Genomic DNA, 56,739 nt, shown 5'->3' on the forward strand with positions numbered 1-56,739 from the left:
CCGCCGCGCTGCGCCGGCTGCCCGCCGAGGTGTGGGCCGCCCTGCCCGCCGTCGCCGCGGCGGGCAGGGGCGCCGGACCGCTCGCCGGGATGCGCACCGCGCTGTCGCTGCTCGGTGCGGCGAAGGGCTTCGGTCCGGTGTACGACCTGGACGCGGACCAGCGCCGCGCGGACACCCTCGTCGCGACCGCGGCCGTACCGACGCTGCTTGCCGCACTGCATCGACTGGGCCGAGGGCTGGACCCCGTGGAGCCGCGCGAGGATCTCTCGTACGCGGCCAACTACCTCTACATGGTGACGGGTTCGGAGCCGGAGCCGCAGCGTGCCCGAGCGGTCGAGCAATACTTGATCTCAACCATTGACCACGGATTCAATGCATCAACGTTCACGGCGCGGGTCATCGCGTCGACGGGAGCAGATGTGTCGGCGTGTCTCGTGGGAGCGGTGGGGGCGTTGTCCGGACCGTTGCACGGCGGTGCTCCCAGCCGTGCGCTGGACACGCTCGACGCGATCGGTACACCGGACCGCGTCGACTCCTGGATCCGCGAGCGTGTCCTGGCCGGCGAGCGCATCATGGGCTTCGGTCACGCGATCTACCGCACGGAGGACCCCCGTTCCCGGATGCTCCGTGAGATCGCTCTGCGGTTCGGAGGTCCGCGCGTCGACTTCGCCGTCGAGGTCGAGCGCCATGTCGAGCGGATCCTCGCCGAACTGAAGCCCGGCCGGGAACTCCACACCAATGTCGAGTTCTACGCCGGCGTGGTCATGGAGCTGTGCGGTCTGCCGCGCGAGATGTTCACCCCCACCTTCGCGGCGGGGCGCGTGGTGGGCTGGAGCGCCAACATCCTGGAACAGGCGGCCGACTCGAAGATCATCAGGCCGGTGGCACGGTATGTGGGGCCGGGGGCGCCGGTCGAGGTGCCGCGAGCCGCCTGACACGCGTGTGGCCTGGTGCCGTTCTGGCGCCAGGCCTCATCGGTGGTGATCGAGCAGGGACGGGGTGACGAGCTGCTCGCCGGGTGGTTGCCGGGTCGCTCAGCGGTTCTGCGCGGCCGGGGAAGTCGTACGGGACGAGTCTGGGGTGGACACGTGCTCGCTGGAGTCAGGCGTCGGGGATGTCCGCCTTGGCGCGAATCAGGGTCTCCCGGCTGACGATGACGATGCGCTCGTAGTCGGCGCGGGCGGCGTCGGCGGGGAGTTCGCGCTCAAGCGCGTCGGTGGCCTCGGTGCCGATGACGGCGAAGTTGCCGTCGCTCAGCTCGAACACGTCCGGGCAGGTAGCTCCTGAGTTACTGCCTCGGGCGCTTGGGGGCACACCGATGCGGCGCACGATCTTCAAAGGTACCGGTCCTTACGAACAGAAAGCCTGGGCATAGTAGTGGTGAGCACGCTAGCGGTGTTCCTGAGGCCCTTGTGGCTGGATGGCCAAAAGTCACTCAGGCGTGTCTGCGCGGTGTTCGTGTTGACCGGCTCGACGGTGTCGGACGGCGGGTCACTCGATCGGCCGAGCCGGCCGGTCGCCAGCGGCAGTAGGTCGGCCGGGTCAGTAGGTCGGCCGGGTCAGTCGGTCGGTGGGTCGCCGACGACCCACCAGTCGTCGGTGTCGGCTTCGTCGAGGTCCCTGACCAGACCGTCGACCATGTGCCCCAACTGGGCTTCCACGGACGACTCGTTCAGGGTGGCCCGCATGTGCCTCGATGCCTCCCAGTACTCCCGGAACACGGGACTCTGGAAGAACTCCCGCAGATGCCGGTACAGCTCCTCCCGGTCCAGACTTCCCGCCCGGTAGAGGTGGTAGAGGTGGACATACCAGGCGTTGGCGTAGAAGAACTGACGGCGCCTCTCCACCGGGATGCTCTTGTCGTACGTGTCGATCACTGCCGCGAGGGAGGGGTCGTCCATCGCTCGGACCAGCAACTCCCATTGCATACGCTGCTGATGCGCCAGAGCCTTGCGTCGAATCGCCAGCTCCTCGAGTTCCAGCTGCCGCTCGTGCAGACGCGACTTCTCCAGCCTCCATTGACGCGCTGCCACCGTCACGGTGGCGGCGGCAGCCAGGAGAGTGAGCGCGGCGGAACCCAGCCTCCCCGCAGAGGACTTCCGTGTGGCCATGTCAACCCCCGAATCAGGCGGCCGTCCGCCGGTCGTCGGGGTGCGGGTCGACTGAAGGGGACCGGCGAGCGGTGGGCGGCGCTTGCCGTCTCCCAGGGTGCCGAGCGGCTCTGATCGGCGGGGGAGGCGGAGAGGGGCGCACGGAGGGATGGGAGGGTCGCACGAACCGGCGCCTTGCCCAACGTCTGCCCCGCGAGCACTGCTGAGAATCGTTCACTCAGCGGTCATTCTTCCGGCTCGTATCCTGGGTGGGCATTCAATCCTCGTACGTGCGCAGGGGGACAATCCGGCGCACGCGGTGGCGTGAGAGAGGTAGCGCGTTGAGTCGGACCCCGCAGCAGATCCCGGTTGTCGTCCTTGCCGGATTCCTCGGCTCCGGCAAGACCACCCTCCTCAACCACCTCCTCCACCACAGTGGCGGCAGCCGGATCGGCGCCCTCGTCAACGACTTCGGCGCCATCGAGATCGACGCGATGGCCGTGGCGGGCGCCCTCGGCGACTCCACCGTCTCCCTCGGCAACGGCTGCCTGTGCTGTGCCGTCGACGCCAGTGAACTCGACGTCTACCTGGAGCGGCTCGCCCGGCCCGCCGCCGGTGTCGACGTCATCGTGATCGAGGCCAGCGGGCTCGCCGAGCCCCAGGAGCTGGTACGCATGGTGCTCGCCAGCGAACATCCCGGGATCGTGTACGGGGGTCTCGTCGAGGTCGTCGACGCCGCCGAGTTCGACGACACCCGCGCCAGACATCCCGAGATCGACCGGCATCTCGCCCTCGCCGACCTGGTCGTCGTCAACAAGCTCGACCGGGCCGACGACGGTGAGCGCGTCCTCGGGCTGGTCCGGTCCCTCGTCGACCGTGCCGCCGTCGTGCCCGCCGCCCACGGCCGTGTCGACCCCGAGTTCCTCTTCGACTGCCGGCCGAGCGAGGAACGCGTAGGGCAGCTGTCCTTCGATGATCTGCACGATCGCACCGAGGGCCACGATCACGGCTCCCACCTGCACTCCGGCTACGACAGCGTGTCCTTCGGCTCCGAAGTCCCCCTCGACCCGCGCCGCTTGATGCAGTTCCTCGACAGCCGGCCCGAGGGGCTGTACCGGATCAAGGGGTACGTCGACTTCGGGCCGTACGACTTCCGCAACCGCTACTCCCTGCACGCCGTCGGGCGGTTCCTCCGGTTCTACCCGGAGCCCTGGGCCGCCGCAGACGCCCGCCTCACCCAGCTCGTCCTCATCGGCTCCGACATCGACGCGGCCGCCCTCGGCAAGGAGCTGGAGGCGTGCAAGAGCGACGCCCCACACGCCGATGAGCACGGCATGTGGGGCGTTCTGCGCTACGTGGCCGATCCGGAGGAGGAAACCTTCCAGGAGGCCTAGACCGGTCCCGCCACGACCGCCACCGTCTTCCCCAGGGACACGCCCGAACCGTCCCGGCGCGGGTCCATCTCCGGGAGGTCAGCCGGGGTGCCGTTCTTCTGGGCTGCCTTGGCCGGACTGGCGCCCGCCCAGGCCAGGGACAGACAGTCCTCGCCCTTGAGGAACCGCTGGCAGCGGACACCGCTGGTGGCCCGGCCCTTGCGCGGGTACTGATCGAACGGGGTCAGCTTGGCCGTCGTCTGCACGGAGTCGTCGAGCGTGCCGCGCGAGCCGGCGACCGTGAAGACGACCGCGTCGATGGCCGGGTCGACGGCCGTGAAGGAGATGACCTTCGCGCCCTCCACGAGCTTGATGCCGGTCATACCGCCCGCCGGACGGCCCTGCGGGCGGACATGCGCGGCCTGGAAACGCAGCAGCTGGGCGTCGTCCGTGATGAAGACCAGGTCCTCCTCACCGGTGCGCAGCTCGATCGCGCCGACGATCCGGTCGCCCTCCCTGAGGGTGATGACCTCCAGCTCCCCCCTGTTGGTCGGATAATCCGGGACCACCCGCTTGACGACGCCCTGTTCGGTGCCGATCGCCAGACCGGGGGACGACTCGTCGAGTGTGCTCAGACAGATCACCGTCTCGTCCCCCTCCAGGGAGACGAACTCCGACATCGGGGCGCCGCCGGAGAGGTTCGGCGCCGCCGCGGTGTCCGGGAGCTGGGGCAGGTCGACCACGTTCACCCGCAGCAGGCGCCCGGTGGACGTCACCACGCCGATCTCGCCGCGCGCGGTGGCCGGCACCGCCGAGACGATCACGTCGTGCTTGGCTCGTCGGGCGTCCTCGTCCGCCGGGAACGGCTCGCCGTTCGCCGTACGGGCCAGCAGTCCCGTCGAGGACAGCAGCACCCGGCACGGGTCGTCGGCCACCTGGAGCGGCACGGCGGTCGTCGGGTTGCCGGCCGACGACAGCAGGACCGTACGTCGCTCGGTGCCGAACTTCTTGGCCACCGCGGCCAGTTCGGCGGAGACCAGCTTGCGCAGCTCGGCGTCCGAGTCCAGGATCCGGGTCAGCTCCGCGATCTCCTCGTTGAGCCGTTCCTTCTCCGCCTCCAGCTCGATGCGGTCGTACCTGGTGAGGCGGCGCAGGGGCGTGTCGAGGATGTACTGGGTCTGGATCTCCGACAGCGAGAACGCCTCCATCAGGCGTTCCTTCGCCTGGGCGGAGTTGTCGCTGGAGCGGATGAGGCGGATGACCTCGTCGATGTCGATCAGCGCGGTGAGCAGACCCTCGACCAGGTGCAGCCGGTCGCGCCGCTTGGTGCGGCGGAACTCGCTGCGGCGGCGCACGACCTCGAAGCGGTGGTCGAGGTAGACCTCGAGGAGCTCCTTGAGGCCCAGGGTGAGAGGCTGGCCGTCGACCAGGGCCACGTTGTTGACGCCGAAGGACTCCTCCATGGGCGTCAGCTTGTAGAGCTGCTCCAGGACGGCCTCGGGCACGAAGCCGTTCTTGATCTCGATGACCAGACGCAGACCGTGCGAGCGGTCGGTGAGGTCCTTGACGTCCGCGATGCCCTGCAGCTTCTTCGAGCCGACCAGGTCCTTGATCTTGGCGATCACCTTCTCCGGCCCGACCGCGAAGGGCAGCTCGGTGACGACGAGACCCTTGCGACGTGCCGTCACGTCCTCCACGGCGACCGTCGCGCGGATCTTGAAGGTGCCGCGGCCCGTCTCGTACGCGTCGCGGATGCCGGTCAGGCCCACGATGCGGCCGCCGGTGGGCAGGTCGGGGCCCGGGACGTGCCTCATCAGGGCGTCCAGATCCGCGTTCGGGTGGCGGATCAGGTGACGGGCGGCCGCGATCACCTCGGACAGGTTGTGCGGCGGCATGTTGGTGGCCATACCGACCGCGATGCCCGAGGCGCCGTTCACCAGGAGGTTCGGGAACGCGGCGGGCAGCGCCCCCGGTTCCCGCTCCTGGCCGTCGTAGTTGGGGGCGAAGTCGACCGTGTCCTCGTCGATGGACTCCGTCATCAGGCTCGCCGCCTGGGCCATCCGGCACTCGGTGTACCGCATGGCGGCCGGCGGGTCGTCGTTGCCCAGCGAGCCGAAGTTGCCGTGCCCGTCGACGAGGGGGACGCGCATCGAGAAGGGCTGGGCCATGCGCACGAGGGCGTCGTAGATCGACGCGTCGCCGTGCGGGTGCAGCTTGCCCATGACCTCCCCGACGACACGGGCGCACTTCACATAGCCGCGGTCGGGGCGCAGGCCCATCTCGCTCATCTGGTACACGATGCGGCGGTGTACCGGCTTCAACCCGTCCCGGGCGTCCGGCAGGGCGCGGGAGTAGATGACCGAGTACGCGTACTCGAGGTAGGAGCCCTTCATCTCGTCCACGACGTCGATGTCGAGGATCCGCTCCTCGTACGAGTCGTCGGGCGGCGGGGTCTTCGTGCTGCGGCGGGCCATCGCTGCCGGCTCCTCCTGTTTACTGGTCGCTCACGTACTGGGCGCTCGCTTGCTGAAGCGTGAACGGCATCTGCCGCGGACCATTGTGGACCGCGGCACTGACAACGCGGACCAGGACCCGGTGTCGGCTGCTCGGCCCGGTGCGGGGAGACACCTCCCCCACGACTGTCCGCAGGCTACGCGATCCGCTGTCGGCGTACGCCCCCCGGGAACTTCGCCGAGGCCTCACGCGCTTGCATACAGTGGCAGGACCGGCAGGAAAACCGCGGTTTCCAGGACCGCGACCGCGATCGAAGGGACGTACATGCCCATGGGTCACACGGCCACAGCCCAGGCAGGCTCCGGGGGCCTGAAAGCGACCGAGCACCGCCTGGCCAACGGGCTGCGCGTGGTGCTCTCCGAGGACCACTTGACCCCGGTCGCGGCGGTGTGCCTCTGGTACGACGTCGGTTCGCGCCACGAGGTCAAGGGCCGTACGGGCCTGGCTCACCTTTTCGAGCACCTGATGTTCCAGGGCTCCGGACAGGTCAAGGGCAACGGGCACTTCGAGCTGGTCCAAGGCGCGGGCGGCTCGCTCAACGGCACCACCAGCTTCGAGCGCACCAACTACTTCGAGACCATGCCGACCCACCAGCTGGAGCTCGCCCTCTGGCTGGAGGCCGACCGGATGGGCTCCCTGCTGATCGCCCTCGACGAGGAGTCGATGGAGAACCAGCGGGACGTCGTCAAGAACGAGCGACGGCAGCGCTACGACAACGTCCCCTACGGCACGGCGTTCGAGAAGCTCACCGCGCTCGCCTACCCGGAGGGCCACCCCTACCACCACACCCCGATCGGCTCGATGGCCGACCTGGACGCCGCCACCCTGGAGGACGCCCGCGCGTTCTTCCGCACGTACTACGCGCCCAACAACGCCGTCCTGTCGGTGGTCGGCGACATCGACCCGGAGCAGACGCTCGCCTGGGTCGAGAAGTACTTCGGGTCCATTCCGTCGCACGACGGCAAGCCCGCCCCGCGAGACGGCGCGCTGCCGGACGTCATGGGCGAGCAGCTGCGCGAGGTCGTCGAGGAGGAGGTCCCGGCCCGGGCCCTGATGGCCGCCTACCGGCTGCCGCACGACGGCACGCGCGCGAGCGACGCGGCCGACCTGGCGCTCACCGTCCTCGGCGGCGGCGAGTCCTCCCGCCTCTACAACCGGCTGGTACGGCGTGACCGTACGGCGGTCGCCGCCGGCTTCGGCCTGCTGCGGCTGGCCGGGGCGCCCTCCCTGGGCTGGCTGGACGTGAAGACCTCCGGCGACGTCGAGGTACCGGTCATCGAGGCCGCCATCGACGAGGAGCTCGCCCGGTTCGCCGCGGAGGGCCCCACGGCCGAGGAAATGGAACGCGCCCAGGCCCAGTTGGAGCGCGAGTGGCTGGACCGGCTCGGTACGGTCGCGGGCCGCGCCGACGAACTGTGCCGCTACGCCGTCCTGTTCGGCGACCCGCAGCTCGCCCTCACCGCCGTCGGGCGTGTGCTCGACGTGAGTGCGGAGGAAGTCCAGGAGGTCGCCAAGGCCTGCCTGCACCCCGACAACCGCGCGGTGCTCGTCTACGAGCCGACCACCACCGAAGCCGAAGACGCCGAAGACGCCGAAGACGCCGAAGCCACCGACGAGAACGACGAGGAGGCGGCCCAGTGACCGAGCTCGCCGCGATGGAGTTCCACCCCCAGCCCCAGGCGGGCGATGCCAGGCCCTGGGCGTTCCCGGCCCCCGAGCGCGGGACGCTCGACAACGGCCTCACCGTCCTGCGCTGCCACCGCCCCGGCCAGCAGGTCGTCGCCGTCGAGGTGCTTCTGGACGCGCCCCTGGACGCCGAACCGGCCGGTCTGGACGGCGTCGCCACCATCATGGCGCGGGCGTTCTCCGAGGGCACCGACAAGCACTCCGCCGAGGAGTTCGCCGCCGAGCTGGAGCGCTGCGGCGCCACCCTCGACGCGCACGCCGACCATCCCGGCGTACGGCTCTCCCTCGAAGTCCCCGCCTCCCGCCTGGCCAAGGCCCTGGGCCTGCTGGCGGACGCCCTCAGGGCGCCCGCGTTCGCGGACAGCGAGATCGAGCGGCTCGTCCGCAACCGCCTCGACGAGATCCCGCACGAGCTGGCCAACCCCTCCCGGCGGGCCGCCAAGGAGCTCTCCAAGGAGCTGTTCCCGGCGACCTCGCGCATGTCGCGCCCCCGCCAGGGCACCGAGGAGACGGTCGAGTCCATCGACTCGGCGGCCGTACGCGGCTTCTACGAGAAGCACGTCCGCCCGGCCACCGCCACCGTCGTGGTCGTCGGCGACCTCACCGACATCGAGCTCGACGCGCTGCTCGGCGACACCCTCGGCTCCTGGACCGGCTCCTCGGCCCAGCCGCGTCCCGTGCCGCCGGTGACCGCCGACGACACCGGCCGGGTCGTCATCGTGGACCGCCCCGGTGCCGTCCAGACGCAGCTGCTGATCGGCCGCATCGGCCCCGACCGGCACGCGCGCGTGTGGCCGGCCCAGGTGCTCGGCACGTACTGCCTGGGCGGCACCCTCACCTCCCGTCTGGACCGCGTCCTGCGGGAGGAGAAGGGCTACACCTACGGGGTCCGGGCGTTCGGGCAGGTCCTGCGCTCGACTCCGGACGGCTCGGGTGCCGCGATGCTCGCCATCAGTGGCTCCGTGGACACGCCGAACACCGGCCCCGCCCTGGAGGACCTGTGGACGGTGCTGCGCACGCTCGCGGCCGAGGGGCTGACCGACGCCGAGCGTGACGTCGCCGTCCAGAACCTCGTCGGGGTGGCGCCGCTGAAGTACGAGACCGCGGCGGCGGTCGCGGGCACGCTGGCCGACCAGGTCGAGCAGCACCTGTCCGACGACTTCCAGGCGACGCTGTACCAGCAGCTCGCCTCGACCGGCACCGTGGAGGCCACCGCGGCGGCCGTGAGCGCCTTCCCGGTGGACCGTCTGGTGACCGTCCTCGTCGGAGACGCCGCGCAGATCAAGGAGCCCGTAGAGGCTCTCGGCATCGGCGAAGTCTCCGTCGTCTCCGCGGAGTAGCGACACGGAGTAGCGACACGGAGTAAAGGCACGGAGCAGCCACAGCGGAGTCACCACACCTCCGCGAAGTGGCCACAGGTGTGCCCGGGGCCCCGGTGACAGCACAGTCACTGGGGCCCCTCGATGTCCGAATTGGGGGAGAGGTTGCCTGTCTGCCCTGTGGCATGCGCTACAAAAGCCGTGATCCGTTTGGGGATTGAAAGTTGCCCCGCTTAGCGTCATCCGGGCTGTCCGTCAGCCAGTGCGCCGCATCCGCGGCACCGGACAGTCATCGCCGAGTCCCCGCATGGCGCGAGCCAGGGGAGCCGGGGACCCACATGTGAAGTCCCTGGGGTGAATCGGACGCCCGCGCGCACCGCGAGGGGGTCCGTAGGAGACCTTCCTGCTCCGAACCCGTCAGCTAACCCGGTAGGCGAGAAGGAAGGAAAGGACAAGCCACCACATGGCGTTCATGTGCGCCGCCGGGAAGCACCGTCGTCCCAGCCGGATGAAGCGCGGCACCGCCCGCGCGGCGGGTGTCGCGGCACTCACCACCACCGGCGTCATCGGTACCCTGGCCGCCCCGGCGCTCGCCGCCGAGCCCGCGGTCGAGCAGACCGGCCTCACCCCCGTCATCACCATGGGTAATTCGATCGCGGACCAGATCGACGCCCAGGCCGTCGCCCAGAAGCAGGCCGCCGAGGAGGCCGAGGCGCAGCAGAAGGCCGAGGAGGCCGCGCGCAAGAGGGCGGTCGTGGAGGCCACCAAGGCCCGCGAGGCCAAGGAGCGCGTCGCCCGCGAGGAGGAGCGCAAGCGCCTCAACACCTATGTCGCCCCGATCTCCGGCTCGTACGTCTCGACGGGCTACAAGAGCGGTGGCTCCCTGTGGTCCTCCGGCAGCCACACCGGCATCGACTTCCACGCCTCGACCGGCACCACCGTCCACGCGGTCGGCTCCGGCACCGTGGTCGAGGCCGGCTGGGGCGGGTCGTACGGCAACCAGATCGTCATCAAGATGAACGACGGCACGTACACCCAGTACGGCCACCTGTCGTCCATCGGCGTCTCGGTGGGGCAGACCGTCACCCCGGGTCGGCAGATCGGCCTCTCCGGCGCGACCGGCAACGTCACCGGACCCCACCTGCACTTCGAGGCCCGCACGAGCGCCGAGTACGGCTCGGACATCGACCCGGTCTCCTACCTCCGATCGCACGGCGTGAACGCCTGACGCACGCGCCCGTGAACGTCTGACGCGCGCGTCCGTGAACGTCTGACGACGGGCGGCGAGACAACCCGAGGCCCCGGCTCCCCGAGCCGGGGCTTTCGGCGTTTCTGATGCCCGGCTGTCCAAAAAATATCCATGGGTTCCGGCCTGCCATCGGAAATTCCCGCTCATTGCAATAGAGTCACCGAACACACGTCAATCGTCGACGTTTCACGGGGATTAAAGCGGAGGTCGGTCATGCGTATTCCGGCGCACTCGGTATGCACGGCGATCCGTGACGACATCGTCGCGGGTGTCTACGAGCGCGGCAGCCGGCTCACCGAGGAACTCCTCGCCCGCCGCTACGGCGTCTCGCGCGTCCCCGTCCGGGAGGCCCTGCGCACGCTGGAGGCGGAGGGCTTCGTGGTGACCCGGCGGCACGCGGGCGCGTGCGTCGCGGAACCCACCGAGCAGGAGGGCACCGACCTCCTGGAGATGCGGGTGCTGCTGGAACCGCTCGGCGCCTCCCGGGCCGCCCAGCGGCGCACCGAGGCCCACCTCAAGGTGCTGCGCGGACTGGTCCGGCTGGGCCAGGAGCGGGCCAGGAGGGGTACCAGCGATGACCTGCGCTCCCTGGGGGGCTGGTTCCACGAGACCCTCGCCCAGGCGTCCGGCAGCCCGGCGATGACCTCCATGCTGACCCAAATGCGCCACAAGATCGCCTGGATGTACGCGGTGGACGCGCCCGCCAACCCGGTGGAGTCCTGGGCGGAGCACGGCGCGATCGTGGACGCGGTGGCGCGCGGGGACAGCGAGCGGGCGCGAGCGGTCACGGCGCTGCACACCGAGCGTGCCACGGCCGCGCACCGGTTGCGCTTTCCGTCGCAGGGAGATCGCCCGGACCGTGTGAGGAACTCGCAACATCCCGTAAACATGACGAGCCTGCGGCATTAACACGGCAGCCGTATACAAAGAGGAGATAATTCGAGGGGGATTATTTCCGCTGCCCGTAAACGGGGAAATCGACCTGTGACCGGGAAATGCGAAGGGGCTCGCCCGATAATTCGGACGAGCCCTTCGGGGTCGCGCTGCGGCGTTTGTGCTCAGACGGTCTCGGGGAGCTCCTCGAGACCTTCGGCGACAAGCTTCGCGAGGCGGTCGAGAGCGGCGTCCGCCCCTTCGGCGTCGGAGGCGAGGATGATCTCCTCGCCGCCCTGCGCGCCCAGGCCGAGGACGGCCAGCATGGAGGCCGCGTTGACGGGGTTGCCGTCGGCCTTGGAGATCGTCACCGGGATACCTGCGGCCGTGGCGGCCCGGACGAAGATGGAAGCGGGGCGGGCGTGGAGACCCTCGGCCCAGCCGACGTTGACGCGGCGCTCAGCCATGTGATGCTGCCCTTCGGTGTATCAGGGTTGTCTAGACCAGTTTCCCATACGTGAAGCATGCCCGGAGCGGTCCTTCGTCCCGCTCCTTCGTGTGGTCGGACCGCGGCCTCGGTCCGATTCGTCCTCCGCGGACTGCCTCGCGTCGTTGTCCTACGCGAGTCGTACTCTGGGGCCCATGCAGACCTCGTCGGACCGGCATGAGTACCCCGCCCACTGGGAGGCCGACGTGGTGCTGCGCGACGGTGGTACCGCGCGCGTCCGGCCCATCACCGTCGATGACGCCGATCGCCTCGTCAGCTTCTACGAGCAGGTCTCGGACGAGTCGAAGTACTACCGCTTCTTCGCGCCCTACCCTCGTCTGTCCGCCAAGGACGTCCACCGCTTCACGCACCACGACTTTGTGGACCGGGTGGGACTCGCGGCCACCATCGGCGGCGAGTTCATCGCAACGGTACGCTACGACCGCATCGGCACTGACGGCATGCCCGCCTCCGCCCCCGCCGACGAGGCCGAGGTCGCCTTCCTCGTCCAGGACGCCCACCAGGGGCGCGGAGTGGCCTCCGCCCTCCTCGAACACGTCGCCGCTGTCGCCCGCGAGCGCGGTATCCGCCGCTTCGCCGCCGAGGTGCTGCCCGCCAACAGCAAGATGATCAAGGTGTTCACGGACGCCGGGTACACCCAGAAGCGCAGCTTCGAGGACGGCGTCGTACGCCTGGAGTTCGATCTTGAGCCGACGGACCGCTCGCTCGCCGTGCAGTACGCGCGTGAACAGCGCGCCGAAGGACGGTCCGTGCAGCGGCTGCTCACGCCCGGCTCCGTCGCCGTCATCGGGACCGGCCGAACACCCGGCGGGGTGGGCCGCAACGTCCTCGGCAACATCAGGGACGCCGGGTTCAGGGGCCGGCTGCACGCCGTGAACAAGGCCCTGCCCGAGGGACAGAAGGAGGTCGACGGGGTGCCCGCGCACCGGTCGGTGCGGGACATCGACGGGCCGGTCGACCTGGCGATCGTCGCCGTGCCCGCGGAGCATGTCCCCGAAGCCGTCGAGGAGTGTGGCCGGCACGGCGTGCAGGGGCTCGTCGTGCTCTCCGCCGGTTACGCCGAGAGCGGGCCCGAGGGGCGCGAGCGACAGCGGGAACTGGTCCGGCACGCGCGCGCGTACGGCATGCGGATCATCGGGCCGAACGCGTTCGGGATCATCAACACCTCGGCGGACGTACGCCTGAACGCCTCCCTCGCCCCGCAGATGCCCCGGCCGGGGCGGATCGGGCTGTTCGCCCAGTCCGGCGCCATCGGCATCGCTCTGCTGTCCCGCTTGCACCGGCGCGGCGGCGGGGTCACCGGGGTGAGCGGCGTCTCGACCTTCGTGTCGTCCGGCAACCGCGCGGACGTCTCCGGCAACGACGTCCTTCAGTACTGGTACGACGACCCCGACACCGACGTGGTGTTGATGTACCTGGAGTCGATCGGCAACCCGCGCAAGTTCACGCGGCTCGCGCGGCGGACGGCGGCGGCGAAACCCCTGGTCGTGGTCCAGGGCGCGGGTTCCGCGCCGCAGGGGCACGCGGTACGGGCGACGCGGCTGCCGCACGCCACGGTGTCCGCGCTGCTGCGCCAGGCCGGGGTGATCCGGGTGGAGACGATCACGGAACTGGTGGACACGGGACTGCTGCTCGCGCGGCAGCCGCTGCCGACCGGCGCCAGGGTGGCGATCCTCGGGAACTCCGAGTCGCTGGGGTTGCTGACGTACGACGCGTGTCTCTCCGAGGGGCTGCGGCCGTTGCCGCCGCTGGACCTGACGACGGCGGCGTCGCCGGGCGACTTCCACGGGGCGTTGTCGCGGGCGCTGGCGGACGACGCGTGCGACGCGGTGGTGGTCACGGCGATACCGGCGGTGGGGGAGGGGTCGGCCGGGGACGCGGCGCTGGCCGAGGCCCTGAGGTCCGCCGCCGAGCAGGTCCCCGGCAAGCCGGTGCTGGTGGTCCACGTGGAACTCGGCGGCCTCGCGGAAGCGTTGTCGGCCGCTGCGAGCACCGCACCACAGGTGGGTTCGGCGACATCCGGAACCGTCGTACGTTCCCACCCGTTCCGTCCGCTGGACCGACTGGCCACCTCGGGGACGGGCGAGGTGCCCGCCCCCCGGACCGGCTCCCGCCTCATCCCCGCCTACCCCGCCGCCGAACGTGCCGTCCGGGCGCTCTCCGAAGTGGTCCGGTACGCGCAGTGGCGCCGGGACGCCGCCGAGCCCGGCAGGGTGCCCGAGTACGAGGACATCGACGAGAAGGGGGCCGCGTCCCTGATCGGCGGGCTCCTCGCGCGCGGGCAGGGGCTCACCCTCGGCACCGAGGAGACCTGCGACCTGCTCGGGAAGTACGGCGTGCGGGTGCACCGGGCCCTCAGCGCCGCCACCCCCGACGACGCCGTCCGGGCCGCCGACGCCCTCGGCTACCCGGTGGCCCTCAAGGCGACCGCCCCGCACCTCAGGCACCGCGCCGACCTGGGCGGCGTCCGGCTGGATCTCGCCGACGAGGAGCAACTGCGGCGTGCGTACGCCGAGTTGACCGAGATGTTCGGGAAGCCGGAGGAGCTGCGGCCGGTGGTGCAGGGCATGGCGCCGCGGGGAGTCGACACCGTTGTCAGGGCGGTGATCGACCCGGCGGCGGGCGCCGTGCTGTCGTTCGGACTCGCCGGCGCCGCCTCCCAGCTGCTCGGGGACATGGCGCACCGTCTCGTCCCGGTCACCGACCGGGAGGCCGGCTCACTGGTCCGGTCCATCCGGACGGCCCCCCTCCTGTTCGGCTGGCGCGGCTCGACGCCCGTCGACACCCCCGCACTGGAGGAGCTGCTGCTGCGGGTGTCGCGGCTGGTCGACGATCACCCCGAGGTCGTCGCGATCACCCTTGAGCCGGTGGTCGTCGCCCAGCGCGGCCTGAGCGTTCTCGGAGCCTCCGTACGACTGGCGCCACCGCCCGCCCGGGACGACCTCGGCCCGCGTACACTCCCCGCGTACTGAGACCACCGGGAGCGTGCCTCGCAGTCAGTGGGCCCCCGTAAGATGGACGTCATGGCCAAGACCAGTACGACGACCCAGGGGCTGCGAGCGGCGATCGAGCGCAGCGGCTACTACCCGGCCCTCGTGGCCGAGGCGGTGGAGGCCGCTGTGGGCGGCGAGCCCATCCGGTCGTACCTGGTCCACCAGGAGACGACGTTCGACCAGAACGAGGTGCGGCGGCATGTGACCGTGCTGGTCCTCACCGGCAACCGCTTCATCGTCAGCCACACCGACGAGCAGGCCTCGGACAGCACCTCCCCGACGCCGTACGCCACCACCTCCACCGAGTCCGTGAAGCTCAGCCGGGTCTCGTCGGTCGTGGTCAGCCGTGTGGTCGCGAACCCCGAGCAGTACCAGCCCGGCACCGTGCCCCGCGAGGTTGTACTGACCATCGGCTGGGGCGCGGTCTCCCGCATCGACCTGGAGCCCGCCGCCTGCGGCGACCCCAACTGCGAGGCCGACCACGGCTACACCGGAAGCTCCACGGCGGACGACCTGAGCCTGCGGGTGAGCGAGGCAGGGGACGGCCCCGAGACGGTGCGCCAGGCGCTCGTCTTCGCGCAGGCCATCTCCGAGGCGACCGCGGACGTCACCCGCTGATGGCGCATCCCGCCTCCGCCTGGGACCAGCACCCGGAACCGCTCGCCCTCGACTCCGCACCCGTCCCCGCGTACGGCAGCGGCTCCCTCGCCGACCTGCTGCCCACCCTGGCCGCGGGCATGGCCGTACCCGGAACCACCGCGACCATCTCCGAGTTGACCCCCGCCGACCGGAACTGCGTGTTCCTGATCGACGGGCTCGGCTGGGAGCAGTTGCGGGCACACCCGGACGAGGCGCCCTTCATGACCTCGCTTCTCGGCAGCTCGCGCGGCGGCACCGGCCGGCCGCTCACCACCGGCTTCCCGGCGACCACCGCCACCTCCCTCGCCTCCGTCGGCACCGGGCTACCGCCGGGCGCGCACGGCCTGCCCGGCTACACCGTGCGCAATCCGGCCACCGGCGAGCTGATGAACCAGCTGCGCTGGCAGCCGTGGACGGCGCCGGGCACCTGGCAGCCGTATCCCACGGTCTTCCAACTGGCCGACCGGGCGGGTGTGCACGCGGCCCAGGTCTCGGCCCCCACCTTCGAGAACACCCCGCTGACCAAGATCGCGCTCAGCGGCGGCACGTTCCACGGCCGGACGACCGGCGAGGAGCGCATGGACATCGCGGCCGCACAACTGGCCGCGGGCGACCGCTCCCTGGTCTACACGTACTACGCCGAGGTGGACGGTGCCGGCCACCGCTTCGGCGTCGACTCCGACACCTGGCGCGGCCGGCTGATGTACGTCGACCGGCTGGTCCAGCGGCTGGCCGAGCAACTGCCGCCGCGCACCGCGCTGTACGTCACCGCCGACCACGGCATGATCGACGTCCCCTTCGACGAGCAGCACCGCATCGACTTCGACGAGGACTGGGAACTACGCGCCGGGGTCGCCCTGCTGGGCGGCGAGGGCCGCGCCCGCCATGTCTACGCGGTCCCGGGCGCCGAGAATGACGTCCTGACCTGCTGGCGCGAGGTGCTCGGGGAGCAGTTCTGGGTGGCCTCGCGGGACGAGGCGATCGCGGCGGGCTGGTTCGGGCCGTCGCACCAGGTCGAGCGACGCGTGTACGACCGTCTCGGCGACGTGGTGGCCGCCGCCCGTGACGACGTCCTGATCATCGCCTCGGAGCGGGAGCCCAAGGAGTCGGCGATGGTCGGCAACCACGGTTCGATGACCCCTGCCGAGCAACTGGTCCCGCTGCTCGAAGTACGCTCCTGAAGTCCGCAGGCCCACCTCGTCCGTGAACCGAAAGGTGTTCGACTCGCCATGCCCGAGCTGGTGTTCTTCTCCGGAACGATGGACTGCGGGAAGTCGACGTTGGCGCTCCAGATCGGGCATAACCGATCAGCCCGGGGGCTTCAGGGCGTGATCTTCACGCGGGACGACCGGGCGGGCGAAGGGAAGCTGTCCTCGCGACTGGGCTTGGTGACGGAGGCGGTCGAGGCGGCGCCGGGCATGGATCTGCACGCCTATCTGGTGGGCCAGTTGTCGAAGGGCGGCAGGGTGGACTACGTGATCGTCGATGAGGCGCAGTTCCTCGCCTCGGAGCAGATCGACCAGTTGGCTCGGGTCGTGGACGACCTGCGTCTGGACGTCTTCGCGTTCGGTATCACCACCGACTTCCGCACGAAGCTGTTCCCTGGCTCGCAGCGGTTGATCGAGCTGGCGGACCGGATCGAGGCCCTTCAGGTCGAGGCGATGTGCTGGTGTGGGGCGCGTGCCACGCACAACGCCCGCACTGTGGGCGGTGAGATGGTCGTGGAGGGGGAGCAGGTCGTCGTCGGTGATGTGAACGGCCCCGCCGCGGAGGTCGGCTACGAGGTGCTGTGCCGACGTCACCACCGCCGCCGGATGACAAGCGCCTCCGCGCATGCCGGCGCGCTCTCACCGGACGTCCTGCCGGTCGCCCTCGCCTGACAGTCGACGTCCGAGCCGCGGGTGCGTCCCGTGACGGAGCACGGGAGCGGTTCGGTCGGCGCCGGTGCTCCGGCGAACACAGTCGGGACGTCCGCGCGCCCCACCCGCAGCCGCCGGTACGGGTTCGGGGCGTGGCAGCCGAACCGGGTGCCGGCCGTCGCCAGGTACTCACCGTCCCTGAGCACGGCGACGTCCACGGACATCGACACGGGCAGTGACCGCTGGTACCTGATGCCCCGGCACCTGACGCGCAGTTCCAGCTCGGCCGACGTGCGCTCGACGCGCATCGCCCCGGTCTCGCGCCAGCCGGTCAGGAAAACCTCCGACACCGCTGCCCGGTGTACGTACTTGGCTCCACCCCCCGGTGCAGTGCAGCTCCTGGATCGTGTCCGGGAGCCGTATGTAAGTAAAGGGTGTTCGTTTTGTTTGTCGGGTGAGGGCGGGTAAGGGTCATGCCAGAACCGAAGCAGGAACGAGCGATGAAGACGCGTCACGCGATTCTCGTCGCGGCTGCGGAGGTGATCCATGAGAACGGCTACAGCGGTGCGAGCATCAGCAAGATCATGGACCGGGCCGGTGTCACCCAGGGCGGGATGTACTTCCACTTCAAGTCCAAGGAGGCCTTGGCGCAGGCGGTGATGACCAGCCAACAGCTCTTCGTCGACCTGCCCGACGCGCCGGACGGGTTGCAGCGGCTGGTGGACATGTCCTTCGAGATCGCCGCCGAGTTGCGGAAGAACGTGCTGTTCCGCGCCAGTGTGCGACTCGCTGTCGAGCAGGGCGAGTTCGGGCCGAACGACGACACCGCCTACGTGGAATGGGCGCACCGGTTCCACCGCCAACTCGTCGCGGCACAGGAGCGCGGCGAACTGCTGCCGAGCCTTGACCTGTGGGAGTTCGCCAAGGTGCTCGTGGGTGCCTACACCGGGACCCAGCTCTACTCCAACGCCGCCAGTGGACGCGCCGACCTTCCGCAGCGCCTGGTCTGGATGTGGCGCTTCCTGCTTCCGGCGTTGGCCACCCCCGAGGCCGTGGCGGCTCTGACCATAGGCCCGTCGGGCTCCGGCGCGGCCGCGTGAGACCTGCCCGGATCGTCCTCAGCGGCGCCACCGGGTTCATCGGGTCGGCGGTGCGGGGTGAGCCGCACCGGCGGGACCGGACCGTGGGCCGCTCCTGTGTCCGTCGGGGCCGGCGACGAGTGGCATCCGGGTGATCTCACCGTCCCGGGCGGCCTGCGCGGGATGTGCGACGGGGCCGACGTGCTGCTGCACCTCGCGACGAGCCTCGGTCCTCCGGGTCGAGGTCGTCGTCGTCGGCGGCGACGTCGTCGATCGGTCGGGCGCCGTCGACTACGAGGGCTCTCCTCAGCGTGCGGTGCGGATGAGCGAGAACCGGGCGCCCTCGGGGTCCGCCACCGTCGCCGCGCGACCGTGGGGGGTGTCGTGCGGCGGCTCCAGGACGTGGCCGCCGAGGTCGACGAGCCGGGCGGCCGCCTCGTCCGTGTCGGCGACCTCGAAGTACGTCATCCAGTGCGGCCCCCAGTCGCGCAGCCGGGCCTGGCCCACGCCGTGGATGCCGGCGACGGAGCGGTCACCGAGGCGCAGGGTCACATAGTCGATGTCGGTGGAGACCACCGGCTTCTCCTCGTAACCGAACACCGTCTCGTAGAACTTGGCGACGCTCGCGGTCTCGAAGGTCAGCAGTTCGTGCCAGGCCGGTGTGCCGGGCACCCCGTCGAGGGACGTGCCGAGGTGCGCCGCCGCCTGCCACACGCCGAAGACCGCACCGGCCGGGTCCGAGCCGATCACCAGCCGCCCGGCGTCCTCGGCGTCCAGCGGCCCCACCCCGACCGTGCCGCCGCACAGCCGTACCGTTTCGGCGGTCAGGTCCACGTCGTCCGAGGCGAGGTAGGGCGTCCAGGCGAGGGGGAGGTGGCGGTCCGGGGGCAGTTGGCCGATGCCGGCCACCTCGTGTCCGTCGAGCAGGGCCCGGACGTAGGGGCCGAGTTGCTGCGGCCCGGGCCGGAACTCCCAGCCGAACAGCGAGTGGTAGAAGTCCTGGGTCGCCGCCATTCCGTGCACCATCACGCTCACCCAGCACGGTGTGCCGGGCACCTGCCGGGCGTGCGTCCCGCCGTTCGGGCCGGCCGACCCCCTTGCCTCGGTCATCGTCACTCTCTTCTCGGCCTCTCGCGGCGGCCGTGTCGCTTCGCTTCCGCTGCCGGGCCCCCGTGCGCACGGACTCCCTGTGTGCGGAATCCGAGCGTATGGAGCCAGTGTCCACGGTTCCGGTGCGTACGGACCCGTGCCGATGCTCGTACCACCCGCGCGACCGCGCGCTCCGGGCACGCCGCCGTGCGCCGGCTCCCGTGACCGGAGAATGCCCGTCGTGCGCGGTCCCGTCCGTTTCCGTGCGATGGCCGGCGCGTGGCGATCGGCTGTACAGCATGTGCCCGATCCCGTACGCCTCGTGATCGAGCCTGCCCGGCGGAGCAGAGTAGCCGGACATGAACGATGCGGCCACCCCGTGCGCAAGGATGGTGGGCATGAACGCCATCATCTCCGCATCCGAACTCGCCGGCGACCTGACGGGCGACAACCCGCCAGTCCTGCTCGACGTCCGCTGGCAGCTGAGCGTGGCCAAGGCCGCCGGGGAGCCGCCCTTCGACGGCCGGGCCGAGTACGCGGCCGGGCACATCCCCGGGGCCGTTTTCGTGGACCTGGACCGGGAGCTCGCCGCGACACCCGGCACCGGCGGCCGGCACCCGCTGCCCGACCTCGCGGAGTTCGGCGCCGTGATGCGACGGGCCGGTGTCTCCTCGGGCACGCCGGTGGTCGTGTACGACGGCGGGCAGGGCTGGGCGGCCGCCCGCGCCTGGTGGATGCTGCGCTGGACGGGTCACCCGGACGTGCGTGTCCTCGACGGTGGGTTGCCGTCCTGGCGGGGCGGACTGTCGACGGACAGGCCAGAACCGGCCGAGGGTGACTTCCGGCCGAATGCGGACGCGGCGGGTCTCCTCGACGCGGACGGGGCCGCGGCACTGGCCCGCTCCGGGGTGCTGCTGGACGCCCGGGCGGGGGAGCGCTACCGGGGCGAGGTGGAGCCGATCGACCGGGTCGGCGGCCACATCCCGGGCGCGGTCTCCGCCCCCACCACCGAGAACGTGGCGGCCGACGGCGCCTTCCTCCCGGCGGAGGAGCTGGCCGCCCGCTTCAAGGCACTGGGCGTGTCCGACGACTCGACGGTGGGCGTCTACTGCGGGTCCGGCGTCTCCGGCGCACACGAGGTGCTGGCTTTGGCGGTCGCGGGCGTCCCGGCCGCGCTGTACGTCGGTTCCTGGTCGGAGTGGTCGTCGGACCCGTCGCGTCCGGTCGCCGTCGGGCCCGATCCTCGGTAGACGGACGACGGAGGGCCCGCGCCGACCGGCGCGGGCCCTCCACAGCGTTCTGTACGACCTCCACAGCGGGAGCTGTACGAGGGCTACTCCTGCTTCTTCCGCCGTGTGCCGAACACGATCTCGTCCCAGCTCGGGACAGCCGCCCGGCGTCCCGGGCGGACGCCGTCCGCCTCGGCCTGGCGGTCGGTGGACCCGACGAGGCGGTCGCGATGGCCGCCGACGGAACGAGGCATGAGGACATCCGCGTAGGCGGATCCGGCCGAGGCCGCGGGAGCCGGGGGCTCCTCGGTCTCTGGCTCCGGGGCGGGCTCCTCCGCCTCGGGTGCCTCCTCCGACGGGCGTTCCGGGACCACCAGGTCGCCCCGGAAGCTTGGCACCGCCTCCAGCAGGCTGGTCAGCGAGTCCCGTTCGCCCGCACTCGCGGTCGCCGTCTCGTCGGCGGGTTCGAGAGGCGGCGCCGGCAGGCTCGGCCTCTCGAGGGCGCGGTCCAGCGGACGGTCCCGCGGCAGTCGTGCGATGCGCGGTACGAAGGGAAAGCTGGGCTCCGGCGTGGCCGCGAGGTCGTCGGACTCACCGATCAGCGAGCGCGCCTCCTCGTCGACGGCCTGGACGAGCCGCCGGGGCGGGTCGTACGTCCAGCTCGCCGAGTGGGGTTCGCCCGCGACCACGTAGACCAGCAGGACCTCCCAGGTGCCGTCGTCGCGGCGCCACGAGTCCCACTGCACGGTGTCCTTGTCGGCGCCGCGCAGGGTCAGCCGCTCCTGGACGGCCTCGCCCAGCTGCGGTCCCACGTTCTCGCCGGGGCGGCGCACCGGAGTCTTCCGGGCCCGCTCGGCCATGAACGCGCGCTCGGCCAGCACGGGACCCTCGAAGCGGCGTACCCGATCCACGGGGATCCCGGCCATCTGAGCGACCTCTTCCGCGGTCGCGCCGGCACGTATCCGCGCCTGGATGTCACGGGGGCGGAGATGGCTCTCCACCTCGATCTCGATCTGGCCGAGGCGGGGACGGTCGCCGCGCACGGCAGCGCGCAGGCGTTCGTCGATCGGAAGCGTGTACTCCGTAGAGTCGGCAGCCTTCAGCACCAGCCGTGTGCCGTCATTGGAGACGGCCACGACACGCAGTTCGGGCATGGGGACCTCCCGGGTGGTGCCTGCCGACGTCACGTGCGTCGCTGCTTCCGCTAGTCGAGTGTGGCCTGCCCGGGTGCAGCCTGCCACAACCTTGCCGAGTTGCCCGGCGTGTCGGGCACAGGCCCTAGATCGCCGTTATGGCACGGTTACCTATTCGCAACGCTAAGTGACATACTCCGTCACCCTGTGCAACTAGCCCCCTCCCGGCGGTCCTTGAAGGCCACGGACGCCCTGGCGGGAGACCGAACCCAGGGCTCGCAACAGTACTCCATTCGGGCCACGTGCGTGGATTGGCGCGCCGCCCAACTTCTTCCGCCGGACGGTACTTGAGTACCCCGAATCGGTTTTCAGGATCTTGGAAGTGGCGTACTTCACGCAATCATCAGAAACGGAACCAATGGCTTCGCCCGCTTACGCCCCCAACACCCGCCGCACGTAGTCGTTCTGGAACCGACGGTCCGGGTCGAGCCGGTCCCGCAGCGCCGCGAACTCGCCGAAGCGCGGGTAGACCCCGGCCAGGTACTCGGCGTCGCGCGTGTGCACCTTGCCCCAGTGCGGCCGGCCCTCGTACGCCGTGAAGATGCGCTCGGCGGCGGTGAAGTACGCCTGGTAGGGCGTCCCTTTGACCAGGTGGACGGCGATGTACGCGCTGTCCCGGCCGGACGCCGTGGACAGCGTGATGTCGTCGGCCGGGGCCGTGCGCACCTCGACCGGGAAGCTGATCCGCAGACCGGAACGGCCGACCATCGTCCGCAGCTCGCGCAGCACCTCGGTCACGGCCGCGCGCGGGACGGCGTACTCCATCTCCACGAAGCGCACCCGGCGCGGCGAGGTGAAGACCTTGTACGGGATGTCGGTGTAGGTCCGGGCGGACAGGGCCTTGCTGGACACCCGGGCGATCGTCGGGATCGTGGCGGGCGCCGCGCGGCCGACCCACTGGGCCACCTGGAAGACGCCGTTGGAGAGGAACTCGTCCTCGAACCAGCCCGCCAGCTGCCCCACCGGCTGTTCCGGGCCCGCGCTGCGGTTGTTGCGCTTGGTGTTGGTGCTGCCGGTGTGCGGGAACCAGTAGAACTCGAAGTGCTCGTTCTCGGCCCACAGTTGGTCGAACTCGGCGACGACGCGGTCGAAGGGCATCGGCTCCTCGCGCGCCGTGAGCAGGAAGATCGGCTCCACGGCGAAGGTGATCGCGGTGATGATGCCGAGGGCGCCCAGTCCTATTCGGGCGGCCGCGAACACGTCCGGGTGCTCCTTCTCCGAGCAGGTGAGGAGCGAGCCGTCGGCCGTGACCAGCTCAAGGCCCCTGATCTGCGCGGCGATCGAACCCGACTCGCGGCCCGTGCCGTGCGTGCCTGTGCTGGTGGCCCCGGAGACGGTCTGCTCCATGATGTCGCCCATGTTGGCCAGCGACAGACCTTCGCGGGCCAGGGCCATGTTGAGCCTCTTGAGCGGGGTGCCGGCCTCGACCGTGACCTCGCCGGCGGCACGGTCGATGTTGCGGATTCCGGTCAACAGTTGAGGGCGGATCAACACGCCGTCGGTGGCGGCGATGGACGTGAAGGAGTGCCCGCTACCGACGGCCTTCACCTTCAGCCCGTCCTCGGCGGCCTTCCGTACGGCATCCGCCAGTTCCTCGACCGAGGCGGGCGTGACCTCCCGCGCGGGACGGGCTGCGACGTTGCCGCTCCAGTTACGCCACGTGCCGTTCTTCCCGCTCGCTGTGCTGCTCAACGATGCCTCCCCGACGCGGAGCCGGCCTGCTGAGCCGGCGGTACCCGAGGAAACCGACCGCGACCGCGACGGCCCCGGACACCGCCGGAACCCCGTACCCGGCCCGCGCGCCGGCGGCGTCGATCACCCAGCCGGACACGGAGGAGCCGAGCGCGACCCCGACCGCCAGGCCGGTGCTCACCCAGGTCATGCCCTCGGTCAGTTGCGCGCGTGGTACGTGCTGCTCGATCAGGGACATCGTGGTGATCATCGTGGGAGCGATGGACAGACCCGCAACGAACAGCGCCACGGCCAGAAACGGCAAGTTTCCGACCAGTAGGAGGGGGATCATACTCACGGCCATCGCACATATGCCCAGCAGCCAACGAGGTTCGGGCGCCCCCTTGAAGTGCAGCAGCCCGAACACGATTCCCGCCGTACAGGAGCCCGCCGCGTAGAGCGCGAGGACCAGGCTCGCGGCGCTCTTGTGCCCCTGCGCGTCGGCGTAGGCGACGGTGACCACGTCGACCGCCCCGAAGATCGCGCCGGTCGACACGAGGGTCACCACGAGGACTTGGAGACCGGGGGAGCGCAGGGCCGTACCGCCGCCCTGCTGCGCGCGCGGATGCGGCACGGGCTCGGTGGCCCGCTGGGCGGTGAGCCACTGGACGCCGACCGCCAGGAAACCCGCGGCGAGCAGCGGACCGGCCTCCGGGAACCAGGCCGTGGACAGTCCGATGGAGATGATCGGTCCGAAGATGAAGCAGACCTCGTCGATCACCGATTCGAAGGAGTACGCGGTGTGCAGCTGCGGGGTGCCCCGGTAGAGCGCTGCCCAGCGCGCCCGGATCATCGCGCCGACACTCGGCACACAGCCGATACCGGCGCTGCACAGGAACAGCGTCCAGTCCGGCCACTCGTAGTGCGCGGCGAACAGCAGCCCGGCCGCCGAGACGAGCGAGATCAGGGTCGCCGGGCGCAGCACCCGCCGCTGCCCGTACTGGTCCACCAGCCGTGAGACCTGCGGGCCCGCCACCGCGGCGGCCAGCGCGATGGTCGCCGACAGCGCGCCCGCCAGGCCGTACCGACCGGTGAGCTGGGAGATCATCGTGACCACGCCGATGCCCATCATCGACAGCGGCATCCGGCCGAGAAGTCCCGCGGCGGAGAAACCCTTGGAGCCGGGGGCGGCGAACAGGGCTCGGTAGGGGCTGGGCACGGGGTCTCCGGTCGGGCGGGAGCGGGGCGGCTCGGTGATCGGCTCGGTGATCGGCTCGGCAAGGCGAGAACGCGGCAGGCTCAGTAAGGCGTGAACACCGCCGATACAGCTTACGAGTCAGGTGACCCTCATGCACCCTGGCGGACGTACCGGGAACCAGGGTGGTCACCCCGCCGTTTCCCGGCTGTCAGTACCTGATGACAGGATCGACCCCATGCCAGACGCGCTCGAAGCCACCCCCTACGACGCCCTGCTCCTGCTCTCGTTCGGCGGCCCGGAGGGGCCGGACGACGTCGTCCCGTTCCTGGAGAACGTGACGCGCGGGCGCGGAATCCCGAAGGAACGTCTGAAGGAAGTCGGTCAGCACTACTTCCTGTTCGGCGGGGTCAGCCCCATCAACGACCAGAACCGCGCCCTGCTGGACGCCCTCCGCAAGGACTTCGCGGGCCACGGCCTGGATCTGCCGATCTACTGGGGCAACCGCAACTGGGCGCCCTATCTGACGGACACCCTGCGGGAGATGGTCGCCGACGGCCGCCGCCGCATCCTGGTCCTCGCCACCAGTGCCTACGCCTCCTACTCGGGATGCCGCCAGTACCGCGAGAACCTCGCCGAGTCGCTGGCCGCCCTGGAGGCCGAGGGCCTGGAGCTGCCGAAGGTCGACAAGCTGCGGCACTACTTCAATCACCCGGGCTTCCTGGAGCCCATGATCGACGGCGTGCTCGAGTCCCTCGCCGACCTTCCCGAGGACGTCCGTGACGGCGCGCACCTCGCCTTCACGACCCACTCGATCCCGATCGCGTCCGCGGACACCTCGGGCCCGGTCGAGGAGCACGGCGACGGCGGCGCGTACGTCGGACAACACCTGGACGTGGCCCGGCTGGTCGCCGACGCCGTCCGTGAGCGCACCGGCGTCGATCACCCCTGGCAGCTCGTCTACCAGTCCCGCTCCGGCGCCCCGCACATCCCGTGGCTGGAGCCCGACATCTGCGACCACCTGGAGGAGCGGCAGGCGGCCGGGGCCCCGGCGGTCGTCATGGCGCCCATCGGTTTCGTCTCCGACCACATGGAGGTCATGTACGACCTCGACACGGAGGCCAGGACCAAGGCCGAGGAGCTGGGCCTGCCGGTCCGCCGCTCGGCCACCGTCGGCGCCGACCCGCGGTTCGCCGCCGCGATCCGCGACCTCGTCCTGGAGCGCGCCGCCGTCGAGCGCGGGCGGGAGGTCACGCCGTGCGCCCTGGGCGCGCTCGGCGCCGACCACAACCTGTGCCCGGTCGGCTGCTGCCCGGCCCGCGCCCCCCGCCCCGCCGCCGCAGGCGCCGACAGCCCCTACGCGTGAGGAACCCCGTGACTGACCCCCTGCACTCGGACCTGCTCGCCCTCGCCCAGGAGGCAGCCCGCCGCGCCGGCTCGCTGCTGCGGGACGGCCGCCCGGCCGACCTCACGGTCGCCGCGACCAAGTCGAGTCCGATCGACGTGGTCACCGAGATGGACATCGCCGCGGAGAAGCTGATCACCGACCTGATCTCCGAGCAGCGCCCGCACGACGGGTTCCTCGGCGAGGAAGGCGCCTCCACCGAGGGCACCAGTGGGATCCGCTGGGTGATCGACCCCCTCGACGGCACGGTCAACTACCTGTACGGGCTGCCTACTTGGTCCGTGTCCATCGCGGCCGAGCAGGATGGCGAGAGAGTTGTTGGTGTCGTCGTGGCACCGATGCGCGGCGAGACGTTCCACGCGGTACGGGGCGGGGGAGCCTGGGCCACCGGCGGCTGGGACGGCGAGCGCAGGCTGGCCTGCCGCCCGGCACCGCCCCTGGAGCAGGCCCTGGTGTCGACCGGCTTCAACTACGTCACCGAGGTCCGCGTCCACCAGGCCGAGGTCGCCCACAAGCTGATCCCGCTGCTGCGTGACATCCGGCGCGGCGGCTCGGCGGCGATCGACCTGTGCGATGTCGCCGCGGGGCGCCTCGACGGCTACTACGAACGAGGCCTCCACCCCTGGGACCTCGCGGCGGGCGACCTCATCGCCCGTGAGGCGGGCGCCCTGACCGGTGGACGCCCCGGGGAGGGCCCCGCACACGTCCTCACGGTCGCGGGCACCCCCGGAGTCTTCGAGCCCCTCCAGCGCCTACTGGAGGACTTCGGCGCCTGGCACGACTGAGCCGGCCGGTGCCGCCTCGTGGGCGCCCCAGCCGATGATCAGCGGTGAGCAGTCGATGAGCGGGGCCCCGGCGCTGGATTCGCCGGGGCCCCGCTGTCGTGCTGTGCGAGCTGATCAGACGCGCGACGCGCCGACCTCCACACCATGGTCGGCGGCGAGGCGGCGCAGGTCGTCGAGCTCGGCCTGCTCGACCTCGACGAGGAAGTCGTCGCCCTCGTCGCGAGCCCGCGTCAGGTCGGACTCGGTCGCCCTTATGCGCTGCAGAAGTCCTGCGGTGAATGCGTCCATGCTGCGCCCCCTCGTCCTGGGTCGTGGGTCGGTGGCACGGGGGTGTGCCGTTCGGAAGGGGCGATCACGTCTCCAGTGGATGCCCAGCGCCATGCCCGGCCGGGCGGCGACGGTGCCGGACACCCACGCCCACTCTGCGGTAGCGGAACGCGCAGTGCCGCATGGTGGTACGGCACATGCAGAGCGTGATCGCGGGGTGTAAAGCCGTCCTCCCCCCGCTCTCTTCCACGGAAACCTCAACCCGATAAGAAAATCTCGCGTGCCCGAGCCTCACACCTGTCCTTCAGGTCGCGCTCACCCGTCTTACAGCCGACTTATGGCCGAAAAGGGCAGGATGGAGGCCAACACACTCACTGAAACCCCTGCCCGCGTGGGCCCAGAAGCGCTACGCGGGTGGACACAGGAAGGACAAGGGACGTGCGCGTACTCGTCGTCGAGGACGAGCAACTGCTCGCCGATGCGGTGGCCACCGGACTGCGCCGGGAGGCCATGGCCGTCGACGTCGTGTACGACGGTGCGGCCGCCCTGGAACGCATCGGCGTCAACGACTACGACGTGGTCGTTCTGGACCGCGACCTCCCGCTGGTGCACGGCGACGACGTCTGCCGCAAGATCGTCGAACTCGGCATGCCCACCCGCGTGCTGATGCTCACGGCGTCCGGCGATGTCAGCGACCGCGTCGAGGGGCTGGAGATCGGCGCAGACGACTACCTCCCCAAGCCCTTCGCGTTCAGCGAGCTGACGGCACGCGTGCGTGCCCTCGGCCGGCGCACCAGTGTGCCGCTGCCGCCGGTCCTGGAGCGCGCCGGGCTCAAGCTCGACCCGAACCGCCGGGAGGTCTTCAGGGACGGCAAGGAGGTCCAGCTGGCGCCCAAGGAGTTCGCCGTGCTGGAGGTGCTGATGCGCAGCGAGGGCGCGGTGGTCTCCGCCGAGCAGCTCCTGGAGAAGGCCTGGGACGAGAACACGGACCCCTTCACCAACGTCGTGCGCGTCACCGTCATGACCCTGCGCCGTAAGCTGGGCGAGCCGCCTGTCATCGTGACCGTCCCCGGCTCCGGCTACCGGATCTGATCGCCCGTGGCAGCGACCCCGGCGCCTCCGCAGGCGCCCCCGAAGCCCACCTGGGACCCCCGCAGACCGGAGCCCCCCTTCCCGTGGCTGCGCCCGACCATCCGCATACGGCTCACGCTGCTGTACGGCGGGATGTTCCTGATCGCCGGCATCCTGCTGCTGTCGATCATCTATCTGCTGGCCGCGCAGGCCGTGAACACGGGCAACGCACCGCTGTTCAAGATCGTCGACGGTTCGAACATCGGCGTCACCAGTGAGGACTGTCCCGCGGTCAACGGTGTGAACAAGGTCCCGCTCGGCACGTTCAACGCTGCGATCAGCGAGTGCATCGACCACCAGCGGCAGGTCGCCCTGGACAAACTGCTCAGCCGCTCGCTCCTCGCCCTGCTCGGCCTCGCGATCATCGCCTTCGCCTTCGGATACGCCATGGCCGGCCGGGTCCTGTCGCCGCTGGGCCGGATCACCCGCACCGCGCGCGCGGTGGCGGGCTCGGACCTGTCCCGCCGTATCGAGCTGGAAGGCCCGGACGACGAGCTCAAGGAGCTCGCCGACACCTTCGACGACATGCTGGAGCGACTGCAACGGGCGTTCACGGCCCAGCAGCGCTTCGTCGGCAACGCCTCGCACGAGCTGAGAACCCCGCTCGCGATCAACCGCACGCTCCTGGAGGTGCACCTGTCCGATCCGGGCGCGCCGATGGAGCTCCAACAGCTCGGCAAGACGCTGCTGGCCACCAATGAGCGCAGCGAGCAGCTCGTCGAGGGCCTGCTGCTGCTGGCCCGCAGCGACAACCAGATCATCGAGCGCAAACCCGTGGACCTCGCGGAGGTCGCCGAGCAGGCGGTCGACCAGGTGCGCGGTGAGGCCGAGACCAAGGGCGTGCTGATCCGCGGGGAGCAGAAGACCGCGGTCGTCCAGGGCAACGGCGTCCTGCTGGAGCGGATCGCCCTGAACCTCGTACAGAACGCCGTGCGGTACAACGTGCCCGAGGACGGCTGGGTCGAGGTGACGACAGAGATCCAGCACGGCCAGGCACTGCTCGTGGTGTCCAACACGGGTCCGGTGGTGCCGGCGTACGAGATCGACAATCTCTTCGAGCCGTTCAGGCGATTGCGAACGGAACGTACGGGCAGCGACAAGGGTGTGGGCCTGGGGCTGTCCATCGTCCGGTCCGTGGCCCGAGCGCACGGCGGACACATCTCGGCCCGGCCGCGCGAAGGAGGTGGGCTCGTGATGCGGGTGACCCTGCCCGTCTGAGATCATGACCCCCGCACCTGGACCGAGACACGGGGATGTTCGCTTTGCGCGGAATTTTCAAGGCGCTGATCGAGTGCCCTCGTGTGTGATCGATCACAAAGACAATTTCCTGGCCATCGGCTCTCCGTGATCATGAATACGGCCAGAAAGCCGGGAAAATCCGGGTTTTCCGGGGTCCTGGTCACGGGAAGTACACGGTGAGACGCCTTTGGAGTGCGGGATTCGGACCGTGTACGGTCCCGATCGCCATCCAACCCGATCACTCAACAGGAGTCCGGTTGGGTGTCGATTGAGTAACAGACCTTGATGTGAGGCAAAATCTCCGCCTCAGGTCGGGCACAAGTCCGGCCTCTCACGCGTTACGTGCGCTGGAGACACCGAAGACACCCAGAGGGGGAGAGCGACATGGCAACCGACTACGACACCCCACGCAAGACCGACGACGACGTCGACTCGGACAGCCTTGAAGAACTGAAGGCTCGCCGGAACGACAAGTCGACCTCCGCAGTGGATGTCGACGAATTCGAGGCCGCAGAAGGCCTCGAACTGCCCGGCGCGGACCTCTCGAATGAGGAGCTGGCCGTCCGGGTGCTGCCCAAGCAGCAGGACGAGTTCACATGCATGAGCTGCTTCCTGGTGCACCACCGCAGCCAGCTGGCCCGCGAGAAGAACGGTCAGCCGATCTGCCGCGACTGCGACTGAGGACGGGTCGGCCGTGACTGGCTCGACCCCTCCCCGGAAGCGCCGCTTCCTCCCATGGGGAGCGGACTCGGTGCCGTCCGAGGGACGGCACGACGCGCGTGACGACGAGCGGGGCTCATCCGAAAAGGGATCGGCCTCGCTCGAACCGGCGACAGGCCGGGCCGACCTCCCGGCGCCGGTCGAGACCCCCGCGCCCGTCGCACGGCGGCGGGCCGCGGTGATCCGGGACAAGGCCCGGGAAGGCGTCCGCAAGAGCGGCAGCCGCGCCAGAGCGGCGCTGGGGCACCTCGCCGACCGGATCATCGAGATAGCCCCGCGGATCCCCGTACGCGACCTCGCGACGCTCCGCAGGCAGTTCCCCGGGCTCGGGCCCGAGCAGCTCGCGGACAAGCTCGTGGCGGGCGCCGCGAACGCGACGGCGACCGTCGGAGCGGGAATCGGCGCGGCGGCGATGCTGCCGGTGCCGCCCGCGATGCCCACGGAACTGGCTGCCGAGATCACCGGCGTGGCGGCGATCGAGCTGAAGCTGATCGCGGAACTCCACGAGGTCTACGGCTGTCGACCGCCGGGCAATCTGAAACAGCGATCCACCGCGTATGTCGACTCCTGGTCGGGAGAGCGCGGAATCGACGTGACCAAGCCGTCGTCCGTCGGCACCGCGGTGAACAGCCGCATGAAGCAGCAACTGCGGCAGCAGATCATGAAGCGGATGGTGCGTGATCTGCCGAACCTGATGCCGTTCATGGTGGGCGCGACCGTCGGAGCGGTCATGAACCACCGGGACACCAGAAGACTCGCCGGGCGTATCCGGGCCGACCTGCGCAGGACACAGGTGCCGTGGGACGCGCTGCCGGAACTGCCGCCGCTGGAGTCGCCGGCGGATCCACTGGCGATGGGGGACGGACCGAAACAGCTCGGGTGACGCCTCGCCCGGGTGTGCTAGGCCGCCGCCCGCGCGGCCTTCAGCGCCTCCGCCAGCCGCTGCGGCTCACGCGTCGACAGGTACAGGTACGGCGTCGGATCCTCGGGGTCCGTGACCTCCACGCGCAGTGCGGTGGGGATGTAGGCGCGCAGCAGCAGGAAAGCCCGGGTGTCGGCCTTGTACGTGCGCCAGGCGCTCGCCTCCGCCGCGTCCAGGACCTCCGCCTCGCCCAGCGCCGACACCGGGATCTTCGCCTCGCCCGCGATCAGGAAGCCGCCCTGGACCCGGATGCGCAGCGAGCCGTACGCGCTGGCCACGACGGCCGCCGCGGCGGTGCCGCCGACCAGGCCGCCGAGCATCGGCAGCGTGCCGAAGGGCAGCAGGACCAGGGCCATCGAGACCCCGACCAAGAAGGAGATCAACCACCAGGTGCGGGGGGTGGTGAGGCGTTCTTCGTACGGGGCGGCAGAGAGCTGCATGAAGCCAAGCTTGGCACGGTGTCGGGATCGCGCCGACGCGCGGGTAAGGTCTGCGGCTGTGAGTCGTACTTCCGCTGCCGTCGAGCCGCCGGCCGACGCCGTGAGACCGGTGCGTCATCCTGACGCGCCCGCGCCCGGTGAGCTGCTCGGCGAGCACTACGGCCAGTGCTTCGGCTGCGGCGGCGAGCAGCCCCACGGACTGCACGTCCAGACGCGGGCCGGCGAGGGAGTGACGGTGACCGCCGAGTTCACCGTGCGCCCCGAGCACCAGGGAGCCCCGGGCCTCGCGCACGGCGGGGTGCTCGTGAGCGCCCTGGACGAGACCCTCGGCTCCCTGAACTGGCTGCTGCGGACGATCGCCGTGACCGGGCGGCTGGAGACCGACTTCGTGCGGCCGGTCCCGGTGGACACCGTGCTGCACCTGGAGGCCGAGGTGACGGCCGTGGCCGGGCGGAAGATCTACTCCGCCGCCACCGGTCGGATCGGTGGCCCCGACGGTCCCGTCGCCATCCGTGCCGACGCCCTGTTCGTCGAGGTGAAGGTCGACCACTTCATCGACAACGGCCGCCCGGAGGAGATCCGGGCCGCCATGAACGACCCGGACCAGACCCGGCGATCCCGTGCCTTCGAGGTGAACCCGTGAGCCGTGAGCCCCGTCAAGAACTCGCCGTGCTCATCCGGCGCGTCGACCCCGACGTACCGCTTCCGACGTACGCGCACCCCGGTGACGCGGGAGCCGATCTGCGCACTACCGAGAGCTGTGAACTGAAGCCGGGCGAGCGGGTCGTGCTGCCCACCGGAGTGTCTGTGGCGCTCCCGGAGGGGTACGCGGCCTTCGTGCACCCGCGTTCCGGTCTGGCCGCCCGCTGCGGTGTCGCTCTCGTGAATGCCCCGGGGACGGTTGATGCCGGGTACCGTGGGGAGATCAAGGTGATCGTGGTGAATCTCGACCCGCGCGAGTCCGTGCGGTTCGAGCGCTTCGACCGGATTGCCCAACTGGTCGTCCAGCAGGTCGAGAGGGTCCGCTTCCAGGAGGTCGCGGAGCTTCCCGACTCGGCACGGGCCGAGGGGGGCTTCGGGTCCACCGGAGGCCATGCCGCGGTGGACGACGGGAGCGGCACAAGTGGTCATGCCGCCGTGGGCGGCGCGACGGGTGGGAATCGATACGCTTCGGTCGTATCCGACCGGGAAGGACAGTGACGTGTTCGGACGTCGCAAGAAGAAGGGTGCCGCCGAGGACGCGGCCGGCGAGGCCGAGCAGGTCGTCGACAGTGTCGACGCTGAGGCGGACGAGACAGAGGGCACGCGTGAGCGCGTGCGGCTCGAACCGGAGCCGCGGCCGGACGGGCCGTGGGACAGCTCCGAGGTCCGTGACCCGGCCGAGGGCCGGGTGGACCTGGGCGGTCTGTTCGTGCCGGGTGTCGAAGGCATGGAGCTGCGGGTGGAGGTCGCGGGCGACGCGATCGTCGCGGCGACCGTCGTGCTGCGCGACAGCGCCATCCAGCTGCAGGCTTTCGCCGCGCCCAAGCGCGAGGGCATCTGGGGCGAGGTGCGCGAGGAGATCGGTTCCGGCATCACCCAGCAGGGCGGCATCGTCGACGAGGTCGAGGGTCCGCTGGGCTGGGAGCTGCGTGCGCAGGTACCGGTGCAGCTGCCGGACGGCACCGGCGGTTTCCAGGTGGTGCGGTTCGTCGGTGTGGACGGCGCCCGCTGGTTCCTGCGCGGAGTGATCTCGGGCCAGGGCGCGGTGCAGCCGCAGGCGGCCGGCCTGCTGGAGCAGATCTTCCGGGACACGGTCGTGGTCCGCGGCGAGGGCCCGATGGCGCCCCGTGACCCGATCGTCCTGAAGCTGCCGAACGACGCCCAGATGGTTCCCGAGGGCGTCCAGCAGGAGGAGGAAGGGTCCCGCTTCTCCGGCGGCATGGGACAGCTCCAGCGCGGCCCGGAGATCACCGAGGTGCGCTGAGCGTTGTAGGGCCACGTCGTTGGCCCGTCGTCAAGCAGAGGAGGGCCGCATCCCCGAAGCCGGGGATGCGGCCCTTTTCGTGCGGGAACCGTGAGCTGTCCCGAAGCGTTCAAGTGCCGGGCGGTGCCTGTGAGAATGGCGCCGGCACACGGGGGAGGACGCATGACTCAGGTGGTCACCGAGACCATGGTGCGGGTGGAGAACGTCCACCGGACGTTCGGCGAGGGGGCAGGGGCCGTCCACGCGCTGCGCGGGGTGTCCTTCGAGGTGCCGCGCGGTGAACTCGTCGCCCTCAAGGGGCGATCCGGGTCCGGCAAGACCACGCTCCTGAACATCGTCGGCGGGCTCGACGCGCCCGACGAGGGCCGGGTCTCGGTCGACGGGCTCGACCTCGCGGAACTGGGCGAGGACGATCTCCTCGCGCTGCGCCGGGACCGCGTCGGCTTCGTCTTCCAGTCCTTCGGGCTCATCCCGATCCTCACGGCCGCCGAGAATGTGGGCGTGCCACTGCGGCTGCGCCGGGCCGAGGTGCGCGAGCGCGAGGAGCGCGTCGAGCTGCTGCTGTCCCTGGTGGGGCTCTCCGGGCACGCCGGACAACGACCCGGTGAACTGTCCGGCGGCCAGCAGCAGCGGGTGGCCATAGCCCGGGCCCTCGCCAACAGTCCCTCGCTCCTCGTCGCCGACGAGCCGACCGGTCAGCTGGACGCGGAGACCGGTCACTCCGTGATGGAGCTGCTGCGGGCCGTCGTACACAGCGAGCGGGTCACCGCGCTGGTCGCGACGCACGACGCGAACCTGCTGGACCTCGCCGACCGGGTGCTGGAGCTGCGCGACGGGGAGATCGTCCAGGGGTGACCCCTCCCCGCCGGGGTCGGGCGTCAGGGTTGCGTCAAAGACGGCTGTCGGTCCACCCCCGGGCCCTATTTGTCGCGATTATTGGCCGTAAGGTCGACGCTGCGCAGTCAGCGGGGACCCGGAAGACAATGAGGCCATGGGACGCGGCAAGCTTCGGATCTACCTCGGTGCGGCACCGGGCGTCGGCAAGACCTACGCGATGCTGTCCGAGGCGCACCGCCGTGTCGAACGAGGTACGGACTGCGTGGTCGCCTTCGTGGAGCACTACGACCGGCCACGCACCGAGGTGATGCTGCACGGCCTGGAGCAGATCCCGCGCGGGGAGCTGGAGTACCGCGGCGGGTCGTTCACGGAGATGGACGTCGACGCCGTCCTCGCCAGACGGCCCGAGGTCGCTCTCGTGGACGAACTCGCCCACACCAACATCCCCGGCTCCCGCAACACCAAGCGCTGGCAGGACGTGGCGGAGCTGCTGGCTGCCGGGATCGACGTGGTCAGCACCGTCAACATCCAGCACCTGGAGTCGCTGGGGGACGTCGTCGAGTCGATAACGGGCGTACGGCAGCAGGAGACCGTGCCGGACGAGGTGGTGCGACGGGCGGACCAGATCGAGCTGGTCGACATGTCGCCGCAGGCGCTGCGCCGCCGGATGGCGCACGGCAACATCTATCAGCCGGACAAGGTCGACGCCGCCCTGTCGAACTACTTCCGGCCCGGGAACCTCACCGCTCTGCGGGAACTGGCGCTGCTGTGGGTGGCCGACCGGGTCGACGAGTACCTCAAGCAGTACCGAAGCGAGCACCGAGTCTCGAAGATCTGGGGCTCACGCGAGCGGATCGTGGTCGGGCTGACCGGCGGCCCCGAGGGGCGGACGCTGATCCGCCGCGCCGCACGGCTCGCGGAGAAGGGCGCCGGCGGCGAGGTACTGGCGGTCTACATAGCCCGCAGCGACGGGCTGACCTCGGCCTCACCCAAGGAACTCGCCGTGCAGCGCACGCTCGTCGAGGACCTGGGCGGCACCTTCCACCACGTGGTGGGCGACGACATACCGGCCGCGCTGCTGGACTTCGCACGCGGTGTGAACGCCACCCAGATCATCCTCGGCTCCTCGCGCCGCAAGACCTGGCAGTACGTCTTCGGACCGGGCGTCGGCGCCACCGTGGCCCGTGAGTCGGGACCCGACCTCGACGTGCACATCGTCACCCACGAGGAGGTCGCCAAGGGGCGCGGACTGCCCGTGACCCGGGGCGCGCGCCTCGGCCGGGCCCGGATCCTGTGGGGCTGGCTGGTCGGCGTGGGCGGCCCGGCGGCCATGGCGTTCCTGCTCAACACGGTGGACCTCGGCCTCGCCAACGACATGCTGCTGTTCCTCGCGGTGACGGTGGCCGCCGCCCTGCTCGGCGGGCTGCTCCCGGCGCTGGCCTCGGCCGCGGTCGGATCCCTGCTGCTCAACTACTTCTACACACCGCCCCTGCACCGCTGGACCATCGCCGACCCGAAGAACATCGTCGCCATCGTGATCTTCGTGGGCGTCGGCATCTCGGTGGCCTCCGTCGTCGACCTGGCCGCCCGCCGCACCCACCAGGCGGCCAGACTGCGGGCCGAGTCGGAGATCCTGTCCTTCCTCGCGGGCAACGTGCTGCGCGGCGAGACCGGCCTGGAGGAGCTCCTGGAGCGGGTCAGGGAGACCTTCGGCATGGAGTCGGCGGCCCTCCTGGAACGGGCCGGCGACGTCGACCCGTGGATCTGCGCGGGCCGGGTCGGCCTCGGACGGCCCGTTGAGCGGCCCGAGGACGCGGACGTCGATGTTCCGGTCGGGGACCACCTGGCGCTCGCGCTGACCGGCAGGGTGCTGCCCGCGGAGGACCGCCGAGTGCTGGCCGCCTTCGCCGCCCAGGCGGCCGTCGTGCTCGACCGCAGCAGGCTCCAGGAGGAGGCCGACCGGGCGCGGGCGCTCGCCGAGGGCAACCGGATCCGGACCGCGCTGCTGGCCGCCGTCAGCCATGACCTGCGTACACCGCTGGCCGCGATCAAGGCGGCCGTGTCGTCACTCCGGTCCCACGACGTGGCGTGGTCCGAGGAGGACCAGGCCGAGCTGCTGGAGGGCATCGAGGACGGCGCCGACCGACTCGACCACCTGGTGGGCAACCTGCTGGACATGTCCCGCCTGCAGACCGGCACGGTCGCCCCGCTGATCCGGGAGATCTACCTCGACGAGGTGGTGCCGATGGCGCTCGGCGGGGTGCCCGAGGGCAGCGCCGACCTGGACATCCCGGAGACGCTGCCCATGGTCGCGGTGGATCCCGGGCTGCTGGAGCGGTCGGTGGCCAACCTGGTGGAGAACGGCGTCAAATACAGCCCGGCCGGCCGGACCGTCCTGGTGTCCGCCAGCGCGATCGCGGAGCGGGTCGAGGTCCGGGTGGTCGACCGCGGGCCGGGAGTCCCGGACACGGCCAAGGAACGTATATTCGAGCCCTTCCAGCGTTACGGCGACGCCCCGCGCGGGGCCGGCGTGGGACTGGGTCTCGCCGTGGCACGCGGTTTCGCGGAGGCCATGGGAGGCACTCTCGACGCCGAGGACACACCCGGGGGCGGCCTGACCATGGTGCTCACGCTCCGGGCGGCCAAAACGCCCCCGGCGCCTCTCCAGCCGGTGGAACCAGAAAGGCGGGCCACATGGTGAGTCCGACCGGGGGGACTCCCCAGGCCCCCACGAGCCAGACCCCCACGAGGGTGTTGGTCATCGACGACGAGCCGCAGATCGTGCGCGCCCTCGTGATCAACCTCAAGGCGCGTCAGTACGAGGTCGACGCGGCGTACGACGGAGCAACCGCCCTCCAGGTCGCCGCCGCCCGCCACCCGGACGTGGTGGTGCTCGACCTGGGCCTGCCCGACATGGACGGCGTCGAGGTGATCAAGGGCCTGCGCGGCTGGACCCGGGTGCCGATCCTGGTGCTGTCCGCCCGGCACTCCTCCGACGAGAAGGTCGAGGCGCTGGACGCGGGCGCCGACGACTACGTCACCAAGCCCTTCGGCATGGACGAGCTGCTGGCCAGGCTGCGGGCCGCCGTCCGGCGCGCCGAGCCCAACGGGGGCGGCGAGGACGAGGCGCTGGTGGAGACCGACGAGTTCACCGTCGACCTGGCCGCGAAGAAGGTCCAGCGGCATGGCAGGGACGTCCGGCTGACGCCCACGGAGTGGCATCTGTTGGAGGTACTGGTGCGCAACGACGGCCGTCTGGTCAGCCAGAAACAGCTGCTGCGGGAGGTGTGGGGGCCGTCGTACGGGACGGAGACCAACTATCTGCGGGTCTACATGGCCCAGCTGCGCAGGAAGCTGGAGGCGGACCCGTCGCATCCGAAGCACTTCATCACGGAGCCGGGGATGGGATACCGGTTCGAGAAGTGAGCCGTGAGTGGGCCGGGGGTCCGGGGGTTGTCCCCCGGGGGACGCATCACGGAGCGGGGGATGGGCTACCGGTTCGAGGGCTGGGGCCGCGGGTACGTAGCTGTCGGTGAGCCCCGGTACGCTTCAGATATGAGTCCTGTTCCTCGTTCCGAGAAGCCCGTGGGCCGGTTCCGGCGCATGCTCGACCGGCTTTCCTCGTCGCAGGAGGACCTCGAGTCCGAGGAGCTGCGGGAGGATGCCGCGACCGCCGGTTGTACGCGGATCGGTGACTGCCACGACCGCCAGGTCGTCACGGTTACTGGTACCTTGCGCACGGTCACTCTGCGGCCGCGCGCGGGAGTTCCCGCCCTGGAGGCCGAGTTGTTCGACGGCTCCGCCGCCCTGGACGTGGTGTGGCTCGGCAGGCGCTCCATAGTGGGCATAGAGCCGGGCCGCAAGCTGATCGCCTCCGGTCGGATCTCGATGAGCCGGGGCCGCCGTGTGCTGTTCAACCCGAAATACGAACTGAGACCCCTCGGTAGGGAGTAGCCGGTGACGTCGCTCGACAAGCCGACCCAAGACACGGAGCAGGACGCCCGGGCGGTGACGGAGGCCGCGCTGTTCGAGGCATTCGGCGGCGTGCGGGGCATGGTCGAGACGGTGCTGCCCGGCCTGCTGTTCGTCACCATCTACACGATCAACAAGGACCTGCACCTGTCGGCGATCGCCGCGCTCGGTGTGTCCCTGCTGCTGGTCGTGGTCCGCCTGGTGATGCGGGACACCGTCAAGCACGCCTTCAGCGGCGTCTTCGGCGTGGCCTTCGGCGTCGTCTTCGCGATGATGACCGGCAACGCCAAGGACTTCTATCTGCCCGGCATGCTCTACACGCTGGGCCTCGGGCTGGCGTACATCATCACCACGCTGTGCGGCGTGCCGCTGATCGGGCTCATCCTCGGGCCCGTCTTCAAGGAGAACCTCTCCTGGCGCACCCGCAACCCGGGGCGCAAGAAGGCCTACCAGAAGGCCAGTTGGGCCTGGGGACTGATCCTCCTCTCCAAGTGCGCGATTCTCTTCCCGCTGTACTGGTGGGCCGACACGACGCAGCTCGGCTGGGTGCTGATCGCCCTGAAGATCCCGCCGTTCCTGTTGGCCGTCTACCTGACCTGGGTCTTCCTGGCGAAGGCGCCTGCTCCCATCGACGTGTTCGCGGAGATGGAGGCGGCGGAGAAGGCCGAGGAGGAGAAGGCCGAGGAGGAGAGGGCCGCCGCCGCGGGGAACGAGTCGAGCGCTGGGCGGCACCGTCGGGAGGCGTAGCTCCGGGCGTTGAGTCGGGATGAGTCGAAAAGGGCGCCCTGAGTTCTCAGGGCGCCCTTCCTCGTCGTCACCCTCGTCGTCACCCCGAAGGGCTCAGCTCGGCACGACAGCTTGGCGCGTCAGCTCGGCGCTTCCTCCCGGCGGACCGACAGCAGGTCCTCCAGCTGTTCCTCGCGGGCCTGGGCGGCCACGAAAAGGAGTTCGTCGCCCGCCTCCAGGGAGTCGTCCTGGGTCGGGGTGAGGACTCGGGTGCCGCGGATGATGGTGACCAGGGAGGTGTCCTCCGGCCACTCCACGTCGCCCACCTGCGTGCCGGCCAGGGCCGACTCCTCGGGCAGGGTCAGTTCGACGAGGTTCGCGTCGCCGTGGCTGAAGCGGAGCAGGCGGACCAGGTCGCCGACGCTGACCGCCTCCTCCACCAGGGCCGACATCAGGCGGGGGGTCGACACGGCGACGTCCACGCCCCAGGACTCGTTGAACAGCCACTCGTTCTTCGGGTTGTTCACGCGGGCGACGACACGCGGGACGCCGTACTCCGTCTTCGCCAGCAGGGAGACGACCAGGTTGACCTTGTCGTCGCCGGTCGCGGCGATCACGACGTTGCAGCGCTGGAGCGCCGCCTCGTCCAGGGACGTGATCTCGCAGGCGTCGGCGAGCAGCCACTCCGCCTGCGGGACGCGCTCGACCGAGATGGCGGTCGGCGCCTTGTCGATGAGAAGGACCTCGTGGCCGTTCTCCAGCAGTTCGCCCGCGATCGAGCGACCGACCGCGCCGGCACCGGCAATGGCGACCCTCATCAGTGACCGCCCTCCTCTTCGGGACCCTTGGCGAACGCCGCCTCGACCTTGTCGACCTCGTCGGTACGCATCATCACGTGCACCAGGTCGCCCTCCTGCAGCACCGTCTGCGAGGTGGGCAGGATCGCCTCGCCGAGCCGGGTCAGGAACCCGACGCGCACCCCGGTCTCCTCCTGGAGACGGCTGATCCGCTGGCCCACCCAGGACGAGGAGGTGTGCACCTCGGCGAGCTGGACACCACCGGTCGGATCACGCCACAGCGGCTCCGCGCCCGAGGGCAGCAGCCGGCGCAGCATCTGATCGGCGGTCCAGCGGACGGTGGCCACGGTCGGGATGCCGAGGCGCTGGTAGACCTCGGCACGCCGGGGGTCGTAGATCCGGGCCGCGACGTTCTCGATACCGAACATCTCGCGAGCCACACGCGCGGCGATGATGTTCGAGTTGTCGCCGCTGGAGACCGCGGCGAACGCCCCGGCCTCCTCGATGCCCGCCTCGCGCAGGGTGTCCTGGTCGAAGCCGACGCCGGTGACGCGGCGGCCCCCGAACCCGGAGCCCAGTCGTCGGAAGGCGGTGGGGTCCTGGTCGATCACGGCGACCGTGTGCCCCTGTTGCTCCAGGGTCTGGGCGAGAGCGGAACCCACTCTCCCGCAGCCCATGATGACGATGTGCACGACCGTCCTTCCGATGTCAAGAGTTACTGCTCAGCCACATCAGGGTCTCAGACAGAGGCCCAAGCTACACACGCGCGGTAGGACGGCGGCACCCCCCTGCACGGTTGCCGCTGTCCCACCTTTCCGTTTCGGGGGGCGGTTCAGCGGCGGCTGATGCTGCGGACGCTCGCCAAGGTCAGGATGCCGAGGCCGACGAGGGTGGCCGCGGCGCCGATCAGCTCTGCGGTCGCGTGCATGGAACCTCCGAGGGGGCGGTGACAGGCGGGATTTGTCATATAGACATGGGGACCGCCGCGGGTGCGGAATCCGCAGCGTGCGCCCACCTCCAATTCACCCAGGAGGCAGAAGGGGGGTGGCGGGTGGGCGACCTCGTGTTCGAAGGCCTACGATCCTCTGTTGTGTCCAAACTGACCGACGTGCCCAAACGGATTCTGATCGGGCGCGCATTGCGCAGTGATCGGCTCGGGGAAACGCTCCTGCCGAAGCGCATCGCCCTCCCCGTCTTCGCCTCCGACCCGCTGTCCTCTGTGGCGTACGCGCCGGGAGAGGTGCTGCTGGTCCTGTCCATCGCGGGCGTGTCGGCGTACCACTTCAGCCCCTGGATCGCCCTGGCGGTCGTGGTGCTGATGTTCACCGTGGTCGCCTCCTACCGGCAGAACGTGCACGCCTACCCGAGCGGCGGCGGCGACTACGAGGTGGCCAACACCAACCTCGGACCCAAGGCCGGCCTCACGGTCGCCAGCGCGCTGCTGGTGGACTACGTCCTGACCGTCGCGGTCTCCATCGCCTCCGGCATCGAGAACCTCGGCTCCGCCATCCCCTTCGTGGTCGAGCACAAGGTGCTCTGCGCGGTCGGGGTGATCGTGCTGCTGACCCTGATGAACCTGCGCGGCGTACGGGAGTCGGGCACGCTGTTCGCGATCCCGACGTACGTCTTCGTCACGGGCGTCTTCCTCATGATCGCGTGGGGTGCGTTCCGCGGGCTGGTGCTCGACGACACCATGCGGGCACCGACGGCCGACTACCAGATCAAGCCCGAGCACCAGGGCCTGGCCGGTTTCGCCCTGGTCTTCCTGCTGCTGCGGGCCTTCTCCTCCGGCTGTGCCGCGCTCACCGGCGTCGAGGCGATCTCCAACGGTGTCCCGGCGTTCCGCAAGCCCAAGTCGAAGAACGCGGCGACCACGCTCGCCGCGATGGGTCTGCTCGCCGTCACCATGTTCTGCGGCATCATCGCGCTGGCCGCGGTGACCAAGGTCCGCATGGCCGAGAACCCGGCCAGCGACCTCATCCACGACGGCAGCCCGCTCGGCGCCGGCTATGTGCAGAACCCGGTGATCTCCCAGGTCGCCGAGGCGGTCTTCGGCAAGGGCAGCTTCCTGTTCATCGTCCTCGCCGCCGCCACCGCGCTGGTGCTGTTCCTGGCCGCCAACACCGCGTACAACGGTTTCCCGCTGCTCGGCTCGATCCTCGCCCAGGACCGCTACCTGCCCCGCCAGCTGCACACCCGAGGTGACCGCCTCGCCTTCTCCAACGGCATCGTGCTGCTGGCGGGCACGGCCATGCTCCTCGTCGTCATCTACGGCGCCGACTCGACCCGGCTGATCCAGCTCTACATCGTCGGCGTGTTCGTGTCGTTCACGCTCAGCCAGACCGGCATGGTCCGCCACTGGAACCGCCATCTGGCCACCGAGAAGGACGAGGCCCAACGCCGTCACATGGTCCGCTCCCGGGCGATCAACGCCTTCGGTGCCTTCTTCACCGGCCTGGTGCTGGTCGTCGTCCTCGTCACCAAGTTCACCCACGGCGCGTGGGTCGCGCTGCTCGGCATGGTGATCTTCTACGCGACGATGACGGCGATCCGTAAGCACTACGACCGGGTGGCCGAGGAGATCGCCGCTCCCGAGGGCCCGAGCGACGACATGGTCCGGCCGTCCCGGGTGCACTCGGTCGTCCTGATCTCCAAGATCCACCGGCCGACGCTGCGGGCACTGGCGTACGCCAAGTTGCTGCGCTCGGACACCCTGGAGGCGCTCAGCGTCAACGTCGACCCGGCGGAGACCAAGGCGCTGCGCGAGGAGTGGGAACGGCGCGGGATCGACGTACCGCTGAAGGTGCTGGACTCGCCGTACCGCGAGATCACCCGTCCGGTCATCGAGTACGTGAAGAGCCTGCGCAAGGAGTCGCCGCGGGACGCGGTGTCCGTGATCATCCCCGAGTACGTGGTCGGACACTGGTACGAGCATCTGCTGCACAACCAGAGCGCGCTCAGGCTCAAGGGCCGGCTGCTGTTCACGCCGGGGATCATGGTGACGTCGGTGCCCTACCAGTTGGAGTCCTCCGAGGCCGCCAGGAAGCGGGCGCGCAAGCGGCAGGAGTGGAGCGCGCCGGGTGCGGTGCGGCGCGGGCCGGCGCATGAGCGGCCGAAGGAGCCGAGCGCGAAGGACTGACCCGCGACCTGGGCACGTAGACTGGTCGGCTGTTGTCCGGCTGTATCTCTCTTGACGTTGTGGAGTCACCCCGCCATGCAGGCAGAACCGAACAAACCGCAGGCGGGCTCGTCGGCGGTGTCGCTGGTGGGGGAGGAGTACGAGGTCGAGATCGGCCCCGTCGCCCACGGCGGTCACTGCATCGCCCGCACGGACGCGGGCCAGGTGCTGTTCGTCCGGCACACGCTGCCCGGTGAGCGGGTCGTGGCGCGGGTGACCGAGGGCGAGGAGGGCGCGCGGTTCCTGCGGGCGGACGCGGTGTCGGTGATCACGGCCTCCAAGGACCGGATCGAGGCGCCCTGCCCCTACGCCGGCCCCGGCCGCTGCGGCGGCTGCGACTGGCAGCACGCCAAGCCCGGCGCCCAGCGTCGACTCAAGGGCGAGGTCGTCGCCGAGCAGCTGCAGCGCCTCGCCGGTCTCACTCCCGAGGAGGCCGGCTGGGACGGCACCGTGATGCCGGCCGAGGGCGACAAGCTGCCCGCCGGTGAGGTTCCCGCGTGGCGCACGCGTGTGCAGTACGCGGTGGACGAGGACGGCAACGCCGGTCTGCGCCGCCACCGTTCGCACGAGGTCGAGCCGATCGAGCACTGCATGATCGCCGCGCCCGGAGTCTCCGAACTGGGTGTCGAGGAGCGCGACTGGTCCGGCATGGAGTCGGTCGAGGCCATCGCGGCGACGGGCTCGCAGGACCGCATGGTGATCCTCGAACCGAGGCCCGGTGCCCGGCTGCCGCTCGTCGAACTCGGCAAGCCCGTCTCCGTCATGCGCGTCGAGGAGCACGACGGCGGCATCCACCGCGTCCACGGCCGGGCGTTCGTGCGCGAGCGCGCCGACGGCAGGACGCATCGCGTCGGCAGCGGCGGCTTCTGGCAGGTTCACCCGCAGGCCGCGGACACCCTCGTCAAGGCGGTCATGCAGGGCCTGTTGCCGCGCAAGGGCGACATGGCGCTGGACCTGTACTGCGGCGTCGGACTCTTCGCCGGCGCCCTCGCCGATCGCCTCGGCGAGAAGGGCGCGGTCCTCGGCATCGAGTCCGGCAAGCGCGCCGTCGAGGACGCCCGGCACAACCTCGCCGCCTTCGAGCGCGTACGCATCGAACAGGGCAAGGTCGAGTCGGTCCTCCCCCGCACCGGCATCACCGAGGTCGACCTCATCGTCCTGGACCCGCCGCGCGCGGGCGCCGGCAAGAAGACGGTCGAGCACCTGGCGTCACTGGGCGCCCGCCGCATCGCCTACGTGGCATGCGACCCGGCGGCGCTGGCGCGGGATCTGGGGTACTTCCGGGACGGCGGCTACAAGGTGCGGACGCTGCGGGCGTTCGATCTGTTTCCGATGACGTCGCACGTGGAGTGCGTGGCTATTTTGGAGCCTGCGGACAAGGGTGTCTGACCTGCTGTTTTGTGGTCCGGGTGGGTCGCTCGACCTGTTTCCCTCTGTGTAGCGGGTCGGGCGGACGCACTGCTTGTTCAAACTCGCCTGACCTGCGGTTACAGGGTGTGGCGGGGTTCGTACGCCTGATGCCGGCGACGTGCATTCATCACTCTTGACGCTCGAATGACGCTCGGTTCGTGAGACTGAAGCAGGGTCGCGTTGCTTGGCCCGCCAGGGGCGAGTGGGGCCGGCAGGTTGCCCTCGTTCGCGACGCGTCGGCGTGACTGTCGCCCACGAGGGACAGCCGACAGCCGGCTTACGCAAAGGGCGCAAGCCGGTGATCGGTCGTAACTTCCCCCGGCCCCCATCGGTGACGACGGAGCGCATGCCGGAGGAGTCTCATAGCCACTCCCGGGCCGCCCGGTCGCGGACGCCCAGGACGTCACCCGCATGGACCGGTGCGACTCGGTGCGCGGCCCGTCCTGGGTGCTCCGATCCGCTTCAGCCGCCGATGGGCGTGACCCCTGAGGGAGCCGGGGCCAGTCGGTACCCGCCGTCCTCGCGTCGCACGTGTCCGGCGGTCGGCGCCGGGAAGTGGCTCCCCAGCAGGAGAGTTGACGTACCGGCCAGTGAGCCGAGCACCTGGTTCCGGGTCCTGGCCGCGAGTTCGGGAGCGACGTCCACACAGCTGCAGAGCTCCGGATGCGCCATCTGGACCGGGTGGTGGATGCTGTCGCCGGTGACCAGTGCGGTCTCGCCACGGCTGCTCAGTTCCACCGCTACCTGCCCCGGTGTGTGGCCGGGGGTGGGCAGCAGACGGATGCCCGGCGCGACGTCCGTGCCCTCGTCCGCGACATCGATGAGGTCGAACAGACCTGCTTCCCGGACGGGATGGACCGAGTCCCGGAACATCTGTCGACGCGCCTCCTCCATGTCGACACCCGCCCAGTAGTCCCACTCGGTGCGTGAGGTGAGATAGCGCGCGTTCGGGAAGGTGGGCACCCAGGCGTCGCCCTCGGCACGCGTGTTCCACCCCACGTGGTCGGCGTGGAGGTGGGTCAGGACCACGACGTCAACGCTCTCCGGCGCGAAGCCCGCCGCCCGTAGCCGTGCTTCGTAGTCGCTGTTCAGGTTGTGCCAGGCGGGGTTGGAGCGCCGCTTCCCGTTTCCGATGCCGGTGTCCACCAGCACCCGCATGCCGTCCACCTCGACGGCGAAGCTGTGACTCGCCAGGCGCAGGACGCCTTGTTCGTCGACGAATTCGGGGCTCAGCCAGGGAGTCCGGCTCACGAGGTCGGTGGTTGCCCCGGGCAGCAGCCACGGACCGGTCTGGGCGGGCAGGACCACTTCGTCGATGCGTCGTACGGTGTGGTTGCCCACCGTCCAGGAAGAGGCGGGGGGAGTAGTGGACTTGGTCGTTTGCGATGAGGTGAACACGAAGACCTTCCTTACCTGTTATGGGTCGCGAGGACGGAGATGTCTGGGGCGGGTGTGTCCGGTGAGGCGGATGTGTAGTTGCTCGTTGCCGGGCGGGAGTGGGCGTCCGCAGACGGTGTCCGGCGCCGACTGCGCAGCGGCGCGGTCAGCGTCGAGACTGCGACGGTCGCCAGTACGGCCACGCAGCCGGCATAAGCCAGTGCTGCCGCACGCAGTCCGAAGCCGGCGGTGAGGGCGCCGGCGCCGATGGCGGGCAGACTCATCGCCAAGTAGCTGAGTACGTAATAGGAGGCGAGCGTGCCGCCCTTCTCCCGGGCCGGTACCGAGTCGACGACCGCGCGCAGCGCACCCTGGGAGACAGCTCCGAAGCCGAACCCGGCCAGCGCCGCCCCGGTGAAGACAAGTACAGGATCGGCGAGATAGAGGGCACCCAGGGTCAGGACGGCCGCCGGAATCACCGCGCAGCTCCCAAGAAGAGCGGAGACGTCGGAACGCATCCTGCGCGTGAAGTACACCGTCGGGGCGGCGACGGCCGTCAGCGTGAAGAAGACCAGGCCGCCGGCGTATTCGGGTCCGTCGGGGGAGATGAGCCGTGTGAAGCCCGGCCCCAGGGACGAGTAGAAGCCGCCGAGTGCCCAGACGGCGACGACGCCGGCGCCGTTGAGCAGGAGAGCGTGGGAGGCCGCCGACGGCAGCGCCAGGTGGGGCCGCGTCGAGCGCAGTGCTCCGGGACGGCGGCGGACGGTCTCGGACGTCGAGACCAGGGCGATGGCCTGCGCGGCGAACACGGCGATCAGGGCCGCGTACACCGTGATCGCCGGAACGGGGGCGAAGCGCACCATGAGGGTGGCTGCCAGGACGCCGGCCGCCATGCCCGTCACCGGCGCGATGCTGTTGGCCAGAGCGGGGCGCCCCGGCCGGGCGGGGTCTTCCAGGTCGAGGAGAGCCGCACCTGCTGCGCTGGTCGCCGCGCCGGTCGCGATGCCCTGCAGCACGCGGGCGCCGATCAGGGTGGTCAGGCCGTCGGCCGTCGCGAACAGTGCCATGGAGGCGACCTGGACCGTGAGCGCGCCCAGGAGCACGGGGCGGCGTCCGACATGGTCGGAAAGGGTTCCGGTCGTCAGCAGTGCGATCAGGAGTGCCAGAGCGTAGGCGCTGAAGACCACCGTGATGTCGAGGGCCGACAACTGCCACTGAGCCTGGTAGTGGGGGTACAGCGGGGTCGGCGCGCTGGATGCGGCGAGCAGCGCGATGAGGATCGAGGTGTGCAATGCGAACGGCAGGCGTCCGGATGGGGAGGTGCGGGGAGGCGTGAGGCCCGCGGGGACGCTCTGCATGAGGGTCCTTCCCGTACTAAAAGCGATTGGTTTGCTTTAAGGCACCGTAGATCCTACGATCAACTAAAGCAAATGATTCGCGTTTACGTTGGTCGGAGGTCCTGTACAAGCCCCGGCCCGTCGCGCCGCACAGATCCGGAAGGAAGCCATGACCAGCGAACTCACCCCCCAAGAGGCAGCCCGAGGGGCGCTGCGGGCGGGGCTCCCCCTCGGGGACGGCCGACATGAAGAAGTGGCCATGACGGCCAACTACATCCACTCCGTGATCAGCACGTTGCGCGAGCTCGATTTCGGCGAGACCCCTCCCGCGTCCTCCTACCGAGCCGGGCAGGGGAACGTCGATGCAACCGTTTGAGCTGTCGCTGGTCGAAGCCTCCCGTGCGGTGCGCGCACGGGAGTTGTCCCCCGTCGAACTCACCGAATCGGTGCTCGCCCGTATTTCCGCCGTCGAAGGACGGCTGGGCGCCTACGTCACCGTCGCCGCCGACGCGGCCCTGGCCGCAGCGGTCCGCGCCGAACGGGAGATCTCCGGAAGCGGACCGCGCGGGCCGCTGCACGGGATCCCCATGGCGCTCAAGGATCTGATCGACGCAGAGGGGATACCCACCACGGCGAGTTCGCACGTCCGGACAGGGCACGTGGCGGAACGCGACAGTCGGTGGCCGAACGGCTCGGCACCGCCGGGGCCGTCCTCCTGGGCAAGACGCACACGCACGAGTTCGCCTACGGCCTGACCACTCCGCAGACGAACAACGCCTGGGATCACAGCCGGGTCGCGGGTGGGTCGAGCGGCGGCTCGGCGGTAGCTGTCGCCGCCGGCGGGGCGACGTTCGCCATGGGCACGGACACGGGCGGTTCCATCCGGGTCCCCGCGGCCCTGAACGGCGTCGTGGGCCTCAAGCCGACCTACGGCCTGGTCCCACGCACAGGCGTGACCTCGCTGTCCTGGTCCCTGGACCATGTGGGCCCTCTCACCCGCACCGTCCAGGACGTCGCGCTGGTGCTGTCGGCGACCGCCGACCACGACCCGCGCGACCCGGCGAGCGTGTCCGGCCCCATGCTGGACCGCTTCCCGGGAGGCGACCTGCGAGGACTGAAGGTCGGCGTACCGCGGAACCACTACTTCGACCGGGTTACGCCCGAGGTCGAGGAGTCCGTACGCGGCGCGATCGAGCGGCTGGCGGAGCTGGGGGCGGAGCTCGTCGACGTCGAGATCCCGATGGCGCGCTACATCCAGGCCGTTCAGTGGGGGCTGATGGTTCCCGAGGCCACCGCGTACCACGAGCGGTCACTGCGGGCCACCCCCGACCTGTACACGGCGGACGTTCGCATCCTGCTGGAGGCCGGCGAACTCACCTCTGCGGGCGACTACCTCCGCGCCCAGCGGGCCCGCACCATGATGCGAGACGCCTGGGCTCGCATGTTCGACGGAATCGACGTCCTCGCCGCGCCGACGGTGCCGATGACCGCCGCCGAGGCGGGGCAGGAAGCCGTCGAGCGGGCCGATGGCACGACCGAGGCCGTGTCGGACAGCTACGTCCGCCTCTGTGCCCCCGCCAACATCACCGGCGTCCCGGCCCTCACCCTGCCGGTCGGTCACGACCACGCCGGACTGCCGATCGGAATGCAGTTGATGGCGCGCCCCTTCCACGACGCGACGGTGCTCCGTGTGGGCCGGGTCTACGAGGAGTCGGTGGCCGGCGCGGGGCGGCTTGCTCCCCTCGCTGCCTGAGGGAAGGCGGACGTTCCAGCCCGGCATGCGGTTGCGTCGCCGCAGGGGCGTCCACCGTGCTCGGGCGCCCGGATACGCAGCCCTGCGGGTCGCCGACGCCGGCCATCAGCTAGAAGCAACAAATTCGCATTAAGGTGGATCGCATGAGTCCCAAGCCCATGGCCCGCCCCGGCGGGCGCAGCGCACGCGTACAGGAGTCCGTCCATGCGGCGGTACGTGAACTCGTAGGGGAGGTGGGCCGCGACGCGCTCACAGTCCCGATGGTGGCCACTCGGGCGGGCGTGACCCCCTCCACGATCTACCGTCGTTGGGGCGACCTGCAGGAACTCCTGTCCGACGTGGCCGTCGAACGACTGCGCCCGGAAACGGATCCGGCCGATCTCGGAAGCCTGCGGGCCGATCTCGACGCGTGGGCGGAACAGTTCCTCGACGAGATGGCCTCGCCGCCCGGGCGTGCCTACATCCGGGACGCCCTGCTCGGCGATCCCGACGGCATCAATGCCGGTCAGTGTTCGGCGTATGCCGCAGAGCAGATCGACGCCGTGTTGGCCCGTGCGGTGCGGCGGGGGGAGCCGGTGCCCGAGACGGAACTGCTGATCGACCGTGTCGTGGCGCCGATCATGTACCGCATCCTCTTCCGCCCTGGCCGACTGGACGCCGCATACGCGCGTGAGCTCGTGACGAACGCCGTGTACGTCCTGCAGATCGAGGCCGGCGCTCGCCCCACCCAGGCTGCCGCCCCGCGGCGCTCGAAGAAACCCGACAGCTGACCACTTCGCTCATCGGGCGGTCTGGCCACCGGGCCGTGGAGGCCAAGTGGTTGGCTCGGTCCGGTCGGCGAGGGCCCCGATCAGCGGCGGGCCGCAGACGAAGCCGCCGTAGCCGATCGAAGTGATCACCCGACCCGGGCGGCCGCGTGGGCGGGATCGTCCGAGCCGGCGCTCAGGCTGAGGGGAGCCGAAGTGCTCCACCAGATGGTCGGTGATCGCGCCGGGCAGCCGGGGGACCTTCGCCAGCAGGCGGAAGCTGCGGTTGTTCACCTGCCCGGGCCGGCGACCGGGCCGAGCGTCTGCACGATGGCTGCCCGGATCTCCGCACGCGGTTCCCGTTCAGTGGACAGCAGCGTGTGCATGATCATTCCTTCCAGAAGGGCGTCGAGGCGGGCGGCGGCCTCGGGCCCGGTGAAGCGAACCAGCACCGCCCGGCTGGACCTGGTCCACTCCTGGGTCAGTGCGCGCAGCGCGGGATCGCGCAACGCGGCCAGGTGCAATTCGAAGCCGAGGACCGCGCTGCGGTGCCGGGACGGCCCTCCCCGCACCCGTTCCACCAGGACCTCGATCGGGTCCTCGCGCGAGGTCACCTCGGCGAAGAGCGCCTCGTACTCGGTGCTCCGCCGCTCGACGTACCGGGCGAACGCCCGCGTGCACAGTTCGGTCAGGCTCGCGAAGTGATACGTGACGGAGCCCAGCGGTACGTCCGCCCGGGCGGCCACCTTGCGGTGCGTGATCCCGGCGACCCCGTCCTCGGCGAGCACGTCCAGCGCGGCGTCGAGTACGCGCTCCCTGCGCCGTGGATCGTGGCGGCGGGTGCGTCGCCCCTCGCCGTCCGCTGTCTCCCGCCCTTCGGATGTTTCCTTCTCGCGCATAAGCACAGAGCACATTACGTAAGGAACGAATGTTCTTATCGTGTCGCTTGTCCGCGGGCGGACGACGGATCAGGCGGCGGTGAAGCCGCCGTCCGCTCCGGAAGAACAGTGCGTAGGACAGCGCGAGGAGCAGCATCCCGGCGGCGATCATCCTGTGCGTTCCGAACCGGGCGGCGAGCCGCCCCGCGAACGGCGCCAGCGCGCCGTTGGCGAGGCCCAGCGGGACGAAGGCACCGGCGGTCTGCAACGGCGACCAGTCCAGCACGTTCTGCAGGTAGAGCGTGGCGAGGAACGCGAACGATGTGTAGGCGCCCCACATGGCGAAGATCGTCAGGTTGGCGCCGGCGGTCGTGCGCAGGGTGAGGAAGGACAGCGGGACCAAGGGCCTGCGTGTGCGGGACTCGACCCGCACGAACAGGCCGAGCAGACCGGCCGCGGCGAAGAAGAGAACGAGGGTGCGGGCGGACAGCCAGCCGTGCGACGGAGCCTGGGTGAGGGCGTAGACCAAGAGCACCAGGGCTCCGGTGGCCGTCAGCGTGCCAGGAACGTCCATCTTCTCGCGAACGCCGAACCGGGCAGCCCCTCCGCGCAGGCCCTGGCCCTTCTCGGCTCCCTGTACGCCGACGGCAGGCGGAACCCGACCCGTTCCGCCGGACAGTGAGACCCGTGGCGCGCCCCCCGAACAGGAGGGTCCGTGCTCGCGGGTGTCGTCGGGCCGGATCAGCCGCTCGGCCGCCCCGCAGCTCAGGCTGATGCGAAACCAGATGTCAGGCAGGCCAACAACTGGCCGGGCGCGTCTTCCTGGAGGAGGTGGCCGGCGTCATCGATCCAGTGCAGTTCGGCGTGCGGAACGCGTTCGTGCAGCCACTCGGCGTACTCCGGAGGGAGAATGCGGTCCTCACGGCCCCAGAGGATCCGCACGGGAATCGACACACCGCCCAGCAGGTGCTCGTACGCGGCCGTGTCCGCCTGCCTGATCTGGCTGTATTGACGGTAGAACGCCGGCTGCCCTGCCTCCCCCCGCCACGGTGCGAGGAACGTGTCAAGGATTCCCGGCCGGAAGCCGGCGTGCGTGGCGTGCCGCAGATGGCTTGCGACCAGCGCTTCGTGGGCGTAGGCCGGAAGCTTGCGGAAGACTTCCTCGTGCTCCAGGAAGAGCCGGAACAGTCCCCGCTCCCACTCGCCGCCGCTCACCGCGTCGAAGAGGGTCAGGTCCCGGTAGTTCCTCTCCTCCAGCAGCAGGGTCCGCAGCGCTACCGCCCCGCCGATGTCGTGAGCCACGACGCTGGGGCGGGACAGTCCCCAGTGGTCGAGGAGCTGAGCGAAGTTCCTTGAGTGAGCCGCGAGGCTCAGGTCTTGGCCCTCGTGCTGCTCGGACTGGCCGAAGCCGAGATGGTCGAAGAAGAAGACCGTGCGGGTACGGGCGAGCGCGGGAGCGATGTCGCGCCACAGGAAGGAGGAGTACGGCGTGCCGTGCACCAGTACGAGTGGGTCTCCGCTGCCCAAGGCCCCCCACCGCACCACCCCTCCGGGTGTCTCGAATTCCTCGTCCAGCGTCCAGTCCACCACTTCTCTCCTCTCCTGCCTCGTGAGCACCACCTTCCACGCGGAGCGTTCTTCGATGCCTCAACAGCAAGAACCTGCCGCACTCCCTGAGCCTCGGGCTCGGCAGCTTCATCTTTTGTCTGGTCTTGTCTGGTCGGGTGGGTGGCGCCCCTCCGTCGGAGTCATCGTGGGGGAGCGGTGACGCTCATTTGACGCTCCGGACGTTCAGCAGACCGCCGAAGGGTCCCAGAAAGCTCACCTGACCTGCGCATTCTCGAGGCGTCTACCGATGCGACATTCTTCCGATGACTCATCATGTGGAGTGCGTGGCCATTCTTGAACCTGCAGCAAAGGGCCTCTGACCTGTGCGTCGTGGATCTGATGGGTCTGCTCGACCTCTTTCGGAGCCCCGAGCGGGTACACCGCGTGTGGAGTGCGGCGTAGTGCCTGAATCTGTTGGTGACGTGGCACTCGGATGAATCAGAGTTGGCAGCAGCCCGGCGTTGGCTGGAGTGGGCACGTGGCTTGACGTCATTCGGTTCGGGCTGCGCCGGGCTTTGCGGAGATCCGCCAGGCCAGGACTTCAGCCGGGCCACACCCCGCACGACGGACCGGTGGGCGAGCTGCCGGCGGCGACCGGGCGTTCGCCCACCGGTCCGCCGGGTGGGCGCTACGGAGATGCGTGCTGCCGGGTCCTCGGGACATCACCGGACGCACACCAGCCCGACCAGCAGCCAGAGATGGCTATCGGCGGGGCCTCTACGCCGCCGTCCCAAGACCGCGGTTCGGTGGAGGGCGGCGCTGGTCGTCGCGGACATCGTCTTGGGTGACCATGGCTCAGTCACCAGTCGCGGGGCGGCGGTCGGCCTTCCCTTGAGCGTGCCCATGCCCATGCCCGTGCTGGTGAGAGTGGCTGTGGCCATGTCCGGCACCTTCGGAGGGAGCGGGCACCGCGTCGCCCGCGCGCAGCGGGGCCGCTTCGTATCTGCCTTCGTGGGCGAGGATCGGTCGGCGGTCGCCCGCGAGTTCGGGGTGCTTTTCCTCCAGCTTCTGCCGGGACTCGGCGGTGCGCCGCAGGGCGGTGACGTAGTCACGGTCGCCGCGGTGGGTCCCCTTCCAGGTCTGTGGCATCCGCTCCGGCGGCGGTGGCACGGTGGCGGCGCCGCCGATGGCGACGGTGCTGGGGATCTTCCGGGTCGTGGTGCCGCACTCCGGGCAGCTCGGCAGCGGGGCGGTGTACGACTGGATCACCTCGAAGCGGTGCCCGGTCTCGCAGCTGAGTTCATAGATGGCCATCGGTCCTCACCTCACCAGAGGGACAGCGAACGGTCGAAGATTCCGGCGAGGTCGTCCTCGGTGACCGCGCCGGGCGGTGGACAGCAGCCGCTGCTGCTTCATGGCGCCTTGCACCAGTGCGGGGATGTCGCCTTGTCGTAGCCGACACCGCCGATGCCGTTGGGCACGCCGATGTCGCGGCCCGACGCCGGCGCGTGGTCGACCGCCTGGCGCAGGCTGACGTCCGTGGGCTCCACATGCACGCCCTCGAAGACATGGGCCTCGATGCCGAACGCGGACATCCGTTCGGCGATGCGGTGTGGCGCGCCGGTGGCGGTAACCCCGGCATCGGTGATCACGAGGACCCGGCGGGCCCCGTGCTGGGAGAGGCCGAAGCCGATCTCGTCGGATCCTCCCGGCCCGAACTTCAGTGCCGGGGCTCCGTAGGTGAACACGGACTCGGGTCGGGCCGGAACGGTGGTGCTCATACCCGTCCCTCCTGGGGGTCGGAGGAGGCCCCGGCGGCGCGGCGAGAGGGGCTCGCGGCGCCGGCCGGGTCCGGACGATCAAACGTAGAAGCCATTGGGGGCGAGCCGCATCGAGCGCAGTTGCTCGGCGTCGTGGCCGAAGACGACGGTGGCGTCCGACTGTTCGGCGATGCCGCGGATCTTCTCCACCGAGGCGTACCAGGCGGTCAGGTCGTTGACAATGGCGGCGGGAGTGGCGGGCGGGCCGTAGGAGTCACCCATGTAGACGGCGTCCGAGGTGAAGAGCATCGTCCCGGTCTCCGGCAGCTCGACCTTCATCGACATGGTGCCGGGGGTGTGTCCGGGGGCCTCGATGAGGGTGACACCGGGCAGGATCTCGGTGTCGCCGCTGACGGTGTCGAAGTCACCCGCCGCGTAGTCCGCCTTGAGATGGGCACCGTTGAAGGCGCCCTCGAAGCCGAAGGCGAACTCCTTCTCCTTCTCGTGGCACACCAGCTGTGCGCCGGTGCCGGTGAACATGCCGATGTTCCCGGCGTGGTCGAAGTGCAGATGGGACAGGACCAGATAGTCGATGTCCTGCGGCTGGACGCCGACCTGGGCGAGCCGCGCGTCGAGATACTCCTCGTCGCTCACCTGGTCATAGGGGAAGTACTCCTGCAGGCCGGTCGGAGCCCAGCGGGTCTCCCAGTCGCGGGGACAGCTGGTGTCCCACAGCAGGGTTCCCTCGGGGGTCTCCACGAGCACGCAGTGGGTGGTGCAGGAGTACCACTCCGGGGGCCGCTCGCGCTCGGTGTGCGTCCGCATCGTACGGCCGGCCTTGAGCAGCAGCCAGGTGAGATCGCAGCTCATGGCTCCGCAGCTCAGGACGTGGACCTTGTTCGCTGTCATGGGAACTTCACCTCCGGTCGGGACGGCCGTCGCCCGAGGCGGCGGCGGTCATGGATGACTTGGTCGTGAGGGACGTGGTCCGATCGGGCCGCAGGTCGCAGCCGCGGGATTCCCGGACGATGAGTGCGCAGACCAGTCCGGCCAGCGCCGCACCCACCCAGATGGTGGCGATCGGCCAGGAGGCGCCGTCGGCGCCGCCCACGAGTGCGCCCGCCACGAGTGGCACGAACCCCGCGACGACACCGCCGAGTTGGTAGCCGATCGACGTACCGGTGTAGCGGACGTCCGCCGGGAACAGCTCCGCGTACATCGCCGCCGTGGGCGCGTACATCCCCGCGTGCGCCACGGCGAGCGCGAGCACCAGGGCCAGCCAGGTGAGCCCGGTCTGGCCGGTGCCCAGCAGCCAGAAGAACGGGAAGGCGAGCAGGGCCGCGAATCCGGCGGCGGCCAGGAACACGGGGCGCCGGCCCCATCGGTCCGACAGCGCGCCGAAGCAGGGCACCGTCAGCGCCTCGGCCACCGCCGCGATGAGCATCCCGGTCAGCAGCACGCTCCGCGACAGATCGAGATGGGAGGAGCCGTAGGACAGCACGAAGACCGAGACGATGTAGAAGGGGACACCGGCCGAGACGTACATGCCGACGGTGAGGGCGATCGCCTTCCAGTGGTGGCGGAACGCCTCCACGACCGGCATCTTGCGCTCCTGCCCGTCCGCCTTCACCTGGGCGAACGTCTGGGTCTCGGTGATGCGCGAGCGGAGGAACATCCCGACCGCGATCAGCACGATGCTGAGCAGGAAGGGGATACGCCAGCCCCAGGCGAGGAGTTCGTCATCGGGCAGCGTGGAGACCAGCGCGAACGCGGTCGACGACAGCACCAGCCCCAGCGGCACGCCCATCTGCGGCAGGCTCCCATAGAAACCTCGCCGGTCCCGCGGCGAGGATTCCACGACCATGGTCACCGCGCCGCCCCACTCGCCTCCGACGGCGAAGCCCTGGAGAAAGCGCAGCGTGACCAGCAGGACGGGCGCCCAGATGCCGATGGTCCGGTAGCCCGGCAGCAGGCCGACGACGACGGTCGCCGCGCCCATCAGGAACAGCGTGAGCATGAGCGCGTTCTTGCGCCCCACGCGGTCCCCGAAGTGACCGAAGATCACTCCACCGAGCGGACGGGCGACGAAGCCGACCGCGAACGTGCCGAACGCGGCCAGAGTGCCGGCCGCCGGTGAGAAGTCGGGAAAGAACTCCGTGCCGAAGACCAGCGCCGCGGCGAGGCCGTAGATGTAGAAGTCGTACCACTCGATCGTGGTGCCGATCATGCCGGCCAGTGCCGTTCTGCGGATGGCGGCCCGGGACGCCTCGTGACGCTGTTCGGCTCTCGTGTCAGGTACTGCGTCGGTGACGGGGTTATGGCTCATGCGGGTGCGCTGCTCTCGTCTTGGGGAGTCGGGTGAACCCATCGACCGGGTCAGAGGGTTGGCACCATGCCGCCGTCACACCGCAGGGCACTGCCCGTGATGTACGCGGCCTGGGTGCTGCACAGAAACGCGGCGACGGCGCCGAACTCATCGGGTTCGCCGTAGCGCCCGGCCGGGATCGTGGCCTTGGACGCGGCCTCCACCTCGTCCAGTGGCCGGCCGGTGCGCTCGGCGGCGGCCTCGTCGATCTGCCGTGCCCGCGGGGTGGCGATGCGCCCGGGCAGCAGGGAGTTGACCGTCACACCGTGTGCGGCCACCTCGGCGGCGAGGGTCTTGAGGTAACCGGCGAGCGCCGCCCGCCCGATGTTGGACAGCGAAAGGTTCGGCAGGGGCGCCTGCACGCTTGTGGAGCTGATGCTCAGGATGCGGCCCCACCCCTTCTCGACCATGGCCGGCAGGGTGCCTCGCACCAGGATCTGCTGGGGTGTGACCAGCGTGGCGATGGCCTGTTCGATCCCGGTGGTGTCGGTGGCGCGGGCCGGTCCCGGCGCGGGGCCCGGCCCGTTCAGCACGAGGATGTCGAGATCACCGACAGCCTCGCGGGCGGCCGTGAGGAGTTGCTCCGCGCCGCCGTCCGCGATCAGGTCACAGCCCACGCCG

Annotated in this window: 53 protein-coding genes, 1 pseudogene and 1 riboswitch (2 of these 55 only partly in view); of the genes and pseudogenes, 32 read left to right on the forward strand and 22 right to left on the reverse strand. The window is 70.3% G+C overall.

Going from position 1 to position 56,739, the window contains the following annotated elements; genetic code table 11:
• A protein-coding gene (locus AB0H86_RS30635) for a citrate synthase/methylcitrate synthase (RefSeq protein WP_362445876.1) crosses the window boundary here: on the forward strand, positions 1-935 show its 3' portion. The gene continues 232 nt to the left of window position 1, outside the view; the window shows 935 of its 1,167 coding nt (coding positions 233-1,167); its start codon lies off the left edge, out of view; it ends in the stop codon at positions 933-935.
• A 166-nt stretch (positions 936-1,101) separates the two neighbouring features.
• Here AB0H86_RS30635 and AB0H86_RS30640 read toward each other — a convergent pair whose 3' ends face one another.
• Positions 1,102-1,338: a hypothetical protein gene (locus tag AB0H86_RS30640; RefSeq protein WP_362445879.1), complete on the reverse strand. Its 237-nt coding sequence runs from the start codon at positions 1,336-1,338 to the stop codon at positions 1,102-1,104.
• Positions 1,339-1,559: 221 nt separating this feature from the next.
• Positions 1,560-2,111 carry a DUF6082 family protein gene (locus AB0H86_RS30645; protein ID WP_362445882.1) on the reverse strand — a complete coding sequence of 184 codons (552 nt, stop codon included), beginning with the start codon at positions 2,109-2,111 and terminating at the stop codon, positions 1,560-1,562.
• 320 nt (positions 2,112-2,431) lie between these two features.
• On the opposite strand from AB0H86_RS30645, the gene AB0H86_RS30650 reads away from it, so the two are divergent.
• Positions 2,432-3,484, forward strand: a complete 1,053-nt coding sequence (locus AB0H86_RS30650; protein ID WP_362445885.1) for a GTP-binding protein — start codon at positions 2,432-2,434, stop codon at positions 3,482-3,484.
• Here AB0H86_RS30650 and AB0H86_RS30655 read toward each other — a convergent pair.
• Complete coding sequence (locus AB0H86_RS30655) at positions 3,481-5,937, reverse strand: DNA topoisomerase IV subunit A (protein ID WP_362445888.1); 2,457 nt, start codon at positions 5,935-5,937, stop codon at positions 3,481-3,483. The two genes, AB0H86_RS30650 and AB0H86_RS30655, sit on opposite strands and share 4 nt — an antisense overlap.
• Before the next feature lie 310 nt (positions 5,938-6,247).
• Here AB0H86_RS30655 and AB0H86_RS30660 point away from each other — a divergent pair, with 310 nt between their 5' ends.
• The 4 genes from AB0H86_RS30660 (at position 6,248) to AB0H86_RS30675 (ending at position 11,140) form a co-directional block, all read left to right on the forward strand.
• Positions 6,248-7,618: a pitrilysin family protein gene (locus tag AB0H86_RS30660; protein ID WP_362446142.1), complete on the forward strand. Its 1,371-nt coding sequence runs from the start codon at positions 6,248-6,250 to the stop codon at positions 7,616-7,618.
• Positions 7,615-9,003, forward strand: a complete 1,389-nt coding sequence (locus AB0H86_RS30665) for a pitrilysin family protein (RefSeq protein WP_362445891.1) — start codon at positions 7,615-7,617, stop codon at positions 9,001-9,003. The genes AB0H86_RS30660 and AB0H86_RS30665 overlap by 4 nt, the downstream gene beginning before the upstream one ends.
• A 262-nt stretch (positions 9,004-9,265) precedes the next feature.
• Positions 9,266-9,432, forward strand: a riboswitch (cyclic di-AMP (ydaO/yuaA leader).
• 13 nt (positions 9,433-9,445) lie between these two features.
• A complete protein-coding gene (locus AB0H86_RS30670; RefSeq protein ID WP_362445894.1) occupies positions 9,446-10,210 on the forward strand; it encodes a M23 family metallopeptidase in 765 nt (254 codons plus the stop codon).
• Between the two features lie 234 nt (positions 10,211-10,444).
• On the forward strand, positions 10,445-11,140 hold the full coding sequence (locus AB0H86_RS30675) for a GntR family transcriptional regulator (RefSeq protein ID WP_362445897.1): 696 nt from the start codon (positions 10,445-10,447) through the stop codon (positions 11,138-11,140).
• A gap of 149 nt (positions 11,141-11,289) precedes the next feature.
• Here AB0H86_RS30675 and AB0H86_RS30680 read toward each other — a convergent pair whose 3' ends face one another.
• A complete protein-coding gene (locus AB0H86_RS30680) occupies positions 11,290-11,571 on the reverse strand; it encodes an HPr family phosphocarrier protein (RefSeq protein WP_362445900.1) in 282 nt (93 codons plus the stop codon).
• Positions 11,572-11,746: 175 nt separating this feature from the next.
• On the opposite strand from AB0H86_RS30680, the gene AB0H86_RS30685 reads away from it, so the two are divergent.
• The 5 genes from AB0H86_RS30685 (at position 11,747) to AB0H86_RS30705 (ending at position 18,203) form a co-directional block, all read left to right on the forward strand.
• Positions 11,747-14,584, forward strand: coding sequence for a GNAT family N-acetyltransferase (locus AB0H86_RS30685; RefSeq protein ID WP_362445902.1), 2,838 nt, complete (start codon positions 11,747-11,749; stop codon positions 14,582-14,584).
• Between the two features lie 42 nt (positions 14,585-14,626).
• Positions 14,627-15,223: a DUF5998 family protein gene (locus AB0H86_RS30690; protein ID WP_362446145.1), complete on the forward strand. Its 597-nt coding sequence runs from the start codon at positions 14,627-14,629 to the stop codon at positions 15,221-15,223.
• Complete coding sequence (locus AB0H86_RS30695) at positions 15,223-16,425, forward strand: nucleotide pyrophosphatase/phosphodiesterase family protein (protein WP_362445905.1); 1,203 nt, start codon at positions 15,223-15,225, stop codon at positions 16,423-16,425. The genes AB0H86_RS30690 and AB0H86_RS30695 overlap by 1 nt, the downstream gene beginning before the upstream one ends.
• Positions 16,426-16,473: 48 nt before the next feature.
• Entirely contained in the window at positions 16,474-17,124 is a 651-nt protein-coding gene (locus tag AB0H86_RS30700) for a thymidine kinase (protein WP_362445908.1), read from the forward strand.
• A gap of 479 nt (positions 17,125-17,603) precedes the next feature.
• Positions 17,604-18,203, forward strand: coding sequence for a ScbR family autoregulator-binding transcription factor (locus AB0H86_RS30705; protein ID WP_362445911.1), 600 nt, complete (start codon positions 17,604-17,606; stop codon positions 18,201-18,203).
• 285 nt (positions 18,204-18,488) lie between these two features.
• Here AB0H86_RS30705 and AB0H86_RS30710 read toward each other — a convergent pair whose 3' ends face one another.
• Positions 18,489-19,292 carry a VOC family protein gene (locus AB0H86_RS30710; protein ID WP_362445914.1) on the reverse strand — a complete coding sequence of 268 codons (804 nt, stop codon included), beginning with the start codon at positions 19,290-19,292 and terminating at the stop codon, positions 18,489-18,491.
• Positions 19,293-19,669: 377 nt separating this feature from the next.
• On the opposite strand from AB0H86_RS30710, the gene AB0H86_RS30715 reads away from it, so the two are divergent.
• Positions 19,670-20,521, forward strand: a complete 852-nt coding sequence (locus AB0H86_RS30715; RefSeq protein WP_362445917.1) for a sulfurtransferase — start codon at positions 19,670-19,672, stop codon at positions 20,519-20,521.
• A gap of 83 nt (positions 20,522-20,604) precedes the next feature.
• Here the strand turns inward: AB0H86_RS30715 and sepH are convergent, their stop codons facing one another.
• The 3 genes from sepH to AB0H86_RS30730 all read right to left on the reverse strand — a co-directional run bounded on the left by sepH (position 20,605) and on the right by AB0H86_RS30730 (position 24,583).
• Positions 20,605-21,654, reverse strand: a complete 1,050-nt coding sequence (gene sepH / locus AB0H86_RS30720) for a septation protein SepH (protein ID WP_362445920.1) — start codon at positions 21,652-21,654, stop codon at positions 20,605-20,607.
• A 411-nt stretch (positions 21,655-22,065) separates the two neighbouring features.
• Positions 22,066-23,385, reverse strand: coding sequence for a D-arabinono-1,4-lactone oxidase (locus AB0H86_RS30725; RefSeq protein WP_362445923.1), 1,320 nt, complete (start codon positions 23,383-23,385; stop codon positions 22,066-22,068).
• Positions 23,345-24,583, reverse strand: a complete 1,239-nt coding sequence (locus AB0H86_RS30730) for an MFS transporter (protein ID WP_362445926.1) — start codon at positions 24,581-24,583, stop codon at positions 23,345-23,347. Before AB0H86_RS30730 ends, AB0H86_RS30725 begins: the two co-directional genes overlap by 41 nt.
• 214 nt (positions 24,584-24,797) lie before the next feature.
• Here AB0H86_RS30730 and AB0H86_RS30735 point away from each other — a divergent pair, with 214 nt between their 5' ends.
• Entirely contained in the window at positions 24,798-25,925 is a 1,128-nt protein-coding gene (locus AB0H86_RS30735) for a ferrochelatase (protein WP_362445929.1), read from the forward strand.
• 8 nt (positions 25,926-25,933) lie between these two features.
• Complete coding sequence (locus AB0H86_RS30740; RefSeq protein ID WP_362445932.1) at positions 25,934-26,749, forward strand: inositol monophosphatase family protein; 816 nt, start codon at positions 25,934-25,936, stop codon at positions 26,747-26,749.
• Positions 26,750-26,863: 114 nt separating this feature from the next.
• On the opposite strand, the gene AB0H86_RS30745 is transcribed toward AB0H86_RS30740, so the two are convergent.
• Positions 26,864-27,037: a hypothetical protein gene (locus AB0H86_RS30745; RefSeq protein ID WP_362445935.1), complete on the reverse strand. Its 174-nt coding sequence runs from the start codon at positions 27,035-27,037 to the stop codon at positions 26,864-26,866.
• A 417-nt stretch (positions 27,038-27,454) separates the two neighbouring features.
• On the opposite strand from AB0H86_RS30745, the gene AB0H86_RS30750 reads away from it, so the two are divergent.
• The 4 genes from AB0H86_RS30750 to AB0H86_RS30765 all read left to right on the forward strand — a co-directional run bounded on the left by AB0H86_RS30750 (position 27,455) and on the right by AB0H86_RS30765 (position 30,989).
• Positions 27,455-28,108 carry a response regulator transcription factor gene (locus AB0H86_RS30750; protein ID WP_362445938.1) on the forward strand — a complete coding sequence of 218 codons (654 nt, stop codon included), beginning with the start codon at positions 27,455-27,457 and terminating at the stop codon, positions 28,106-28,108.
• A 6-nt stretch (positions 28,109-28,114) separates the two neighbouring features.
• Positions 28,115-29,365 (forward strand): HAMP domain-containing sensor histidine kinase, encoded by a 1,251-nt coding sequence (locus AB0H86_RS30755; protein ID WP_362445941.1) that lies wholly within the window; start codon positions 28,115-28,117, stop codon positions 29,363-29,365.
• A 405-nt stretch (positions 29,366-29,770) separates the two neighbouring features.
• The gene (locus AB0H86_RS30760; protein WP_005481602.1) at positions 29,771-30,067 is read left to right on the forward strand and encodes a DUF4193 domain-containing protein; all 297 of its coding nucleotides are present in this window, start codon (positions 29,771-29,773) and stop codon (positions 30,065-30,067) included.
• A gap of 13 nt (positions 30,068-30,080) precedes the next feature.
• Complete coding sequence (locus tag AB0H86_RS30765) at positions 30,081-30,989, forward strand: hypothetical protein (protein ID WP_362445944.1); 909 nt, start codon at positions 30,081-30,083, stop codon at positions 30,987-30,989.
• 17 nt (positions 30,990-31,006) lie between these two features.
• On the opposite strand, the gene AB0H86_RS30770 is transcribed toward AB0H86_RS30765, so the two are convergent.
• A complete protein-coding gene (locus AB0H86_RS30770) occupies positions 31,007-31,468 on the reverse strand; it encodes a DUF3093 domain-containing protein (RefSeq protein WP_362445947.1) in 462 nt (153 codons plus the stop codon).
• 58 nt (positions 31,469-31,526) lie between these two features.
• Between AB0H86_RS30770 and AB0H86_RS30775 the strand changes: the two genes are divergently transcribed.
• From AB0H86_RS30775 to AB0H86_RS30810, 8 genes are all read left to right on the forward strand, one after another.
• Positions 31,527-32,111 (forward strand): PaaI family thioesterase, encoded by a 585-nt coding sequence (locus AB0H86_RS30775; RefSeq protein WP_362445950.1) that lies wholly within the window; start codon positions 31,527-31,529, stop codon positions 32,109-32,111.
• Positions 32,108-32,668, forward strand: a complete 561-nt coding sequence (gene dut, locus AB0H86_RS30780; protein ID WP_362445953.1) for a dUTP diphosphatase — start codon at positions 32,108-32,110, stop codon at positions 32,666-32,668. Before AB0H86_RS30775 ends, dut begins: the two co-directional genes overlap by 4 nt.
• A 1-nt stretch (position 32,669) precedes the next feature.
• The gene (locus AB0H86_RS30785; RefSeq protein ID WP_362445956.1) at positions 32,670-33,434 is read left to right on the forward strand and encodes a DUF3710 domain-containing protein; all 765 of its coding nucleotides are present in this window, start codon (positions 32,670-32,672) and stop codon (positions 33,432-33,434) included.
• A gap of 162 nt (positions 33,435-33,596) precedes the next feature.
• On the forward strand, positions 33,597-34,289 hold the full coding sequence (locus tag AB0H86_RS30790; RefSeq protein WP_362445958.1) for an ABC transporter ATP-binding protein: 693 nt from the start codon (positions 33,597-33,599) through the stop codon (positions 34,287-34,289).
• A 136-nt stretch (positions 34,290-34,425) separates the two neighbouring features.
• Positions 34,426-36,972: a sensor histidine kinase KdpD gene (locus AB0H86_RS30795; RefSeq protein WP_362445961.1), complete on the forward strand. Its 2,547-nt coding sequence runs from the start codon at positions 34,426-34,428 to the stop codon at positions 36,970-36,972.
• Positions 36,966-37,697 (forward strand): response regulator, encoded by a 732-nt coding sequence (locus tag AB0H86_RS30800; protein WP_362445964.1) that lies wholly within the window; start codon positions 36,966-36,968, stop codon positions 37,695-37,697. The genes AB0H86_RS30795 and AB0H86_RS30800 overlap by 7 nt, the downstream gene beginning before the upstream one ends.
• Before the next feature lie 129 nt (positions 37,698-37,826).
• Positions 37,827-38,225, forward strand: coding sequence for an OB-fold nucleic acid binding domain-containing protein (locus tag AB0H86_RS30805; RefSeq protein WP_362445967.1), 399 nt, complete (start codon positions 37,827-37,829; stop codon positions 38,223-38,225).
• Between the two features lie 3 nt (positions 38,226-38,228).
• On the forward strand, positions 38,229-38,990 hold the full coding sequence (locus AB0H86_RS30810; RefSeq protein WP_362445970.1) for a DUF3159 domain-containing protein: 762 nt from the start codon (positions 38,229-38,231) through the stop codon (positions 38,988-38,990).
• A gap of 119 nt (positions 38,991-39,109) precedes the next feature.
• On the opposite strand, the gene AB0H86_RS30815 is transcribed toward AB0H86_RS30810, so the two are convergent.
• Complete coding sequence (locus tag AB0H86_RS30815) at positions 39,110-39,787, reverse strand: TrkA family potassium uptake protein (RefSeq protein WP_362445973.1); 678 nt, start codon at positions 39,785-39,787, stop codon at positions 39,110-39,112.
• Positions 39,787-40,458, reverse strand: a complete 672-nt coding sequence (locus AB0H86_RS30820) for a TrkA family potassium uptake protein (protein WP_362445976.1) — start codon at positions 40,456-40,458, stop codon at positions 39,787-39,789. The genes AB0H86_RS30815 and AB0H86_RS30820 overlap by 1 nt, the downstream gene beginning before the upstream one ends.
• Positions 40,459-40,856: 398 nt before the next feature.
• Between AB0H86_RS30820 and AB0H86_RS30825 the strand changes: the two genes are divergently transcribed.
• Entirely contained in the window at positions 40,857-42,905 is a 2,049-nt protein-coding gene (locus tag AB0H86_RS30825; RefSeq protein ID WP_362445979.1) for an APC family permease, read from the forward strand.
• A gap of 75 nt (positions 42,906-42,980) precedes the next feature.
• A complete protein-coding gene (locus AB0H86_RS30830; RefSeq protein ID WP_362445982.1) occupies positions 42,981-44,333 on the forward strand; it encodes a class I SAM-dependent RNA methyltransferase in 1,353 nt (450 codons plus the stop codon).
• Between the two features lie 483 nt (positions 44,334-44,816).
• Here AB0H86_RS30830 and AB0H86_RS30835 read toward each other — a convergent pair whose 3' ends face one another.
• Positions 44,817-45,752 (reverse strand): MBL fold metallo-hydrolase, encoded by a 936-nt coding sequence (locus AB0H86_RS30835; protein ID WP_362445985.1) that lies wholly within the window; start codon positions 45,750-45,752, stop codon positions 44,817-44,819.
• Positions 45,753-45,763: 11 nt separating this feature from the next.
• Complete coding sequence (locus tag AB0H86_RS30840; RefSeq protein WP_362445988.1) at positions 45,764-47,089, reverse strand: MFS transporter; 1,326 nt, start codon at positions 47,087-47,089, stop codon at positions 45,764-45,766.
• 148 nt (positions 47,090-47,237) lie between these two features.
• Between AB0H86_RS30840 and AB0H86_RS30845 the strand changes: the two genes are divergently transcribed.
• The 3 genes and pseudogenes from AB0H86_RS30845 to AB0H86_RS30855 all read left to right on the forward strand — a co-directional run bounded on the left by AB0H86_RS30845 (position 47,238) and on the right by AB0H86_RS30855 (position 49,591).
• Complete coding sequence (locus AB0H86_RS30845; RefSeq protein ID WP_362445991.1) at positions 47,238-47,444, forward strand: hypothetical protein; 207 nt, start codon at positions 47,238-47,240, stop codon at positions 47,442-47,444.
• Positions 47,431-48,821, forward strand: a pseudogene (locus AB0H86_RS30850) (amidase). Before AB0H86_RS30845 ends, AB0H86_RS30850 begins: the two are co-directional and overlap by 14 nt.
• A gap of 143 nt (positions 48,822-48,964) precedes the next feature.
• Positions 48,965-49,591 carry a TetR/AcrR family transcriptional regulator gene (locus AB0H86_RS30855; RefSeq protein WP_362445994.1) on the forward strand — a complete coding sequence of 209 codons (627 nt, stop codon included), beginning with the start codon at positions 48,965-48,967 and terminating at the stop codon, positions 49,589-49,591.
• Between the two features lie 9 nt (positions 49,592-49,600).
• Here AB0H86_RS30855 and AB0H86_RS30860 read toward each other — a convergent pair whose 3' ends face one another.
• Entirely contained in the window at positions 49,601-49,861 is a 261-nt protein-coding gene (locus AB0H86_RS30860) for a hypothetical protein (protein WP_362446156.1), read from the reverse strand.
• Positions 49,858-50,466, reverse strand: a complete 609-nt coding sequence (locus tag AB0H86_RS30865) for a TetR family transcriptional regulator (protein ID WP_362445997.1) — start codon at positions 50,464-50,466, stop codon at positions 49,858-49,860. Before AB0H86_RS30865 ends, AB0H86_RS30860 begins: the two co-directional genes overlap by 4 nt.
• A 475-nt stretch (positions 50,467-50,941) precedes the next feature.
• On the opposite strand from AB0H86_RS30865, the gene AB0H86_RS30870 reads away from it, so the two are divergent.
• Entirely contained in the window at positions 50,942-51,127 is a 186-nt protein-coding gene (locus AB0H86_RS30870; RefSeq protein WP_362446000.1) for a hypothetical protein, read from the forward strand.
• An 83-nt stretch (positions 51,128-51,210) separates the two neighbouring features.
• Here the strand turns inward: AB0H86_RS30870 and AB0H86_RS30875 are convergent, their stop codons facing one another.
• From AB0H86_RS30875 to AB0H86_RS30900, 6 genes are all read right to left on the reverse strand, one after another.
• Positions 51,211-52,032, reverse strand: coding sequence for an alpha/beta hydrolase (locus AB0H86_RS30875; protein WP_362446003.1), 822 nt, complete (start codon positions 52,030-52,032; stop codon positions 51,211-51,213).
• An 816-nt stretch (positions 52,033-52,848) separates the two neighbouring features.
• The gene (locus AB0H86_RS30880; protein ID WP_362446007.1) at positions 52,849-53,307 is read right to left on the reverse strand and encodes a zinc ribbon domain-containing protein; all 459 of its coding nucleotides are present in this window, start codon (positions 53,305-53,307) and stop codon (positions 52,849-52,851) included.
• Between the two features lie 98 nt (positions 53,308-53,405).
• The gene (locus tag AB0H86_RS30885) at positions 53,406-53,774 is read right to left on the reverse strand and encodes an iron-containing alcohol dehydrogenase (protein ID WP_362446010.1); all 369 of its coding nucleotides are present in this window, start codon (positions 53,772-53,774) and stop codon (positions 53,406-53,408) included.
• Positions 53,775-53,852: 78 nt separating this feature from the next.
• Entirely contained in the window at positions 53,853-54,662 is an 810-nt protein-coding gene (locus tag AB0H86_RS30890) for an N-acyl homoserine lactonase family protein (RefSeq protein ID WP_362446013.1), read from the reverse strand.
• 7 nt (positions 54,663-54,669) lie between these two features.
• A complete protein-coding gene (locus AB0H86_RS30895) occupies positions 54,670-56,079 on the reverse strand; it encodes an MFS transporter (protein WP_362446016.1) in 1,410 nt (469 codons plus the stop codon).
• Positions 56,080-56,129: 50 nt separating this feature from the next.
• Positions 56,130-56,739, reverse strand: the 3' portion of a protein-coding gene (locus AB0H86_RS30900) for an SDR family oxidoreductase (protein ID WP_362446019.1). The gene runs 152 nt beyond the window's last position; the window shows 610 of its 762 coding nt (coding positions 153-762); the start codon falls outside the window, past its right edge; the stop codon is at positions 56,130-56,132.

The sequence above is a fragment of the Streptomyces sp. NPDC050997 genome, from assembly GCF_040660135.1.
Classification (GTDB): Bacteria; Actinomycetota; Actinomycetes; order Streptomycetales; family Streptomycetaceae; genus Streptomyces.

Coding starts and splice junctions, on each gene's coding strand:
- AB0H86_RS30865 (WP_362445997.1), bottom strand. CDS start 50,466: ATGCGCGAGAAGGAAACATCCGAAGGGCGGGAGACAGCGGACGGCGAG.
- AB0H86_RS30840 (WP_362445988.1), bottom strand. CDS start 47,089: ATGCAGAGCGTCCCCGCGGGCCTCACGCCTCCCCGCACCTCCCCATCC.
- AB0H86_RS30885 (WP_362446010.1), bottom strand. CDS start 53,774: ATGAGCACCACCGTTCCGGCCCGACCCGAGTCCGTGTTCACCTACGGA.
- AB0H86_RS30845 (WP_362445991.1), top strand. CDS start 47,238: ATGACCAGCGAACTCACCCCCCAAGAGGCAGCCCGAGGGGCGCTGCGG.
- AB0H86_RS30710 (WP_362445914.1), bottom strand. CDS start 19,292: ATGACCGAGGCAAGGGGGTCGGCCGGCCCGAACGGCGGGACGCACGCC.
- AB0H86_RS30790 (WP_362445958.1), top strand. CDS start 33,597: ATGACTCAGGTGGTCACCGAGACCATGGTGCGGGTGGAGAACGTCCAC.
- AB0H86_RS30745 (WP_362445935.1), bottom strand. CDS start 27,037: ATGGACGCATTCACCGCAGGACTTCTGCAGCGCATAAGGGCGACCGAG.
- AB0H86_RS30690 (WP_362446145.1), top strand. CDS start 14,627: ATGGACGTCATGGCCAAGACCAGTACGACGACCCAGGGGCTGCGAGCG.
- AB0H86_RS30795 (WP_362445961.1), top strand. CDS start 34,426: ATGGGACGCGGCAAGCTTCGGATCTACCTCGGTGCGGCACCGGGCGTC.
- sepH (WP_362445920.1), bottom strand. CDS start 21,654: ATGCCCGAACTGCGTGTCGTGGCCGTCTCCAATGACGGCACACGGCTG.
- AB0H86_RS30680 (WP_362445900.1), bottom strand. CDS start 11,571: ATGGCTGAGCGCCGCGTCAACGTCGGCTGGGCCGAGGGTCTCCACGCC.
- AB0H86_RS30695 (WP_362445905.1), top strand. CDS start 15,223: ATGGCGCATCCCGCCTCCGCCTGGGACCAGCACCCGGAACCGCTCGCC.
- AB0H86_RS30830 (WP_362445982.1), top strand. CDS start 42,981: ATGCAGGCAGAACCGAACAAACCGCAGGCGGGCTCGTCGGCGGTGTCG.
- AB0H86_RS30700 (WP_362445908.1), top strand. CDS start 16,474: ATGCCCGAGCTGGTGTTCTTCTCCGGAACGATGGACTGCGGGAAGTCG.
- AB0H86_RS30655 (WP_362445888.1), bottom strand. CDS start 5,937: ATGGCCCGCCGCAGCACGAAGACCCCGCCGCCCGACGACTCGTACGAG.
- AB0H86_RS30705 (WP_362445911.1), top strand. CDS start 17,604: ATGAAGACGCGTCACGCGATTCTCGTCGCGGCTGCGGAGGTGATCCAT.
- AB0H86_RS30715 (WP_362445917.1), top strand. CDS start 19,670: ATGAACGCCATCATCTCCGCATCCGAACTCGCCGGCGACCTGACGGGC.
- AB0H86_RS30660 (WP_362446142.1), top strand. CDS start 6,248: ATGGGTCACACGGCCACAGCCCAGGCAGGCTCCGGGGGCCTGAAAGCG.
- AB0H86_RS30895 (WP_362446016.1), bottom strand. CDS start 56,079: ATGAGCCATAACCCCGTCACCGACGCAGTACCTGACACGAGAGCCGAA.
- AB0H86_RS30670 (WP_362445894.1), top strand. CDS start 9,446: ATGGCGTTCATGTGCGCCGCCGGGAAGCACCGTCGTCCCAGCCGGATG.
- AB0H86_RS30805 (WP_362445967.1), top strand. CDS start 37,827: ATGAGTCCTGTTCCTCGTTCCGAGAAGCCCGTGGGCCGGTTCCGGCGC.
- AB0H86_RS30685 (WP_362445902.1), top strand. CDS start 11,747: ATGCAGACCTCGTCGGACCGGCATGAGTACCCCGCCCACTGGGAGGCC.
- AB0H86_RS30760 (WP_005481602.1), top strand. CDS start 29,771: ATGGCAACCGACTACGACACCCCACGCAAGACCGACGACGACGTCGAC.
- AB0H86_RS30770 (WP_362445947.1), bottom strand. CDS start 31,468: ATGCAGCTCTCTGCCGCCCCGTACGAAGAACGCCTCACCACCCCCCGC.
- AB0H86_RS30675 (WP_362445897.1), top strand. CDS start 10,445: ATGCGTATTCCGGCGCACTCGGTATGCACGGCGATCCGTGACGACATC.
- AB0H86_RS30645 (WP_362445882.1), bottom strand. CDS start 2,111: ATGGCCACACGGAAGTCCTCTGCGGGGAGGCTGGGTTCCGCCGCGCTC.
- AB0H86_RS30735 (WP_362445929.1), top strand. CDS start 24,798: ATGCCAGACGCGCTCGAAGCCACCCCCTACGACGCCCTGCTCCTGCTC.
- AB0H86_RS30815 (WP_362445973.1), bottom strand. CDS start 39,787: ATGAGGGTCGCCATTGCCGGTGCCGGCGCGGTCGGTCGCTCGATCGCG.
- AB0H86_RS30855 (WP_362445994.1), top strand. CDS start 48,965: ATGAGTCCCAAGCCCATGGCCCGCCCCGGCGGGCGCAGCGCACGCGTA.
- AB0H86_RS30880 (WP_362446007.1), bottom strand. CDS start 53,307: ATGGCCATCTATGAACTCAGCTGCGAGACCGGGCACCGCTTCGAGGTG.
- AB0H86_RS30800 (WP_362445964.1), top strand. CDS start 36,966: ATGGTGAGTCCGACCGGGGGGACTCCCCAGGCCCCCACGAGCCAGACC.
- AB0H86_RS30890 (WP_362446013.1), bottom strand. CDS start 54,662: ATGACAGCGAACAAGGTCCACGTCCTGAGCTGCGGAGCCATGAGCTGC.